General features: G+C 45.9%; 47 protein-coding genes and 1 other RNA gene (1 of these 48 running past the window's edge). 22 read left to right on the top strand and 26 right to left on the bottom strand.

What is annotated here, in order from left to right; all coding sequences use genetic code 11:
- Both QUA57_RS11390 and QUA57_RS11385 read left to right on the top strand, forming a co-directional pair.
- Positions 1 to 222, top strand: the 3' portion of a protein-coding gene (locus QUA57_RS11390; RefSeq protein ID WP_333059471.1) for an NfeD family protein. It extends 210 nt beyond the left edge of the window; the window shows 222 of its 432 coding nt (coding positions 211-432); its start codon lies beyond the left edge, outside the window; the stop codon is at positions 220 to 222.
- A 109-nt stretch (positions 223 to 331) separates the two neighbouring features.
- Positions 332 to 1300: an SPFH domain-containing protein gene (locus QUA57_RS11385; RefSeq protein ID WP_333059470.1), complete on the top strand. Its 969-nt coding sequence runs from the start codon at positions 332 to 334 to the stop codon at positions 1298 to 1300.
- A 334-nt stretch (positions 1301 to 1634) separates the two neighbouring features.
- On the opposite strand, the gene cimA is transcribed toward QUA57_RS11385, so the two are convergent.
- The gene (cimA, locus tag QUA57_RS11380) at positions 1635 to 3251 is read right to left on the bottom strand and encodes a citramalate synthase (protein WP_333059469.1); all 1617 of its coding nucleotides are present in this window, start codon (positions 3249 to 3251) and stop codon (positions 1635 to 1637) included.
- 117 nt (positions 3252 to 3368) lie between these two features.
- Between cimA and QUA57_RS11375 the strand changes: the two genes are divergently transcribed.
- Together QUA57_RS11375 and thiO are read left to right on the top strand one after the other, a co-directional pair.
- A complete protein-coding gene (locus tag QUA57_RS11375; protein ID WP_333059468.1) occupies positions 3369 to 3707 on the top strand; it encodes a 2Fe-2S iron-sulfur cluster-binding protein in 339 nt (112 codons plus the stop codon).
- Between the two features lie 151 nt (positions 3708 to 3858).
- The gene (thiO, locus tag QUA57_RS11370) at positions 3859 to 4956 is read left to right on the top strand and encodes a glycine oxidase ThiO (RefSeq protein WP_333059467.1); all 1098 of its coding nucleotides are present in this window, start codon (positions 3859 to 3861) and stop codon (positions 4954 to 4956) included.
- A gap of 74 nt (positions 4957 to 5030) precedes the next feature.
- On the opposite strand, the gene QUA57_RS11365 is transcribed toward thiO, so the two are convergent.
- The 4 genes from QUA57_RS11365 to QUA57_RS11350 all read right to left on the bottom strand — a co-directional run bounded on the left by QUA57_RS11365 (position 5031) and on the right by QUA57_RS11350 (position 7491).
- Positions 5031 to 5498 carry a hypothetical protein gene (locus QUA57_RS11365; RefSeq protein WP_190734193.1) on the bottom strand — a complete coding sequence of 156 codons (468 nt, stop codon included), beginning with the start codon at positions 5496 to 5498 and terminating at the stop codon, positions 5031 to 5033.
- Between the two features lie 163 nt (positions 5499 to 5661).
- Complete coding sequence (locus QUA57_RS11360) at positions 5662 to 6303, bottom strand: hypothetical protein (protein ID WP_333059466.1); 642 nt, start codon at positions 6301 to 6303, stop codon at positions 5662 to 5664.
- Between the two features lie 239 nt (positions 6304 to 6542).
- Positions 6543 to 7124 carry a CHAT domain-containing protein gene (locus QUA57_RS11355; protein WP_333059465.1) on the bottom strand — a complete coding sequence of 194 codons (582 nt, stop codon included), beginning with the start codon at positions 7122 to 7124 and terminating at the stop codon, positions 6543 to 6545.
- Positions 7125 to 7287: 163 nt separating this feature from the next.
- Positions 7288 to 7491, bottom strand: coding sequence for a hypothetical protein (locus tag QUA57_RS11350; RefSeq protein ID WP_333059464.1), 204 nt, complete (start codon positions 7489 to 7491; stop codon positions 7288 to 7290).
- 76 nt (positions 7492 to 7567) lie between these two features.
- Between QUA57_RS11350 and QUA57_RS11345 the strand changes: the two genes are divergently transcribed.
- Both QUA57_RS11345 and QUA57_RS11340 read left to right on the top strand, forming a co-directional pair.
- The gene (locus QUA57_RS11345; RefSeq protein WP_333059463.1) at positions 7568 to 7735 is read left to right on the top strand and encodes a hypothetical protein; all 168 of its coding nucleotides are present in this window, start codon (positions 7568 to 7570) and stop codon (positions 7733 to 7735) included.
- 608 nt (positions 7736 to 8343) lie between these two features.
- The gene (locus QUA57_RS11340) at positions 8344 to 9459 is read left to right on the top strand and encodes a fatty acid desaturase (protein WP_333059462.1); all 1116 of its coding nucleotides are present in this window, start codon (positions 8344 to 8346) and stop codon (positions 9457 to 9459) included.
- Between the two features lie 265 nt (positions 9460 to 9724).
- Here the strand turns inward: QUA57_RS11340 and QUA57_RS11335 are convergent, their stop codons facing one another.
- The gene (locus QUA57_RS11335; protein WP_333059461.1) at positions 9725 to 11473 is read right to left on the bottom strand and encodes an ABC transporter ATP-binding protein; all 1749 of its coding nucleotides are present in this window, start codon (positions 11471 to 11473) and stop codon (positions 9725 to 9727) included.
- A 521-nt stretch (positions 11474 to 11994) separates the two neighbouring features.
- On the opposite strand from QUA57_RS11335, the gene groL reads away from it, so the two are divergent.
- Positions 11995 to 13686, top strand: a complete 1692-nt coding sequence (gene groL / locus QUA57_RS11330) for a chaperonin GroEL (RefSeq protein ID WP_333059459.1) — start codon at positions 11995 to 11997, stop codon at positions 13684 to 13686.
- A 472-nt stretch (positions 13687 to 14158) separates the two neighbouring features.
- On the opposite strand, the gene QUA57_RS11325 is transcribed toward groL, so the two are convergent.
- Positions 14159 to 14416 carry a DUF2811 domain-containing protein gene (locus tag QUA57_RS11325; RefSeq protein WP_050813024.1) on the bottom strand — a complete coding sequence of 86 codons (258 nt, stop codon included), beginning with the start codon at positions 14414 to 14416 and terminating at the stop codon, positions 14159 to 14161.
- 211 nt (positions 14417 to 14627) lie between these two features.
- Between QUA57_RS11325 and QUA57_RS11320 the strand changes: the two genes are divergently transcribed.
- Positions 14628 to 14864 carry a hypothetical protein gene (locus QUA57_RS11320; protein ID WP_333059458.1) on the top strand — a complete coding sequence of 79 codons (237 nt, stop codon included), beginning with the start codon at positions 14628 to 14630 and terminating at the stop codon, positions 14862 to 14864.
- Between the two features lie 103 nt (positions 14865 to 14967).
- On the opposite strand, the gene QUA57_RS11315 is transcribed toward QUA57_RS11320, so the two are convergent.
- Positions 14968 to 16473, bottom strand: a complete 1506-nt coding sequence (locus QUA57_RS11315; RefSeq protein WP_333059457.1) for a cryptochrome/photolyase family protein — start codon at positions 16471 to 16473, stop codon at positions 14968 to 14970.
- Positions 16474 to 16574: 101 nt separating this feature from the next.
- Positions 16575 to 17219 (bottom strand): class I SAM-dependent methyltransferase, encoded by a 645-nt coding sequence (locus tag QUA57_RS11310; RefSeq protein ID WP_333059456.1) that lies wholly within the window; start codon positions 17217 to 17219, stop codon positions 16575 to 16577.
- Between the two features lie 652 nt (positions 17220 to 17871).
- On the opposite strand from QUA57_RS11310, the gene QUA57_RS11305 reads away from it, so the two are divergent.
- Positions 17872 to 19917 carry a sensor histidine kinase gene (locus tag QUA57_RS11305; RefSeq protein ID WP_333059455.1) on the top strand — a complete coding sequence of 682 codons (2046 nt, stop codon included), beginning with the start codon at positions 17872 to 17874 and terminating at the stop codon, positions 19915 to 19917.
- A gap of 45 nt (positions 19918 to 19962) precedes the next feature.
- On the opposite strand, the gene QUA57_RS11300 is transcribed toward QUA57_RS11305, so the two are convergent.
- The 6 genes from QUA57_RS11300 to QUA57_RS11275 form a co-directional block, all read right to left on the bottom strand.
- The gene (locus QUA57_RS11300) at positions 19963 to 21114 is read right to left on the bottom strand and encodes a Gfo/Idh/MocA family oxidoreductase (RefSeq protein ID WP_333059454.1); all 1152 of its coding nucleotides are present in this window, start codon (positions 21112 to 21114) and stop codon (positions 19963 to 19965) included.
- 224 nt (positions 21115 to 21338) lie between these two features.
- On the bottom strand, positions 21339 to 22046 hold the full coding sequence (rnc, locus tag QUA57_RS11295; protein WP_333059452.1) for a ribonuclease III: 708 nt from the start codon (positions 22044 to 22046) through the stop codon (positions 21339 to 21341).
- A gap of 276 nt (positions 22047 to 22322) precedes the next feature.
- Positions 22323 to 22755: RNase P RNA component class A (gene rnpB / locus QUA57_RS11290), an RNA gene on the bottom strand.
- Between the two features lie 318 nt (positions 22756 to 23073).
- A complete protein-coding gene (corA, locus tag QUA57_RS11285; RefSeq protein WP_333059451.1) occupies positions 23074 to 24252 on the bottom strand; it encodes a magnesium/cobalt transporter CorA in 1179 nt (392 codons plus the stop codon).
- Positions 24253 to 24328: 76 nt separating this feature from the next.
- Positions 24329 to 28564: a PAS domain-containing protein gene (locus QUA57_RS11280; RefSeq protein ID WP_333059449.1), complete on the bottom strand. Its 4236-nt coding sequence runs from the start codon at positions 28562 to 28564 to the stop codon at positions 24329 to 24331.
- 551 nt (positions 28565 to 29115) lie between these two features.
- Entirely contained in the window at positions 29116 to 29280 is a 165-nt protein-coding gene (locus QUA57_RS11275; RefSeq protein ID WP_333059448.1) for a hypothetical protein, read from the bottom strand.
- A 34-nt stretch (positions 29281 to 29314) separates the two neighbouring features.
- Between QUA57_RS11275 and hemG the strand changes: the two genes are divergently transcribed.
- Positions 29315 to 30775: a protoporphyrinogen oxidase gene (gene hemG, locus QUA57_RS11270; RefSeq protein WP_333059447.1), complete on the top strand. Its 1461-nt coding sequence runs from the start codon at positions 29315 to 29317 to the stop codon at positions 30773 to 30775.
- 114 nt (positions 30776 to 30889) lie between these two features.
- Here hemG and QUA57_RS11265 read toward each other — a convergent pair whose 3' ends face one another.
- From QUA57_RS11265 to QUA57_RS11250, 4 genes are all read right to left on the bottom strand, one after another.
- Entirely contained in the window at positions 30890 to 31582 is a 693-nt protein-coding gene (locus tag QUA57_RS11265) for a response regulator transcription factor (RefSeq protein WP_333059446.1), read from the bottom strand.
- Positions 31583 to 31687: 105 nt separating this feature from the next.
- Positions 31688 to 33982 (bottom strand): tetratricopeptide repeat protein, encoded by a 2295-nt coding sequence (locus tag QUA57_RS11260; protein ID WP_333059444.1) that lies wholly within the window; start codon positions 33980 to 33982, stop codon positions 31688 to 31690.
- Between the two features lie 545 nt (positions 33983 to 34527).
- Complete coding sequence (gene psb34, locus QUA57_RS11255; RefSeq protein ID WP_015177107.1) at positions 34528 to 34695, bottom strand: photosystem II assembly protein Psb34; 168 nt, start codon at positions 34693 to 34695, stop codon at positions 34528 to 34530.
- Positions 34696 to 34764: 69 nt separating this feature from the next.
- On the bottom strand, positions 34765 to 35796 hold the full coding sequence (locus tag QUA57_RS11250; protein ID WP_333059442.1) for a thiazole synthase: 1032 nt from the start codon (positions 35794 to 35796) through the stop codon (positions 34765 to 34767).
- Between the two features lie 538 nt (positions 35797 to 36334).
- On the opposite strand from QUA57_RS11250, the gene QUA57_RS11245 reads away from it, so the two are divergent.
- The gene (locus tag QUA57_RS11245) at positions 36335 to 37036 is read left to right on the top strand and encodes a Crp/Fnr family transcriptional regulator (protein ID WP_333059441.1); all 702 of its coding nucleotides are present in this window, start codon (positions 36335 to 36337) and stop codon (positions 37034 to 37036) included.
- A gap of 171 nt (positions 37037 to 37207) precedes the next feature.
- On the opposite strand, the gene QUA57_RS11240 is transcribed toward QUA57_RS11245, so the two are convergent.
- Together QUA57_RS11240 and QUA57_RS11235 are read right to left on the bottom strand one after the other, a co-directional pair.
- Positions 37208 to 37543, bottom strand: coding sequence for a cupin domain-containing protein (locus QUA57_RS11240; protein WP_333059440.1), 336 nt, complete (start codon positions 37541 to 37543; stop codon positions 37208 to 37210).
- Between the two features lie 99 nt (positions 37544 to 37642).
- Positions 37643 to 38422 (bottom strand): class I SAM-dependent methyltransferase, encoded by a 780-nt coding sequence (locus QUA57_RS11235; protein WP_333059439.1) that lies wholly within the window; start codon positions 38420 to 38422, stop codon positions 37643 to 37645.
- A gap of 216 nt (positions 38423 to 38638) precedes the next feature.
- Between QUA57_RS11235 and QUA57_RS11230 the strand changes: the two genes are divergently transcribed.
- From QUA57_RS11230 to QUA57_RS11210, 5 genes are all read left to right on the top strand, one after another.
- Complete coding sequence (locus tag QUA57_RS11230) at positions 38639 to 38848, top strand: hypothetical protein (RefSeq protein WP_333059438.1); 210 nt, start codon at positions 38639 to 38641, stop codon at positions 38846 to 38848.
- A 42-nt stretch (positions 38849 to 38890) separates the two neighbouring features.
- Positions 38891 to 39307: an MAPEG family protein gene (locus QUA57_RS11225; protein WP_333059437.1), complete on the top strand. Its 417-nt coding sequence runs from the start codon at positions 38891 to 38893 to the stop codon at positions 39305 to 39307.
- A 176-nt stretch (positions 39308 to 39483) separates the two neighbouring features.
- Entirely contained in the window at positions 39484 to 39666 is a 183-nt protein-coding gene (locus QUA57_RS11220; protein ID WP_333059436.1) for a hypothetical protein, read from the top strand.
- Complete coding sequence (locus tag QUA57_RS11215; RefSeq protein WP_333059435.1) at positions 39635 to 39997, top strand: hypothetical protein; 363 nt, start codon at positions 39635 to 39637, stop codon at positions 39995 to 39997. Before QUA57_RS11220 ends, QUA57_RS11215 begins: the two co-directional genes overlap by 32 nt.
- A gap of 51 nt (positions 39998 to 40048) precedes the next feature.
- Positions 40049 to 40207, top strand: a complete 159-nt coding sequence (locus QUA57_RS11210; RefSeq protein WP_333251101.1) for a hypothetical protein — start codon at positions 40049 to 40051, stop codon at positions 40205 to 40207.
- A gap of 138 nt (positions 40208 to 40345) precedes the next feature.
- On the opposite strand, the gene murD is transcribed toward QUA57_RS11210, so the two are convergent.
- Both murD and glyS read right to left on the bottom strand, forming a co-directional pair.
- Positions 40346 to 41692, bottom strand: coding sequence for a UDP-N-acetylmuramoyl-L-alanine--D-glutamate ligase (murD, locus tag QUA57_RS11205; protein WP_333059433.1), 1347 nt, complete (start codon positions 41690 to 41692; stop codon positions 40346 to 40348).
- A gap of 551 nt (positions 41693 to 42243) precedes the next feature.
- Complete coding sequence (glyS, locus tag QUA57_RS11200) at positions 42244 to 44391, bottom strand: glycine--tRNA ligase subunit beta (RefSeq protein WP_333059432.1); 2148 nt, start codon at positions 44389 to 44391, stop codon at positions 42244 to 42246.
- A gap of 136 nt (positions 44392 to 44527) precedes the next feature.
- On the opposite strand from glyS, the gene QUA57_RS11195 reads away from it, so the two are divergent.
- Positions 44528 to 45655 (top strand): HetZ-related protein 2, encoded by a 1128-nt coding sequence (locus tag QUA57_RS11195; protein WP_333059431.1) that lies wholly within the window; start codon positions 44528 to 44530, stop codon positions 45653 to 45655.
- A 604-nt stretch (positions 45656 to 46259) separates the two neighbouring features.
- A complete protein-coding gene (locus QUA57_RS11190) occupies positions 46260 to 47321 on the top strand; it encodes a GspE/PulE/PilB domain-containing protein (RefSeq protein WP_333059430.1) in 1062 nt (353 codons plus the stop codon).
- A 272-nt stretch (positions 47322 to 47593) separates the two neighbouring features.
- Here QUA57_RS11190 and QUA57_RS11185 read toward each other — a convergent pair whose 3' ends face one another.
- The 3 genes from QUA57_RS11185 to trpB form a co-directional block, all read right to left on the bottom strand.
- A complete protein-coding gene (locus QUA57_RS11185; protein ID WP_333059428.1) occupies positions 47594 to 48226 on the bottom strand; it encodes a ribonuclease D in 633 nt (210 codons plus the stop codon).
- Positions 48227 to 48355: 129 nt separating this feature from the next.
- The gene (locus tag QUA57_RS11180) at positions 48356 to 48862 is read right to left on the bottom strand and encodes a CAP domain-containing protein (protein WP_333059427.1); all 507 of its coding nucleotides are present in this window, start codon (positions 48860 to 48862) and stop codon (positions 48356 to 48358) included.
- Between the two features lie 69 nt (positions 48863 to 48931).
- On the bottom strand, positions 48932 to 50170 hold the full coding sequence (gene trpB, locus QUA57_RS11175) for a tryptophan synthase subunit beta (protein WP_333059426.1): 1239 nt from the start codon (positions 50168 to 50170) through the stop codon (positions 48932 to 48934).
- A gap of 240 nt (positions 50171 to 50410) precedes the next feature.
- Between trpB and QUA57_RS11170 the strand changes: the two genes are divergently transcribed.
- The 4 genes from QUA57_RS11170 to QUA57_RS11155 form a co-directional block, all read left to right on the top strand.
- Positions 50411 to 50779: a translation initiation factor gene (locus QUA57_RS11170; RefSeq protein ID WP_190737631.1), complete on the top strand. Its 369-nt coding sequence runs from the start codon at positions 50411 to 50413 to the stop codon at positions 50777 to 50779.
- Positions 50780 to 50931: 152 nt separating this feature from the next.
- Entirely contained in the window at positions 50932 to 51525 is a 594-nt protein-coding gene (recR, locus tag QUA57_RS11165) for a recombination mediator RecR (RefSeq protein WP_333059484.1), read from the top strand.
- A 346-nt stretch (positions 51526 to 51871) separates the two neighbouring features.
- Complete coding sequence (locus QUA57_RS11160; RefSeq protein WP_333059425.1) at positions 51872 to 53980, top strand: prolyl oligopeptidase family serine peptidase; 2109 nt, start codon at positions 51872 to 51874, stop codon at positions 53978 to 53980.
- Between the two features lie 936 nt (positions 53981 to 54916).
- A partial coding sequence (locus QUA57_RS11155; RefSeq protein ID WP_333059424.1) for a DUF4347 domain-containing protein occupies positions 54917 to 57671 on the top strand: 2755 nt, incomplete at its 3' end.

Genomic DNA, 57671 nt, shown 5'->3' with positions numbered 1-57671 from the left:
ATACCAAAAGGCACGGCAAGGGCGATCGCAGATTCTCAGGAAGCAAAAACTTTAACAGAAATTCCCCCCGGAGAAGCCGGCCGAGTCATTTATGAGGGGAATTCTTGGCAAGCTCGCTGCGAAGACACGAAGGCCACTATCCCCCCCAACCAAAACGTAATTGTCGTCGGACGGAAAGGCACTACTCTGATAGTTTTGCCAGAAAATCTCTTGCATTCTTAAACAAAATGCGTAATTAATCACAGCCAATTAGTAGTTAGTCATCAGTCATTAGTCAACATTTAACAGTCAACAGTCAACAGTCAACACTCTATATTTATAGGAGGCGACCGTGGAACAATTTTTTTTACTTGTATTTTTAGCACTCGGCGGCTCAGCCCTCGCAGGTTCAGTCAAGATTATCAATCAGGGAAATGAAGCGCTGGTGGAAACTTTAGGTAAATACAGCGGCAAGAAACTGGAACCCGGTTTGAATTTTGTCACGCCGTTTTTCGATCGCGTCGTGTACGAGCAAACAATTCGGGAAAAAGTCTTAGATATTCCTCCGCAAGCTTGTATCACCCGGGATAACGTTTCCTTCACGGTTGATGCTGTGGTTTACTGGCGCATTGTAGACTTGGAAAAAGCTTGTTACAAAGTAGAAAATCTCCAGTCAGCAATGGTAAATATGGTGCTGACTCAAATTCGCGCCGAAATGGGTCAACTGGATCTCGAACAAACCTTTACTGCTCGTTCTCAAATTAATGAAATCTTGCTCAGAGATTTAGATATTGTTACCGATCCTTGGGGAGTGAAAGTAACGCGGGTAGAATTGCGCGATATTATCCCTTCTAAAACTGTACAGGAATCGATGGAATTGCAGATGGCAGCCGATCGACGCAAGCGGGCGGCAATTCTGACATCCGAGGGCGAACGCGAGTCAGCAGTTAACAGCGCCAAAGGTAAAGCTGAAGCGCAAGTTTTGGATGCAGAAGCGCGCCAAAAAGCGACTATTTTGGAAGCGGAAGCTCAACAAAAGGCGATCGTCCTAAAAGCTCAAGCAGAACGCCAAAGTCAGGTTTTGAAAGCTCAAGCTACTTCTGAGGCCTTGCAAATAATCGCCAAAACTCTGCAAAATGACCCCACTGCCCGGGAAGCTTTACAATTTTTGTTAGCTCAAAACTATCTGGATATGGGTCTAAAAATTGGCACCAGCGACAGCAGCAAGGTGATGTTTATGGATCCGCGCAGCATTCCCGCGACGCTCGAAGGAATGCGATCGATAGTTGGGGAAGGTAATAATAATGAGGTGAAAAAGTAGGGAGCATCTCATATTTGTAAAAACACTTCTTCTGGCTCCTTCCTTCAGACTCTTTCCTCCTGCCTCGCAGCAAGAGAGCCTTCTGCCTCAAAACTCCAATTTAGGGCTTGGCTGCTTTCATTGAGATGCTCCCAAAAGTAGGGGAGCATCTCATATTTGTAAAAACACTTCTTCTGGCTCCTTCCTTCAGACTCTTTCATCCTGCCTCGCAGCAAGAGAGCCTCCTGCCTCAAAACTCCAATTTAGGGCTTGGCTGCTTTCATTGAGATGCTCCCCTTGGTATTTGGTATCTATTTAAACATACATATTCAGGCAACTTCTCTTCGCCGTCAACCTAATAACTCGACACAGTTAAAACGATCGCCTCCCTATCTCCCAACACCAAACCATACTCCAAACCCTCAACAACCGCTTGATAAGAAGCATCCAAAATATTACCAGAAACCCCCACGGTCGTCCAGCGGTCTTGACCGTTACTAAACTCGGCCAACACGCGAGTTTTAGCAGAAGTTCCCGCACATCCGTCCAAAATTCGCACCTTATAATCTGTTAAGTTAAAATCAGTAATTGCCGGATAAAAATTCCGCAAAGCCTTCCGCAAAGCCGCATCAAGTGCCGAAACAGGCCCGTTTCCTTCCGCGCATTCCAGAATATCTTGACCGTTAACAGTCACTTTAACGGTTGCTAAAGAATTAACTGTTTCCTCCTTACCTTTATCGCAGTGAACTTGAAAACCTTTGATTTCAAATAAATGCTTGCGCTTTCCCAATGCCTCCCGCATTAACAATTCAAAAGAAGCCTCAGCACCCTCAAATTGATATCCCTGACTTTCCAAATTTTTCAATTTTTCCAAAATTTGGCGGCAAGCAGGATTTTTGCGATCGAGATCCATGCCAAAAGTGCGCGCTTTCGCCAAAACATTGCTCAAACCCGCTTGATCCGAAATCACAATTCGCCGCCTGTTGCCAATTTTTTCCGGTTCCAAATGTTCGTAAGTTAACGGATTTTTCTCAACAGCCGAGACGTGAATTCCCCCTTTGTGAGCAAAAGCAGAAAGGCCGACAAAAGGAGCACGATCGTCGGGAGCAAGATTGACAATTTCACTAATCGATCGACTTACTTGAGTTAATCTAACTAATTGCTCGCCTTCAATGCAATTATGACCCAACTTTAGCTGAAAATTAGGAATTAAGGAACATAAATCGGCATTGCCACAGCGTTCGCCGTAACCGTTAATAGTTCCCTGTACCATCGTCACTCCTTCCCGCACGGCAGCCAAAGCATTAGCAACCGCAACTCCCGAATCGTTGTGAGTGTGAATTCCTAATTGTAAAGATTTTTCGCGATTAGTTCCTAAAGATTCTAAAACATCGCCAACAACCTGACTGACTTCGTGAGGCAAAGTACCCCCGTTAGTATCGCAAAGCACTAGCCATTCTGCACCGGCATCCGCCGCCACTTCTAAAGTTTTTATAGCATAATCTCGATTGTGTTTGTAGCCGTCAAACCAGTGTTCGGCATCGTAAATAACGCGCCTTCCCTGACTCCGCAAATATTCAATTGTATCTCGAATCATCGCCAGATTTTCTTCTAGCGTCGTCTTCAAACTTTCAATAACGTGCAAATCCCACGACTTGCCAAACAGCGTCACCCAGCGAGTACCGGCGGACAAAATAGCCTGCAACATTTCATCATTAGCTGCCGTAGTTCCGGGCCGCCTAGTCGAACAAAAAGCTACAACTTCTGCTTGAGTTAGAGGCTGTTCTTTGAGCCGCCAAAAAAATTGTACGTCTTTAGGATTCGCCCCCGGCCAGCCGCCTTCAATAAAGGGAATTCCTAAACTGTCTAACTGCCGAGCAATTCGCAGTTTGTCTTCGAGAGATAAGGAGAGTCCCTCACACTGAGCACCGTCTCGCAGGGTGGTATCGTAGATCCAGAGCCGATTTGTCATGGGAAATTGCGATCGAGAAATTGGTAATATATCACTTACTATATTAGATGAATATATTTGAATTTAATGCGATAATATATAGGAAAATTAACATAAATCTAACTGGGGTAAATTGCTGTGGTCAAGGTACAAGCGCAAGGCAAAACATTTGAGTGCGATCGCGGAGCGAATCTCCGTGAAGTTTTGCTCAAAAACGGCATCGATCTCTACAACGGCAACGCCAAAGTCATCAACTGCCACGGCCCCGGCACTTGCGGCACCTGCGCCGTCACCGTCGAGGGCGAAGTTTCCGAGCCCCAGTGGCGCGAAAAAGCCCGACTTTCCGTTCCTCCCCATTCTCCCGCCTCCAATCGCCGTTTGTCCTGCCAAACCAAGGTTTTAGGCGATATTAAGGTGACAAAATATGACGGTTTCTGGGGTCAAGGTTCTGAAACTGTCTGGAAACCCCAAGCATAGATTTTTTGTTAAGGAAGGCAGATAGGACGATCGCCTTGCCAGATAATCTCTAAGACTTGTGCAAGAATTCTCACTGTAAGGTGCACACAGGGCACCTTACCATAAAGAAACCCGAGAGGTTAAAAAAGCCAGAAAGTCCATATAAAAGTTAATGAATTCATCTAAAGATATTCTGATTATTGGCGGCGGAATAATTGGCCTTTCGCTAGCAGTAGAACTGAAATTGCGAGGGGCATCTGTTGCGGTTCTCACCGCCGATTCTAAACAACCGACGGCCCGGGCTGCTGCGGGAATGCTTGCCCCGCAAGCCGAACGAATTCCCCCCAGTCCGATGCTGGATTTGTGCTTGCAAAGCCGCGCACTGTATGCCGCCTGGGTAGAACAGCTAGAGAATATTACCGGATTGAAAACGGGATATTGGCGATCGGGAATTCTCGCACCAGTTTGTCAAAATGAGCCTCAAGAAAAGCCGCTTTTGTCAAACCTTAATTATCACTGGTTGGACAGAGATACTGTTCGCCAGCACCAGTTTGGATTAGGTCAAGAAGTAATTGGCGGTTGGTGGTATCCTGACGACGCTCAAGTAGACAACCGCGCTTTATTTCGGACGCTTCAATTTGCAAGCAAAGAATTAAAAATTGATATTATTCAAGGCACTGCAGAGGAAGTTATTCGGCAGAACAACCGAGTTTTTGGAGTCGAAACAACGGCAGGAAAATTACAAGCTGACCGTTATGTTTTGGCGGCGGGTCCTTGGTCTGAGAAATTATTGGATATTCCTGTTTTTCCAAGAAAGGGACAAATGCTGTCAGTATGTGTACCACAAGATTGTGGAGTTATCCAGCCCCTGCAAACCGTTCTATTCGGGACTGGCATTTATATTGTGCCACGTCAAGATGGCAGAATTATTATTGGTGCAACTAGCGAAAATGTCGATTTCACGCCTGGAAATACGCCTGCAGGAATCCAAAGTTTGCTAGCAGGAGCCATTAAGTTATATCCCGAATTACAAAACTATCCGATTCTGGAGTTTTGGTGGGGATTTCGGCCGGCTACTCCTGATGAATTGCCGATTTTGGGTGCTAGTGCTTGGGAGAACTTGATATGGGCTACGGGGCATTACCGCAACGGCATTTTGTTGGCTCCGGTGACGGCTAAATTGTTGGCTGATTTGATTGGGAATCAGAAATTAGATCCGTTATTGCCTGCTTTTCATTATTCGAGGTTTGGAGCTTCACCACTTACTTGAACCTCTATACGTAGGATGCAGCGTACCTTACTGCTATAATAGGCGCATCCAACCATTTTTTGGTAAGTCTTGAATTAGTTCGCATCCTGTTTTTTGGGTTGGTTTAATTCCCTGCATTTAGCGGCAGCCAAATCGTAAGCATTTTGGTAATCGCTACCGCCTAACATCAAATCGCCGTAATATTCATAAGGTTGATTGCCATAAATCGGCAGCGGGTCGTCTTCAGGATAATCTTCTTTTGATTCTTCTAGGATTGCTTTGAGTTTCTTGACGCTGAAGCGCTGGACTGGGAAGTAATGAATGTCTTGAGCGATGAAACCGAGATGGGGAAAGGTTGGGTCAACAATTCGCTCGTCGAGTTCAATCCAGCTATATTCGATGGGTTTATATGGCACTCCGGGCACGGCTAAAAAGCCTTGAACATAAATCGCGCCCTCGGTGGCTAACGCTGCTTTACAAGCGTTGTCAAAGCAGTTTTTACGGTTGCTTTTGATGCGAGCGGCCATTTCAATAGAAAGCGTCTCATCTAATAGTTCGGTCATAACCCATTTCTTGTCGCGTGTGCGATTAGATTGTAGCAAGTTAGAGAAACGATCGCAAACAGCGTACAGCGGCGGTCAGTAAACCTGAACAATAGACAAAAAGATGTTGCACGTCTCCTGCAACCCCATTGTTAGTCATCTGTACCCACTCTGCAATTACCTTTTACCTGGGTTGATATTTGGGTGGTGTTTTGTGGGGACGGCGAAAATTCTCAGCCTTGGCTTCCTCTTCGCTAGAAAAACACCAGAATACCTCGACACCTGCCCTTTCATTTGAGTAATAGTAGATGCCACGTGAATCTGATTCATCGAGATTGGCAGTAGCTCGAATAGGAAATTGTGCCGGACAACTATAGCTGTTTATGGGAGGTTCACCATACCTTAATCCTCGTTTTATCCGCTCTTGTTGAACGTATTCCTTCTTGATTGCTGCTTCCTGTCTTTCTCGTTCTTCCTCACGAAGCCTTTGTTGCCTTTGTTCCTCCTCCCGTTCTTTTCGTTGATTTATTTCTCGCTCGTGCAGCCTTTTAGCTGTTATAATACCGCTGTTTATTTCTCGAAATGCTTCACTAATTTCGGGATATTTTCTCAACAAATCTGGAGAATTAGATAAATACTTAGAGATAATCTCTGCTGCCTCATTGTATGTTTTTAACTCTTTTTCTAAATCAGTATTTTCTAAAAAATAAATATTTTGTCTATTTTCATGTGTAAACCTATTAAAAAGAATCATTGCAGGTTTCAAGCTTATCCACTCAGATGGAACGGAGTAGACAGATGATATGGCAGGTGCTACAGCAGACAAGAGAATTCCACCTATTAAAAGGAGATAGAAAAGCAGCAACTGTTTTAGGGTGATGTAACCACAAGCCCAAAGCAGGAAAACAACGAGACAAATTTTTAGAATGTCTCTAATTGCTTTGATAGTAATGATGACTACAACTACAAGTTTTTGAACTCGTACTGGTAGTCTATTGAAAAGCTTTACTACGGAATGCGGATATTTGGAAGTTTCCCCACAAAGATCGGCTTTAATCTGAGCAATTAATCCCGATCTTTTTTTTTGATTAAGGGGGTCATTTCTTCAGCAAGACCCTCAATTTGAATAGCGTTGCGACCATACTCATGAGCAATATCGTAGGGTTCGCCAGCAGCTATGGCAGAGTAAAAACCACGAGAGTATTCAATAGCCGCTTTGTCACCAACATCCTGTCTCATAGCAGCTACGTACCTGATGTAATCAGCAATTCTCTCTGCTTGAGCAACTGAGTAGCAGGCATTGAGTACCACACACTCAACGTAACTTGCACACAACCCAAATAATGTTGCAAGTGCCTCTGTTGTAACTGGTTTTGCTCTTCCATTAATATCCTCAAATACTAGACCCTGATTTCCAGTACCATGCCCACAGAAGTGAAGAATTTGCGGTCTGTTATCCAGCATTATTTGCTGAATATCTCTCGCACGAACTGCTGTCTCAGTCAAAACCTCAAAGCTGTCCCGATTTTTAGCCTTTTGTAAAACCTCTTTTATCTCGCGTACTTCTTGATCGAGACGAAGTGTATTAGTTCCTATTGGATTAGCTGATAGAATCAAAATCTTTTTAGCAAGTTGACCTTGAAACATATGGTAAATGCAGGGCGATTACAATTGACTAGATATTGAATTATAGATGCAGTATTAACACTTAACTATAATAAATCCTACCGCATATTTTGTATCGAGTCAAGCTATACTCAAGAAAAATATCAAGATTTTCCATTGTTTGAGATTGACGGTACAGTATCCTTTATCTTTCCAGGATTATTGCAGTTTTTGCCTGAAATTTGATCGCCCCTATCGCCCGCCAATAAAAAGTTTTCGCCAGTAGCCCAACTTTTGAACCTGCGATCGAGTTGGGGTAGAATCCGGTACAGTAAAGTGTGCCACAGACGATGCAAGCAAAAATAGTGGCATAAATTACTGAATGGCGATCGTGCAACCAACCAATCATATTAATGCCTTCGGGTGCAGCAATTTGTTTGGCGGCTGACAGGCTTCACAGTTGTTTCTGCAAACAAAGTTGAGTTATGACGATTCTCGCTGAGACAGGCGAATATCCTAGGATTGGTAACAACCGGGAAATAAAGAAAGCCCTGAAAGCATTTTTTACTGGGAAATTAGGGACAGATGCTTTATTGCAGACTATTCCCGCATTGAAAAATATGGTAAAGTCTGCTACAGGGCTGCAGCAATAAACCAATGCAACTTGAAGATAACAAGCGACAAGGTAGCTTTGGATATTGACAGAATCTGTTCATTCACCCAAATATGCTGACCATTGGATACACTGCTTGAAAGGGATTTTTGACGCCTGGTTGATGCCTGGTGATTTGTCATGTAAATCTGCCTATCAATACACCTGTTAAGTGGCAGGTTCATACGGTTCCGCATCACTTATAATTCTTAACTGAATTGTTGTCGAGCAAAAAGGCTCGGTAACGACAGTCAATAGAGCCATCCGCTATCTCAACTTTTCTGAAAATAATAGCAACCACAAATCCCACCCAAGAACTTATTATTCTCCTAATACGTAAGGATAAAAGAGAAATCAATTTGCTGCAATGATTAGCAATTAGTACGGCAGTATGTTATGATTAAGTACGTCAAATATGGGATAAAGTTCAGCTTGGCGAAACCACCAAAAGGAGGAGCTAATGAACTAAATATTATCAGCACTTTTGTAAAGTATGGGTCAATTTTTAACCGTAATTCATCCAATTACCTGCAATAAAACAAAACCCAAAATAGCGCAGCTCTCCTGATGCTATGCTAAGCACTTATCCACACACCATAGACATACTGAATGAAAAGCGCGATTAAAAAGTCGGATTTTGTGCTAGCTCCTTATATGAAGAGCAACAACTTGAAAGCTAGTTGCCAAATACTCAATACAGTGATTCCTTATACATTTTTATGGTTTTTAGCCTTTAAAGCTGCTGCCATTTCTGTATTCCTGCTGCCGCCGATAATGGTGTTGATGACACTTTTTTCAGGACGTTGTTTCTCTTTGATGCACGATTGCGGACACTATTCTCTTTTTAGTTCCAAAAAAGTCAATCGCATGATGGGTTTTCTGCTAGGTATTATCAATGCTATTCCTCAGTACCCGTGGTCGAGGGGACACGCTTATCACCACAAACATAATGGTAATTGGGATATGTACCGAGGCCCTTCGGCATTGATATCCACCGAAAAATTTGCGGCGCTTAGCCCCTTTAGTCAAAAGATGTATCAGTTACTCAGACACCCATTGATGCTGTTTCCCGGTGGTTTTTTCTATCTAATTATTAAGCCAAGGCTCGCGCTGATATTGGGAATTATGGGTTTTATCCGACATATTTTTGCTTGTCTAAATCAAGATTTGGGCATGGGTTTATCTGCAATCATTGCTTCTTATAAATCCAAACATTGGTATACGACGGCTGAATTTTGGGATTTACTGTTCAACAATATTTGTGTTGTTGGTAGCTGGATTTATCTAAGCAACTTACTGGGGTTTGGCTTTTTCTGGAGTGTTTACTCAATTGTCATGACCTGTTCAGCAGCGATATTTATCTGTATTTTCTTTGTTCAGCATAATTTTGACGGTTCTTACGCTCATAAAGCTGAGGGTTGGGACTATCTTCTCGGCGCAATTGAAGGCAGTAGTTACCTAAAATTACCAAATCTTCTAAATTGGTTTTCTGCTGATATTGCTTACCACAATATTCATCATCTTTCTGAGCGAATACCTAACTATAATCTTCAGGCCTGTCACAATGCTAATATTCACCTGTTGGCCAACTCAAAATCACTGACACTTCGCGATATTCCTGACTGCTTCAAATTCATTCTTTGGGATGCTGCTTCAGATAGTCTGCAATCAATTAAATTATTGCAACAACAACAAGAAATCCCCTTCAGTAAGGTAGTTAATTAAAATATGTTGGAATAAATTTTGTTGCTTTTTTAGCACCAAAATCCTATGATTACGAATGCAGTTAGTGGGATAAATTTCAACCCTAACTTTCCCAGTTAAGTAGCTGGTTACAAATAAACATTAAATGGGGAAGGCGGGTTTAGCCGGGAGCTATACTAGCAGCCAGTTTATTCGGAGAAAACCCGCCCTCCTCGCGACCAGTTTATTTGCACCTACCTATTTATCTATGATCTAAGTCTAGATAACTCAAAGTATCTGTCACTTTTCAATGCAGCAATTCCTCTAATTTTTGCTGGTTCCACAAATACTGATAAAGCCCTGTTTCCCCTACCAATTCAACGTGAGTGCCACTCTGAACTATTTCTCCTCTCTCCATCACAAAAATGCGATCGGCACTAGCCGCAGCCGACATTTGATGGGAGATAAAAATTACCGTTTTGCGATCGGTTCCCGTTGCCAAGTTTCGCAAAATGTCGGTAGCAGTTTGATTGTCAACGCTGGAAAGAGCGTCATCCAAAATTAACACCGGGGCGTCAACTAACAAAGCGCGAGCAAGTGCCGTCCGCTGCCGCTGTCCGCCGGATAAAGTAATGCCGCGTTCGCCGACAACTGTTTTGTACTGCTGCGGAAAGTTGAGGATTTCGGCGTGAATTTGCGCTTGTTTTGCGGCGGCTTCAATCTGCGGCTGTTCCGCTAAAGGGTTTCCGTAGCGGATGTTATTCTTGATGGTAGTGCCGAACAGAAAACTTTCTTGCGGAACGTAGGCGATCGCGCCGCGCAATTGGGTCAATTTTACCTCAGTAATATCCTGTCCGTCTAAAAATAACTGACCCGGATCGATGTCCAGCAGTCTGGGCAGCGCATTAGCTAAAGTTGATTTTCCCGAGCCGATCGCCCCGACAATTGCGACAGTTTCGCCCGGTTTTATGGTAAAATCAACATCTTTAAGCGCCGGTGTCTTAGCACCGGGATAAGTATAATTTAGATGGCGGGCCACAACTTCGCCTTTGACTGGAGTTGGCAGTTCAACTGCACTGACAGCATCCTTAATTTGCGGTTCCACAGTCAGAATTGATTCAATGCGATCGACACTCACTTCTCCCCGCTGGTAAGCAGTAATCGTGAAACCCAACAGCGCCGTCGGAAACACCAAACGCTCGACATAAATCAGCAACGCCACAAAATCGCCAATGCTAATTTGACCATTAGCAATTGCCCCGCCACCAGCAGAAAGCAGCACCAACAAACTGATACTTGCCAAACCGCCCAGCAGCGGAAAAATAAAGTTTCTAGTTTTTGCTAATTCCAAATTTGCTGATAGCAACTGTGCGTTGGAATTGCGAAAAGCTCGGCGTTCGTTCTCTTCTTGAGCGTAAATTTTAATTACGGAAATCCCGCTCATATCCTCCTGAATCAAATCGCTCATCGCCGACAATTCCTCTTGCACGGCTAACTGTTGGATGCGAAGTTTGTCGCTAAATAACTGCACCAAAACTAACATTAAAGGATACACGGCGATCGCCAACAGCGTCAGCCGTACATTAATCCCCAGCATCACCGGCAAAGTCAAAGCATAAGCAAAGGCCGTATTCGCCAAACTGAGTACCGCAAACCCCACCAAGCGCCGAATATTGTCCAAATCGGAAGTAGCGCGGTTAATTAAATCTCCTACCGTATTTGCTGCAAAATAAGACGGTTCTAATGTTAATAAATGATTAAATATTTGCTGTTTGAGATCAAATTCGACTTGACGCCCGACGCCAAACAGCAAAATCCGCGACGCCATCCGAATTACCCACATAATTGAGGCGAGAATCAGAATTAGTGCCACGAAGTTGAAAACTTCGTCAAATTTAAGCGCAGATTGGAGAGTGTCAACTGCATTCCGAATCAGCAGGGGAATGTAAACGCCCACAGCATTGACAACTAATAGCGAAAAAACGCCCCAGAATGTTGGCTTCCAGTGCGGGCGCATATAAGAGCCGAGTTTTTGCAGTCGAGAATAACGAGCCATTTGTTAGTGCGTAATTTAAGATTGATTGAGGAAAGGAAGAAGAAAGATGGAAGATGGAAGATGGAAGATGGAAGATGGAAGATGGAAGATGGAAGGCGCAATCTTCAGCTCATGTTTCAGCAATTAAGAACGTCCTAATAGTCTTGGCGGTTGCTATAGAAGATAGAAGTTTGAAAAAAAGATAAGCTCTATCGAAAGGTAGATGACCGAAAACACAAGTTAAGAAATTTTTAATAAAAATTCTGCTTTGGGATAACGTGCCATCAAAATTAGGTTTTGGTATTAACTAAAACCTGATTATATCGATATGTAACAAACCCCATTATATCTGTGGGAACACGAGATCTGTGGGGACACGGCAATGCCCTGTCCTTAGCCACCCGGAACGAGCTCGCCCAAATCTCCAATCCGTCCCCCCAATCCCCCACACCGTCGAGGCGCGCTACAATCAAAAATCGATCGACTTAGCACTCAGACTCAGAGAGTGCTAAATTTGCTAATGTAAGCGATTGGAGACAAACATGACCAAAATAGTTGCATTTAGCGACAAATCTCGGCGGGCACTAGAACGCGGCGTCAATCAACTCGCCGATGCTGTCCGCATCACCTTGGGCCCGAAAGGCCGGAACGTCCTATTGGAAAAGAAATACGGCAGTCCCCAAATTGTTAACGACGGTATCACCGTTGCTAGGGAGATCGAACTCGAAGACCCCCTGGAAAATGCCGGCGCTCGCTTAATTCAAGAAGTCGCCTCCAAAACTAAAGATATCGCAGGCGACGGCACAACAACCGCAACGGTTATAGCTCAATCCCTCATTCGCGAAGGTTTGAAAAATGTCGCAGCAGGCGCAAACCCAGTCGCGCTGCGCCGGGGTATTGAAAAAACGATCGCCCACTTGGTACAGGAAATCGAGAAATTGGCGAAACCCGTCGAAGGAAGCGCCATTGCTCAAGTCGCCACTGTCTCCGCCGGTAACGACGAAGAAGTCGGCGCCATGATTGCCCAAGCAATGGAAAAAGTCACGAAAGACGGCGTAATTACTGTTGAAGAGTCGAAATCTCTGACAACGGAATTGGAAGTTGTCGAAGGGATGCAGTACGATCGCGGATATCTTTCTCCGTATTTCGTCACTAACACCGACCGCATGGAAGTTGAGTACGAAAACGCTCGCCTCCTGATTACCGACAAAAAAATTAGCTCGATTCAAGAACTAATTCCAGTTCTCGAAAAAATCGCCCGCACAGGTCAACCGCTGCTAATTATCGCCGAAGATATTGAAGGCGAAGCTTTGGCAACTCTGGTAGTCAACAAAGCCCGCGGCGTATTGAACATCGCAGCAACGAAATCTCCTGGTTTTGGGGAGCGGCGCAAAGCTATGCTTCAAGATATCGCCGTTCTCACCGGCGGTCAACTGATTTCTGAAGAAGTCGGACTCAGCATCGATACCGCAACCCTAGAAATGCTCGGTACCGCCCGCAAAATTACGATCGACAAAGAAAACACGATCATTGTTGCTGGCGAAGAACACAAAGCTGACGTGCTAAAACGGATCGAGCAAATCCGCAAGCAGCTAGAAGCGACGGATTCCGACTACGACAAGGAAAAGCTAACCGAACGCATCGCCAAACTCGCCGGCGGCATCGCTGTAATTAAAGTCGGCGCAGCTACCGAAACCGAGCTCAAAGACCGTAAACTGCGTATTGAAGACGCTCTGAACGCTACTAAAGCTGCTGTGGAAGAAGGTATCGTTGCCGGAGGTGGCACGACCCTAATTCACCTGATTACAAAAATAGATGCGATCGCAAATACTTTAGACGCCGAAGAACAAGTAGGCGCTGACTTGGTGAAGAAAGCTTTGGAAGCACCTTTGCGTCAAATCGCTGATAATGCCGGCGTTGAAGGTTCCATCGTCATCGAACGAGTGCGGGCGAGCGAGTTCAACATTGGCTACAACGCTCTCACCGATGTGTACGAAGATATGATTGCCGCCGGGATTATTGACCCGGCTAAGGTCGTGCGATCGGCTTTGCAAAATGCCGGTTCCATCGCTGGTATGGTGCTGACCACTGAAGCTGTAATTGTCGAAAAACCCGAGAAGAAAAAAGCCGGCGGCGACATGGGCGACATGGGCGGCATGGGCGGCATGGGCGGCATGGGCGGCATGGGTGGCATGGGCGGCATGGGCGGCATGGGCGGCATGGGCATGATGTAGTCTTCAGCCATTTGTTTGTAGTCTGTAGAGTGCGCCATAAGCACCATGGGTGTAAACAAGCGCGTCTTATGTACTACCCGTCTACTGTTTGACGATTAAGGCAGCTTATCCCCCCGGCATCCCCTGATAGTCCGGGGGGTTGTTTCATTCTCTTGTAGGGGCAGCCAAGAGTGGCTGCCCCAATCCCACCCAATGCCTAACAAATCGTGGATGGGTCGGGTCGGCATTCTTGGCACGACAAGAGTCAAAAGGCTGGTTTTCCTGAGAATGAAACAGCCCTGCCCTGATAGTCCGGGGGGACTTGAAGCTATCCAAGTCTCCTTCTTAAGGGAGATGCAATGGGGCTCGGCATTAAGCTATAAGCGATAGTTCTCAGGGATTTTAAGCTGAAGTTGCCACCTATGCAGTGCGCGCCCTCTCGGTCAACTAAAATCCTTCCCAGAAACCGCGTCTCCCCCTCTCCCCCGATCCTTCAAGACGACGGAGTTACATTGTTGCTGTGCAAGTCTTGAGGAGATTGAAACAGAGTTTCTAGATAAACTCTCGCAGCTTGGCGATAACTGCGCGAAGCTTCAGGCGTACCGCTATCGGCATTCTGCAACAAAAACAGCGACAGCGCCGCGCAAAATACTCGGTCTAGATCCCATTCGGGATGGGTTTCCAGGTAAGTTTTGAGAGAATCGTGCAGCGTTTCGGGAATTTCAGCAAAAATACTGACTGTTGGGTTCATCATTTTTTTTAGTCTCGCTAATAAATTGAAAACAGAACCCCCCTTTCGGCCGGATACAGGTGCAGGCACAGCCGAAATCAGAGCGCTTTTTTTTAGGTCGGTCGCATCATTGTGCGCTATGAGGGGGTGGGTTTGTCAATGTTGCGAAATATTACAAAGTCCTTTACATAAAAAAAAGGTTTACCAAATAACAAGCTTTTCAGGGCATTTTTTGTTACATATCTTTATGTGTTGGGGGGTTTATGAGGAATTAGGCAGCAAGTTAAGGAAATCCCCAATTCCGCAGCAAGATGCTACCGTGCCGTTAATTTCTGTGGAAAACTTTGTCGGATCTGTGGAAAACCTCAGACTTGCCTGTGGAAACGCTGTGGAATGTTTAGGGAAAAGTCAGGGAAAAAATAAGAATTGCAAAGGGCATGGGGCATGGGGCATGGGGCATGGGGCATGAGGCATGGGGCATTGTTGACTGTTGACTGTTGATTAATGTTATTGGTTATTTGTTATTAGCCACTGCAAAGGATTAACAACTGACACCTGACAACAGTCAACAGTCAACTGACTAAGTGCCACTCTGCTGCTTTTTGGCGGATGGTTGCCAATTCTGCAGGCGGCATTTTGTCGAGATTGGCTAAGATAAAGCTCATGCGACCGATCGACTGAAGTTTGTCCCGATGGCGCGCTAGGAAATCCCAGTAGAAGAAGTTGAAGGGACAGGCATTTTCGCCCGATCGCACTGTGCGATCGAATTTGCACCCCCGACAATAATCGCTCATTTTATTGATGTAATTGGCAGAAGCAGCATAGGGCTTCGAGGCCAACACACCGCCGTCAGCAAACAAACCCATGCCCAGCACATTAGTCTGCATTACCCAGTCATAGGCATCCACAAACGCACTGTGGAACCATTTTTCTAGCTCCTGGGGCGAGATTCCTGCAATTAGACCAAAATTGCTCAAAATCATCAACCGCTGGATATGGTGCGCGTAACCGCTGCCTTCGACTTGAGTTAAAACTTGGCGCAAACAGTTCATATCTGTTTTACTAGCGTCCCAAAAAAACTCCGGCAGCGGCTGAGTGTGGTTGAACCAATTCTTCTCAAAATAATCAGCATCCACGTAAAAATACATACCGCGAATGTATTCTCGCCAGCCCAGAATTTGGCGTATAAAACCTTCGACGCCGTTTAAATTTAAGTTTTTTTCTAGGTAGGCTGTTTCCGCCGCTTGAATAACTTCTAAAGGATGCAGCAAGCCAATATTGAGATATGGAGAAAGTAAAGAATGCCACATTGTTTCCTCCCCCGCCACCATCGCGTCTTGATAAGGGCCAAAAGCGGGGAGACACTGTGCGATGAAATTATCTAATACTTGCATTGCTTGCTCTCGTGTAACCGCCCAACGAAAAGGTTCAATCTTGCCGTAAGTTGGGAAAGATAGAGATTTAACTTGTGCGATAACTTCTTGAGTTATGGCGTCCGGTTCAAACCAGAGAGGTTTCGGTGTATCCAGTTTTCCTTTTGGTGGCTGACGATTTTCTTTGTCAAAATTCCACTTCCCTCCTATGGGTTTATTGCTGCTATCCATTAAAACTTGAAAACGTTGGCGGCTGGCTCGATAGAAGTCTTCCATTAACAAACGTTTGCGGCTTGAAGCCCAATCTTTGAATTCTGTTTCTGTCCAGAGGAATTGATTGTTGGGAATCAGGGTTGTTTTGCAGGGGAGTCGCAAGTTGTGAACGATTTGTAAAAAAGGTCGATCGTTCGGAGCCATCACCCGCACTTCGGTGATATTGTGAACTTGTATCCAAGCTTTGAGAGGTGCTTCAAAGTCCTCCGATTTTTGGTAAGTAACTTGCCATCCACCGCCGCGCAATTCTTTAGCGAAGTGCCGCATTGCCGACCAAATTAATACTAATTTTTGTTGGTGGTAGCGCCGCTGTTGAACGTGCTGCCAACATTCAATTAAAATTATAGGTAGGGAGGATTTATCATCTATGCGGTTGAGAGCAGCTTGGTTCTCCCACAGTTGATCGCCTAATATCCAAATGCCAACAGTCATTTTACTTTTTTAGTGAAACTTATTTTTTACTTTTTATGAGACCTGGTGGTCTAGTCAAAAAACTTAATTTATTGACAAATTACAATTCATAAGTTTTCAGGTTAGCCTGAAAACTTACTAGAGCATAACATTGATTTCCAAAGATAGGGACACCGACCAGCAAATTTAAATCTTATGTCTGTGTATCCTTCAGATGTTAATAACTTGGTCAGCGTCTCTACTGAAAAAAATTTAATGTGACCGTTATCCCAAAGAACGGTAAAATGTTTATCTAGTTTGCCAAAAACCGCTAAAGCCAGATTTTTTAAATAGCCGTGATATGGTGTGGAAATAATTAATTTTCCTCCCGGATTGAGGCATCTCTTTGCAGTTTTTGCTAGTTCTTTAGGATAAAACAAGTGTTCGATTACTTCAATAGCTAAGACAACATCAAATGAGTTCAAAATATCGGTATCTGGAAGGTCGTAAATATCTGCTTCGATAAACTGACAATCGGGGAAACTTTGACGGGAGATGGCAATTCCGGGCGCAGAACTGTCAACGCCGACAACTTCGCAGCCGTGCTCTGCGATAACGTGACTGAGGCTGCCATTGCCGCAGCCGAGATCCAAAACTCGGAGTTTTGTCTTGCTGGTCTGCTGAAGTGTCGCCAGCATTTCTAAAAGGGGAGATATCAAATATGCGTGATGATATCTCGGACGGTTGTTTGTGTAATAATACGTATAATTGCTAAAGTTTTTTTTCATCGATTAAGCTATGGAGATTATTGCCGAGACCGCGAATTTACGGAGCGTGGGTGCACTGTTTGGGCCAAGGTTCCCCACATTAGGGTTGTCAGAGTTGATCGGCAGCTCGATCGTCTCATTCTTTTTGTTTGACAGGTGAATTATTGTCACTGAATCAATCGGATGGCAAAAGAAATCTTTGACAGGGTGCCAAATCTCACATCGCCCATCTCTCGAAGGCATTCGGAAAGAAAAAGTCCGATCGAGCTGAATTCTCTCTGTACACTAGCCGGAAACCGAACTTTTTGCCTGTTAATTGGGGGCGAGTGCATCTATGCGATTCTAGCTTCAAGCAACGGCGGTATGTCTACCCGACGCTTTTTGCAGCCTGAAAAATGGGCCCCTGGGCGATCGGGTGCCAGTCGCTCCGAGAATTGAGAAGGGAAGTGTGACCGGAATCACAGGCATTTGCGAAACAAATTGCTGAGCATCTTTGGGCTGACACACTTAGAATCGAGATTACTACAGTGGCTTCTATAATTGTGTTTAAATGTTGTTCTGAAGCTGTGTTGTCCCGTCAGCAGAGCCCCCTAGACAGATTCACGCTTTCGGTCTGGTTTATTTCACTTTAATGGTCGCTGTTGGGTGTTGCACCTTAATTTAGATATTTCCTATGGTTAAGTTAGGTCAATCCTCCTTTCGCCGTATTTTACTGTCGCGGATTTTGTTGCTCAGCGTACCTGTTCTACTGGTGGGGGAGTATGTTACCTATCGCAAGGCACGCTCGACGCTTCTGGAAACTGCTCGTCAAAACTTGACAGAAAGTGCAGTCAGAAAAGCAGAAACTATTGACCAGTGGGCGAAATCGCTGAAGTCGAATCTGATCGGCGCTTCGGAAAGCTCGATGTTGCAGTCGGTAGATCCGAAGGATTATCAAAAGTTTATCGCGCAATTAGGGCAGCGGTTGCCAGCGCAGGTTGATTGCTTGCAATTGACTAATGTAAAGACAAATCAAGTGATAGCAAGCACTTGCGGGCAGCAGCCGATTCAGTCGTTGCCGGCAAAATTTTGGCCACCCGTACAGCAGCAGCAAACGCTGCTGGACGACAAGAGCGTTTACATCCGTCTGTCCTTACCTCCGCAGCGACAGGCGACAGCAAACGATCAGAAGGTGGCTTTGGGGGCTGAGGATTTTCCCGAGGCGGGTAAAGAAGGCTCCCATAGCCAAGCGAGTTTGGTGTTGAGCGCTCCTGTTTACATTCGTCGGGGCAATACCCTGCAGTTGAGTTATGCTTTGAGTTTGAAGTCGGCCTTGCCTGTGCAAACCAGCGCTCCCAAGGGTTCTTTAGCTGGCTATACGGTGGCGATCGACCAAGATGGGACAATTTTGGCCCACCCTAATGTCAACCGCGTGGGCCGCAATATTGATCAAGAGGCAGACGCCGCTCGACTAAAAAGTATTGCCAAAAGGGCGATCGCAGGCGGAACAGCTTTTCTCCATCTATTTTCCTTTGAAAGAAATGGTGTAGAGTTACTAGCAGGATACGCCGCTATCCCGAGTCCTTCAACTACACAGGAGAACAGCAAGTGGATTATTTTAGCTGTCTCTCGTTTAGATTACGCTCTGTCAGGTTTGGAAGAGATTCAGCAAGTTTTATTTAATTTAATTGTAGGCTTGGTTGCTGCTAGTATCATCGCGACTTTATATCTGTCTCGCGACTTGGCGCGTCCTGTGGAAAAACTGAGAGACTACGCGATGAAAGTAGATACGGAAGCGTCGCAGACAGTGCCCCAAGATTTCCAAATTAGGGAATTTAATCAACTATCAGAAGCACTCAACAGCATGGTGCAGCGCCTTAGATCCTGGGCCAGAGAATTAGAAGTCGCAACCAAAGAAGCGCAAGTTGCCAATCAATTAAAAAATGAATTTTTGGGGAATATTTCTCACGAATTGAGAACGCCGCTCAACGGGATTATTGGTTTTATTCAAATTGTGCGGGACGGCTACTGCGATGACCGAGATGAAGAAATGGAATTTTTACAGCGGGCTCACGACTCGTCCATGCAATTGCTCAATATTATTAATGATATTTTGGACATTGCTAAAATAGAATCCGGCACCTTCTCCATGATGTTAGAAGTAGTTGACATTACCCAGGTACTTGAAGACGCGATTGATTTGCAATCGGCTCAAATTGAGGAAAAAGGCTTGAAGTTAAGTTTGCCAGAGCCTCATGATCCGATTATCGTTCATGCCGATCCAGAGAAGCTAAAACAGGTGTTTTTAAATGTTTTGAGCAATGCCGTTAAGTTTACAGAGTCCGGCAGCATTAAGATATCTGTGCGGCTAGAATCCAGGACTAATTCTGGTAGTTTTAACGGCAGTGGTGAAAGTATGACGGGTCCCAGCGGTCAAAGCGATTGGGTGGTGGTGACAATTAAAGATACGGGAATTGGTATCGATCCCGAGCACCAGCAGAAATTGTTTCAACCTTTTGTGATGGCTGATGGTTCTACAACTCGCAGGTTTGGCGGTAACGGTTTGGGCTTGGCTATCTCGCGAAGGATCATGGAATCTATGATCGGAAGCATTACCCTGCACAGCGCGGGCGTGAATCAAGGTACTACGGTGATGATTTCTTTGCCTGTCAATCAGCAGTCAAGTTTTTATTTTCACAGCCCCGACTTAGTAACGGAAAAGGGAAATTTCAAAAGTTGAGGAGTGATTTTCCCAATCTAAAATCTAAAATCTAAAATCTAAAATCTAAAAGGGTATTAGGGGCTGTCCGCCGAGTTCTAGGGATTTGCTCAAAGTGCTGAGAATGCGGATTAATTCGACGGAAGCCGCGCCCGAAGAGGTAAGACAGGGGGTATTTGTTTGCACGCAGTTGAGGAAGCGATCGCACACTCGCCTCAGCGGTTCTACTTGTTCTAAACTCAACACTTCGCGATGTCTGATGCTTGTTGGCTGCGGCGCGATCCTCTTCGAGGGCTTCGCTAACGCACTTTCAAAAGAGTTATTCTCTTCGCCTCCCCAATCTGGATTGCCACGCTGCACAATCAGGGGAGTTTCTGGCGACATTTCATCAAAAATCAAGGTTCCCAAACTCCCAACAACTGTTAAGCGCCGTTGTTTGTCAGGATTTAGCCAGCACAGGTGAATAAATGCTTGAAATCCGTCGGGATAAGTAAGCGTTACCCAAACTAAATCTGCTAGTTTTTCTGCCGGATTAGTAGTCAGCAGTGAAGGTAAAAATTGATTTTCAATTTCTGCTGCTTCTTGATTTATTCCTTCTTCCTTCTTCCTTCTTCCTTCTTCCTTCGGAAATACAGTACCCATCGCCCTTACTTCAATTGGCGTTTGTTCCAACCAAGTATTGAAAATAGCGATATCGTGAATGGCCAAGTCCCAAAGGGCATCAACGTCATGGCGAACCGGTTCAAAATGGGTGCGTTGGGCGTAACCGTAGCGCAATTTTCCGAGTTGATGCTGTTGAATAATTCTTTGGCCTCGATCAACTGCTGGATGAAAGAGATAAGTGTGGTCAACGAAGAGTTGCCGCTGCTGTTTTTCGGCTAATTGACAGAGTTCTATTGCTTCAGTCAGGTTGAGGGCGAGGGGTTTTTCTGCTAAGACGTGGTAGCCTTGTTTCAGCGCTGCTGCTGCGAGGGTGTAGTGTGTGGAAGCTGGAGTGGCGATCGCCACAGCTTGCAGTCCCGGCAAGGCTTGCACTTGAGACCAATCGGTAGCTAGAATCACCGAGGCATCAAGATTAAACTGTTTTTGAACCGCCGCCAATGAATCTTGATTCGGGTCTACCACCGCTAAAACTTCGCTGTTGGGATGTTCCAGAAAGTTGCGAATTAAGTTAACTCCCCAGCGACCTGCACCCAATACAGCTATTCCGATTTTCATTGATTATAATTTCAAAAATCGCACAGGAATTATAGCATATTTTGTTATTATCTATGTTTTAACTCAAAAAAATCACTGTTGACTGTTGGCAGTAGTTATTGGTTATTGGTTATTGGTTATTGGTTATTGGTTATTGGTTATTGGTAGCAGCTAACAAATAACCTATAACTGATAACACCAGTCAACAGTCAACAGTCAACAGTCAACAGTCAACAGTCAACTGACTACTCACTACCAACTAATTTATTGAAAGCTACCTGAGCCGCTGCTTGTTCGGCCGCTTTGATCGATCGACCTTTTCCCTCTGCTACCAACTTTCCCTGAATGAGAACTTCTGCGGTAAAACGATCCTCTCCGCCCTGCACTGTCCCGGTTTCTTGCACACTATATTTGGGCAAAGTTTTGTATTTGCCTTGAGTCAACTCTTGGAGAGCAGCTTTGTAGTTTTGGCGAGCAGGATCACTGCGGATTTCTGTTGCTAAGCGTTGAAAGTGAGAATCTAGCCAAGGGCGAATTAATTCTAAGCTGTGGGTACTCAAATAAAGCGCAGCCAGTACCGCTTCCAAAGCATCTGCCAGCCGGGGTTCAGCGCCTGTTTTGTCCGAGGCGGCACTGCTGGAAACAATTAAATAGCGATCGAACCCGTAACTTTCAGCGATTTTAGCAAGAATGCGATCGCTCACCAAGATCGATCGAATAGCAGCAAATTCCCCCACTGTACAGTCAGGATAAATCTCAAACAACAATTCCGACGCCGCCAGCCGCACAACTGCATCCCCGACAAACTCTAGTTGCTCGTAATTTGCCTTAGCTGACGCGCTCGCATGAGTCAAAGCTAAATCGAGGAGATGCCATTTGATCGAAGCATCCTCCGTCAGTCCCAATTTTTGAATTAATGTTTTAAGTTGCTTTTGGCGACCCGGATAAATCATACCATTTGAGATTTGAGATTTGAGATTTGAGAATGACGGATGACGGATGACTATCCGGGTTTCGAGCTTGTCAAAAGTTGCATTATTTTTTTAAACTTGTATCAGATTCATATTAATATTTTTTTATTTAAAAAACTAAATATTTCTCCGGGTGCTTATGGTGCACCTTACCCAAAATCTTCCTCCGGGTGTGCAGTGCACACCTTTCCCAACATAAAACAGGTCGAAAGGATTTGTTGACCTTATTCCCAACCGGTAATTTTAATTAAATGGGGGGGAAAAAGTCGGACATAAGCCGGGTTCTGTTCTCTCCACTGCAAGCAGTTTTCGAGGGCAGTTATCTATCTGGGACGCCTGTTACCAGACGCCTCAAGCGGTACCAAAAAACGGAACTGGTAAAAAACCAACCATAGTTCCTCCGACCTTGCTCCCAACTGGGGTTTACCGAGCCAGCACCTCTCGATGCTGCTGGTGCGCTCTTACCGCACCTTTGCACCCTTACCCCTAACACTTTGCGATTGTCGATGCTTGATTTTTGATTCAATCTCAAATCTCACATCTCAAATCTCAAATCGGTGGGCGGTATCTTTCTGTGGCACTATCCTCACGATCGCTCGCACTGGGCGTTACCCAGCAAGTTTGGTTTTTCGGGAGCCCGGACTTTCCTCAGACAAGCTTTCGCTCATCCGCAACCGCCTGCGCCTACTTTTTCCCCAGATTTATTGTACGCGATCGTTCGTCAATCAATCTAAGATTTGAGATTGAAGATTTTAACTTGCCGCCCACTTAATTTGGACATTTGTGTTTATTCAAACTCTTGTACGGTGGAACCGAAAGCCCGCCCAACACTTAAATTTCTATGCAACTCCCCTTAAATTTACTCACGGACGAATCAGGGAGCTGAAGAGTTGGGAATTATCATGTAAGGATTTATGGCACGGATTTAACTAGGGACACGAAACCTTTTTACCTCACATAATTTTTAATTATTCAATCTTCACTCCCCAATCTCAAATCTTCAATTCGGTTACTTTAATGAGTCCTCTTTCACAGTAGAAAAATTATCAAACCAGCCGCGTTTCCAGAAGAAGTAAACTAAACCAGAAGCGATACCTAGCATAATTGCCCAACACAGGGGATAGCCAAAATACCAGTTCAGTTCCGGCATATTCCAGGGCGATTTCTCTGTATTGAAATTCATCCCGTATACTCCCGCCACAAAAGTTAGAGGAATAAAAATACTCGAAATCACAGTCAGCAACTTCATGATTTCATTCATTTTATTACCAACCGAAGACAAGTAAACATCCATCAAACCCGACGACAACTCTCGATATGTTTCCACCATATCCATCACCTGCACTGTGTGATCGTAACAGTCGCGCAGGTAAATTCGCACCTCTGGACTAATTAAATCACTGCTATCTCGAATTAAAACATTAATTGCATCCCGCTGCGGCCAAATGGCGCGGCGCAGAGTCAGCAATTCTCGCCGGATTTTATAGATTTTTTCCAGGGTTTTGCGGGTAGGGTTCAGCACCACTTCATCTTCTAATTCTTCAATGCGCTCTCCATAAACTTCTAATACAGGGAAGAATCCATCTATAATCGAATCTAACAGAGTATAAGCCAGATAATCAGCTCCGTGTTTGCGAATTATTCCTTGTCCTTTACGAATGCGATCGCGCACGGGACCAAAACAATCATAGTCCGGTTCTTCCTGAACAGTTAGCAGGTAATGCTTGCCCAAAATAAAACTTACTTGTTCTTTATGAAAAGTATCTGATTCTGGATGAAGCATCACCATCCAAGCAATGATTAAAATGTGTTCTTCATAATCTACAACTTTCGGTCGCTGGGGAACATTAACTACATCTTCCTGAGCCATTACGTGCAAATTAAATACTTCGGCCATTTCCCGCCAAGTTTCTTTGTTTCCCAATCCCAACATATCCACCCAAGAAACAGATGCTGTATCTAAATACGCAGCACCTTCTCGAGGATTTGCCAAGTGGGCGCGAGTAGCTGCTGTTTCGCAATAGTCAATTAATACAATCTCGGGAGGCGGCGCATCGGGTTCTAAGTCGAGAGTTCCCGGCGGAGCCCCCTGATCGTCATAAAAATAGTCAACGTATGAATCATCATCATCTTCTTCTTTAATTGGTTTGGCAACGGCATTAGAAGTATGTATGCTTTTGTATACCATGCTAATATTCCTGACTTTTACAACCTTTAATTAGATTATCATTTTTATTGTGCAACTACCAATTACCAATGACTCATTACCTCTGCCGAATTGGAATCTCGATCGCAAATTCAGTTCCCTCTCCCGGCGCGGAAATGCACTGCAGCGTCCCTCCGTGTCTTTCCACCACAATCTGATAGGAGATAGACAGTCCCAAGCCTGTACCTTTGCCTACTGGTTTAGTAGTAAAAAACGGGTCAAATACCCGACATTTAACAGACTCTGCCATTCCACACCCGTTATCGGAAATTGCGATCGCAACCCGATTGTTCTCCAGAACCTCCGTGCGAATCCGAATCCACGGCAATGTGTCGCAAGTTAAAGGTAAACTAGCAAAATCTTGCCGTTCTTCTTCTGAATAACTCGCCAATTCCAACTTCCTATTCCTGACATCCGCTAAAGCATCAATAGCATTATTTAAAATATTCATAAACACTTGATTTAACTGCCCCACGTAGCACTGTACCTGTGGTAATTCCCCATATTCTTTAACTATTTGAATAGGACGATTCCTGCCATTTTCTTTAATCTTGTGTTGCAAAATTAACAGAGCGCTGTCTATTCCCTCGTGAATGTTAACACGCTTAATATCTGATTCTTCCAGCCGGGAAAAGTTACGCAAAGACAGAACTATTTGACGGATTCGCTCGGCTCCGGTTTGAATTGAAGTCAGCAGATGCGGGAAATCATCTTTCATGAATTCCAGTTCTATTTCTTCTGCCAAATCTTGGATAACAGCAACAGGTTCCGGGTAGTGTGCGTGATACAAACTGCACAGTTCCAGCAAGTTTTTGGCATACTCACTAGCGTAAGTGATATTACCGTAAATAAAACTGACAGGATTATTGATTTCGTGAGCAATTCCCGCCACGAGCTGTCCCAAACCCGACATCTTTTCCGCTTGAATTAGTTGAGCTTGAGTCCTGCCTAATTGTTTCAATGTTTGCTCTAGCTGGCGATTTTTATGTTTTAATTGAGCTTCGGCTTGTTTGCGCTTGGTAATATTGCGGGCGAGAATAATAATCTGATCTGAATTAAACGGCAACAGTCGGGCTTCATAAGTTTTTTCTCCTTCTGGCATGGAAAGCGAATATTCTATATCGATGGAATTTCTTGTTTCGGAAATTTCAAAGATTGCTTGGGCAAATTGGCAGGCGACATTGTGTGGCAATATGTCTGTCATTCGTTGACCCATAATATGTTCTGGAGGTACGTATAAACTCGAAGAAGTTCCTGACAAATAATCCACAATTATACCGTCAGCATCTAGTCGAAAATACAAATCAGGCAAAGCGCGAAAAACTGCTTCTAACTCTAAAGTTTTTTGGCGCAATGCTTCCTCAGCGTAGTACCGATCGCTAATATCAAAAATCACCCCGTCCAAATAGCAAACGTTTCCATCTGTGTCGAACACAGGAGAACCTTTATCCCACACCCATTTAACCGTGCCGTCTGCTGCTAGCAAGCGGTATTCCAAGTTATAAGACTCTTTGTTTTCTATGCCTTGCCGAATAGTTGCTTCTACTTTTGCCAAATCTTGGGGGTAAATAATGCTAGCAAAAGTCCGGCATCTCCTGTCCAAAAGCCAAATAAAATCTGCCGCTGGGTAGCCGGTTAATAAGTAAACGGCATCGCTAATAAAATTAGTAGAAAAATCGCACTTCCAGCGATAAACCACGCCGGGAATATTAGCTACCAAAGACCTAAATCTTAATTCACTTCTACGCAAAGCTGCTTCGGATTCATGTCGTTCTGTAATATCGTGAGCGAAACCTAGCACTGCAAATACATTACCTTCCGCGTCGCGCAGGGGAAGTTTTTGGGTATCAAAAATATGTACTGAACCGTCAGCAATAGTTGCCGCATCGCAGGGATTGTGGATGATGTCGCCGGCCAGTACAGCAGAGTCGTCTGTGCGGAAGCCTCGAATATTTTGGGCGGAATTCCCAAAGACGATATCTTCTGAAAATCCTAACTCTAAATCGGATTTGCCAATTATTTCTTCTACTGTTTTGCCGATCGCTTGAGCGAAACTCCTGTTTGCCAAAATATAGCGAAAATTTTTGTTTTTGGCAAAAATCCAGTCGCTGGTTTTGTCTATTACTGTGCGTAGGAGTTGTTCGGAACGTTCGGTTTTTTCCAACGACGCCTGCAGTTCTAGTTCTAGGCACTTGCGAGCAGTAATGTTTTCAAAAGCAACACCGACGCAGTTGCTGGGTAATGGAAAAGCTTTAATAGAAAAAGCGCGAGTTATTCTGCCGCCTTCATCGCAGTCAATATCTTCAAGTTCTACGGCTTTCTGGCTGCGAATTACCGCAGCAAATGCTTGGGGAATGTTTTTCGATCGCAGGTGGGGAAAAATCTCGTCGATTGTCATTCCCAAAACATCTGCCATTTCTAATCCGGTAAATAGGGTAGCCGCAGGATTTGAGGCGATCGCTCTGAGGGTGCTGTCATCGTCTATGTTTTCTAAATGGTAGACGTACAAACCAATTTGCATATTCTCGACAATTTGGTCGTAGAGGCGCACGCTTTCATCTACCTGCCTGCGTTCGGTGATATCTTCAGTAATACCTAAAACGTACTGAGGGCGACCTGTGGCGTCGAGAATTGGCACTTTGCGGGTGTGCAGTATTCTCATACCTTTGTGGCGAGTTTGGATCGGCTCTTCGGCTATGTCTTTAACAGTAGATTGGTTATGATCGCCGGTCAATATTTCCCTGTCTTGAGCAGTGAAAACATCAGCTTGTTCTTTGGGGTAAATATCGTAGTCATTTTTGCCGATCGCCTCTTGAGAGGTAACACCTGCGATCGTTTCTCCCGCTTTATTCCACAGCACAAATTTCAGCGAAGAAGCATCTTTAGCAAAAACTCCCACCGGCAGATTTTCTACTACGGAATTGAGGAAGCCTCTAGCTGATTTTAATTCAGCTTCTGCACGCTTGCGTTCGATGCCTAAAGCGATGACATCCGCAACCGATGCTAAAGTTTCCTGAAAGGGTCTTGTCAGGGGCTGGCGGCTGATAATTACCATGACTCCCACCAGCCGTTCTTCGACTATCAAAGGGTAGCCTGCGAAGGTGAGAATTTGCTTAGGTATTGGGCAATTTGTCGGCTTTTGGCTGGTGTTGAGAATTGCTACTTCGGAACTGTGTACCTCTTTTGATTTCGCAGATTCTTCCTCTGGGAAGCCAAAATTCTTCAGTTCAAATCCGCAGTCAAATTCCGGTTTTTGCTGTTTGGCGATCGAGTTAACCTTACTTTCAATAAAGCTAGCCCGATCGTCTGTGCGACTGTATATTCCCGAGGCTGCTTGCAATTGCCAAAGATTATGTTGAGAGTTAAAAGTCCAAATTTCAGCAGAAGCGACATCAATATTCCGCACCATTGCCTCGCAGCAGGGAAGCAGGATATCTTGAGGGTGTTTGGTCAGGGCAATACCCACATCGGCTACCATTGCTGTGAGGCGAGAAGCTTGGGCTTTTTCTGCTTCCAATCGTTTGCGATCGGTGATATCTTCCACCAAAGAAAGCACGGTAAAAGTGTCGCCGCTGCGAATAATCGAGTTGAACCAGCGACACCAAATTACCTGCCCGCTTTTAGTATAGTTGCGGTTAATTGAAGTATTGCCGTTGCCAGTGGCTAGTTCAAGCTCGATCGCGCTTATAGCCTCTCTATCTTCCTCGCAAACCAAAGCCAAATCGCCGAAGTGCTTGCCCATCATATCATCGGATGTCCAGCCAAAGATTTCCTCGGCGCGTTTCGACCACTGAACGATCCGAAAATCTTCATCCCAGCCTACCATTGCCAGCGGACTGTTAGCTGCATTCAACCACAGTAAATGGTTCGACCGGCGTAACTGTTGAGTTTTCTGCTGCTGCCAGCGGTAGTGCCTGGTGATATCTCTACCAACGCCGAAAACCCGCATCTGGTTGCTAGAGGCATCCACCGCTGGCGTGTAAGCCGTTTCGTAAATTTTAATCCCGCCGTCTGCTGCCATCACCTCATGAATTGCCAGCCGTTTTTTCCCGGTTATAAATACTTGTTGCAGGCAGGAATCAATCTGCGAGATTATATTTTTGACAGCAGCATTATTGGGATATAATTTTAATAATTCCTGATTAGTTTGGTTAACTATTTCAGTAGGCTCCAATCCCATCCAAGCAGCAGCGACAGGATTGATCGATAGGTACTTTTGCTGTCGATCGCACTCTAGGAAAGCATCAACAGAGTTAGAGAAAAAAGACTGAAACGAGTTGATAACTTCCTGCATGGGTATTTTTTCATGAGAAAAGCTTAGTATTACGGAAACCTCGTGTCTGTAGACCGATCGAGGCAGCACGCATCAGGCAGTTTTAACCGCCTTGAATACTGATTATTGCTACACAGGGCTACTGGGTCGCTTGGTACTTTTATGATCTATTTTCAACGGAACAATTACCGTTTCAAATATTTCACCCGCGATCGCATAGCAGCTTGAGCTTACACCCATAATTTTGATAACGTAATCAGTTAAGACGATCGCAAGTCAACTCTCTCTTTTGATTAGGGCATAAAGCCGCATCTCTTCAGAGCGGGGTGCTGACTTGCTTAAGCTGTAAAATTTTCCTAAAGTTAGTTTAACCCACTCAAATCTTTTTGGGCACTGTACTGCTGCGTTTCCCGGTGCAATTTTCGGCGCTGTTCCCTATAATACAAAAATTTTAAAGAATATAGTATTTTGGGGAATAGAGCTTAATTACAGCAGATGCTCTTTTTTTACACCAGACCCAGCGGATACAAAAGCGAGATGGAGAGACCGAGAGACGGGGAGGCGGGCAGAGGTTAATCCACAACCTGCGAGAAAAATGCTTCAGAAATGCCAGACAGCTTACCGATTCCCAATTCCCAATTCCCGATTCTCAATTCTCGATTCGCAATTCCCAATTCGGTAATCTGAAAGCGGTTTGGCAGTACGCGAAGCAAAGAACGCAAGCCGTGCAAAGCCATGTAACATAAAGATTGCGATATTTTTCTATGTAATATGGAACTATTAGATACCTTAATTGTGGGTGCGGGTATTAGCGGTTTGAGTTTGGCGCACGCACTTCACAAGGAAGCAACGAGTCCATCCTCGCTGAAGATTTTAGTCGCTGAGAGTCAGGGACGTGTGGGCGGGAACATCACCACTGTGACAGCGGAAGGGTTTCTCTGGGAGGAGGGCCCGAACAGTTTTTCGCCGACGCCAGAATTGATGAAGTTGGCTGTGGATGTGGGATTGAAGCAAGAATTGATTTTTGCCGATCGCAAATTGCCTCGTTATGTTTATTGGCAAAAAAAGCTGCAACCGGTGCCGATGACTCCACCGGCGATGATTCAGTCTCAGTTACTGAGTTTTCCGGGCAAACTGCGGGCGTTGTTCGGGGCTTTGGGGTTTGTCGCGCCGGCAATGGGTGCTGGACTTTCGCAGCAGGGTGACGAGGAAACTGTTTCTCAATTTTTCCGCCGTCATCTCGGTACGGAAGTGATGCAGCGGTTGGTGGAACCTTTTGTTTCTGGGGTTTATGCCGGCGATCCGCAACAACTTAGCGCGGCGGCGGCTTTTGGCCGGGTAGCAAAGATGGCTGATATGGGTGGCGGGCTGGTGGCGGGGGCGCTGCTTTCTGCTAGGAAAAGACCGAAAAAATTGCCCGCAGACCCGAATGTTCCTAAGACTAGACCGGGGGAGTTGGGTTCGTTCAAACAGGGCTTGAAGGCTTTGCCGGAGGCGATCGCTGCTCAATTGGGCGATCGTGTGAAACTCAATTGGCACCTGACTCGCCTCCAGCGTACAGAACGCGAAACTTACATTGCTGTATTCTCGACGCCCGACGGACAGCAGGAAGTTGAGGCGCGCACCGTGGTTTTGACAACGCCGGCTTACGTTACAGCCGATTTGTTGCAGCCTCTGCAACCGAAAGTTAGCAGTGCTTTACAAGCTTTTACTTATCCTACGGTTGCCTGCGTTGTGCTAGCATATCCGCAGTCGGATGTCAAGGAAAAATTAGTAGGTTTTGGAAATTTAATTCCGAGGGGGCAGGGAATTCGCACTCTGGGGACGATTTGGACATCGAGTTTATTTGCCGGCCGCGCGCCTGCCGGGTGGCAAACTCTCAGCAGTTACATCGGGGGGGCTACTGATTCGGAAATTGGCAATCTCGACTCAGAACAAATCGTTCGGGAGGTGCACCGAGATTTGTCTCGGATTTTGCTGAAACCAGATGTGCCACAGCCCAAAGTTTTAGCGGTGAATGTGTGGAAGCGGGCGATTCCTCAGTACAATTTGGGTCATTTCGATCGCCTGCAACAAATCGATGAGGGCTTAAAATCTTTGCCTGGGCTGTATTTGTGCAGCAACTACGTTGGCGGCGTGGCTTTGGGAGATTGCGTGCGAAGGGGTTTTGAGCGTGCACGAGAAGTGGGCGAGTATTTGCAGAACAAACAATCAGATACTCGATCGATCTGAATTATTGTGTCGGGAGGGCGGGTTTACAAATATCGAGTATGTTAATCCGAGATATTGGTGAACCCGCACCTACAGCCTTCTGCCTTCATATCCGCTGCCCAATGCCGAATGTTACTAGGTTGTGGGTTCAAATTTGTAACCCACCCCCCGGACGGTTTGAATCATCGGCATTTGATTGGGATCTAGTTCAATTTTGCGGCGAATTTGACCGATATGGACATCCACCACGCGATCGGCTCCTACATACTCGTAGTCCCACACTTCATGCAGCAATTCCGATCGCCTCCACACGCGACCTGGTTTGCTGGCCAAACAGTACAGCAGATCGAATTCTAAAGCAGTCAAAGCAACTATCTGACTGCCGAGAATTACCTCGCGGCGAACCGGATCTATTAGTAGCTCTCCAAAAGTAAGAGTTTGTTGTTCGGCGGGAGTAACAATGCGTTTGCGCTTCAAAATTGCTGCAACGCGAGCTCCAATCTCTACAAGACTAAAAGGTTTAGTAATGTAGTCGTCAGCACCTTCGGCAAACCCTTTCATTTTGTCAGCTTCATCGGTTCGGGCAGTCAGCATCAACACAAACACGCCCGTGCGTCTTTGCATTTCTTGACACAGTTTGTAACCAGTTGTATCAGGTAAATTTACATCTAGAACTACTAAGTCAGGATTGAGTTGCTCAAATAATTCCAGACCAGTCTGACCGTCCTCGCCAGACTCAACTTGATAACCTTGCTGGCTCAAAAAACGGTGAATTAAATTTCGGATTGCCGGGTCGTCATCAACCACAAGGATTTTTACAGGGGCCATGACCACAAGTTTGCTTGAAGAATTAGGCAAGAATATTCAGCCATAATAATAGAAAACTGGATACAAATCTCGAAAAAATTGAGCTTTTAATAGTTATAGCCCTATTTATAACCTACGCAAAATTTCAGGCAATAAATCTCCAGGAACTTTGGATAAGGCTAAATTTTGGCCTGGCAGCCCACATTCACTATAGAAAGCTCTAATCGTTTTGACAATATAGCTCAATGCTGTTTGCCTGGAATCAGCAGCTTGGGAGTTTGCCGGGGCTTGCAGGTTGAGTTTATCCCCATATGTTAACCCTTTGTCATTGAGATGTTGTCCCCATTCGGCGCACACTTGCAACTGGTGGTGCAGTGCTGCTTCTAGATGGCTTGTCTGTGCAGCTTTATTAGCGGCAAAATCTGGTTCTATGGCTAGTTGATAGTGGGCTAGTCCGAGATTGTTGCGGGCGGCCAAGGCGTCAAAGGTGAGTTGGGTTCGATCGAGCTCTCCGGCGATATCCAGGGCGGCTTCGTAGGCGGTAATCGCCTGCTGCAATGATTCCGTCCGCGCTCGTTTCTGCTGAAACTGGTTCGCCAAATGCCAATAAGCGGTACCGAGATTATTGTAGGTGGCGGCTGCTGCTGCGGGTACTAATTCTCTGGTGCGGTATTTCAATGCTTCGCGGTAGGCGGAAATCGCCCTGACTAGCAGGGGTTCTGAGGGTTCGTGCTGGGCTAGGTTCCAGCAGGCGGTACCGAGGTTATTTTGCACTCCGGCATAGTTGAGGGGTTCTCGTTCGGGACTGTAGCAGGAGAGGGCTTGGGTGTAAGCTGCGATCGCGCTTTTGAGATATACGATCGGCTCACCATCTTGGGCTAAATTCCAGTATGCTGTCGCCAAATTATTCTGAGCAGCAGCGTACTGCTGGGGCTCCACGGCGGGGTCTAGATCCAGCAGCGCTTGTTGGTAAGCTGCAACTGCGTGCTGCAAGTTCTCTGTCTTGTCTCGATAGCGGGCTAAATCGGCCGAAGCGATGCCCAAATTTTTGTTTAATCTAACGCGGGTTTGGGGTACGGTTTCGGCATCTGTTCGGTTCAAACCTTCAAGGTAGAGGGCGATGCTGCGTTCAAGGCTGGATACCGGATCTGAGGCGTTGAGGGCATTGGTGCGATCGCGCGACAGCATCCAGTAGAGAGTGCCGAGATCGTTGAGCAGATCGGAAATTGGCGGTAGGCTGTTGGACTCCTGGGCGTACTGAGTTAAATTTTGTGTCAATTGGGCAATCAGCCGCGCGCATTCCTCAGTTAGTGGTTGATTTTGCTGCGAGTTGCTGTCAACGTCGAGATACGCAATCACTTGTTCGATCGCGCGAATGGCGATTGTCAGGTTTTGCTCTGAAACGTCTCCGCCCAGAATGCGATCGCGGTAGTAATTCCCCAAACTGTGATAGGCCAAAGCCAAAGCTTCGCAAGAACACTGATGTTCTTGCAGCAGTTCGATGTATTGCAGAGTTTGCAGCGGCAGAAAATTGTCCTCCGATGCGGCATCATTTTCTGCTTCCAACTCCTCAGAAGCCGCTGCTAGCACCAAATCTGCCAGTTGGACGGATTTAGAATCTGGCGCTGGGGACGGGGGATGGGAAATTGGGGATTGTTCGTCCTCTGTCAGTTGGACGGATTTAGAATCTGGCGCTGGGGACGGGGGATAGGAAATTGGGGATTGTCGATCGGGAATTGGGGATTGTTCGTCGGGAATTGGGTATTGTCCAGACAAAGAAGGTATTAAAAGTTGGTTGCCAAAGTCTCCGTTGTCCCGCAGGTTTCGCAAGTCTCCTGAGTTCCCGAAGTCATCAAAGTGCCCGAAGTCTCCCTTAGCTGGAGTTGGTTCGCCTTCAAACTCAAATACTCCGGTTCGCCAGTGCCAAAATTCCGGCGCGGAGTGCTCGATCGAACTCAGCCAGGGCCGCGACACCCACAGCAACACAGTAGACTCGCACATTTGCAGGTTTGCTTCGATGTCTCTCAAATAGCTCAGGAACGACCACTGCACGGCTGCTGACTGCCTGGTCAGGTGTTCTGCCCCAAGAATTTGAAATCCCGGCAAAGGGCTGTAGCTGCCCCTGTTTTGCGGCGGTGGGTGTTGGGTCAGCCACGCGGCGATCGAACCCCAAGGATTTGGATCGCTCAAGTCAAGTTCCAAACTGACAAATCGGGGGTAGTGGATCGGTGAGCGAGGATCGGAGCCTGCGCTCTCTGCTGCTAATTCTGTCTGCAAGCGGGCTGCCAGACAGTCCCGCAAGCACAAGTCGTCGCAGGCGGCGATAAAAATTTGACGGCGTAAATTGAGGTCGATCGCCTGTTTCAAGCGTTGGTAGATCAGCTTGTTCGAGCTAGAAACTTTTTGGGAAGGAATAGACATCAGGGTCAGCCGATTTTAGATTTTAGATTTTAGATTTTAGGTTTTAGATTTTGGATTGTAGATTTTAGATTGTAGAGTTGAGAGTTGAAATCTCGATCGCTCATAACTCACAACTAAGCCCTGAAGGCAGTCAATCGCACCGGTGATGACTAAAGGATTGTAGATTTTCAATTGGCCATTTTATGTGGGTGACGAACCAGTGTGATTAAGTGCAACCCAAGTCCCTGAAGCTGACAGCCGAGAGCAAAGAACCAAATTTCTGCTGGTCTTATATCGTTTCCGGTTGGATGGGCACGATCGAGTCAAGGTCAATAATTCCACATTCCGCCACTGCCCACTCCCCACATCCCACACCCAATCATTCCGGTGTAACCGGAATTGATATTATTTAGCTTTCCAGCTTGCTCGGCACGCTTCAGGATTGTCGCAACTACCTGCTTTGTATTGAAACACAAAAACCATGTTTCCATTGGTGGGAAAACATGGTTTGTTCAATGATTATTTAAAATTGCGATTTGAATCAGCTTTGAGTCTCAGCCCAGCTTTTAGACGGAAGCAGCCACAAACACCAAACCCGCGACCAACATGGCTGCTGCAATTCCCATGATGATATAGTTCCGTTGCTGATTTTTGTTGGGAGGTACGGCTTCATACACCTTCGGCTCTTTAGCAAAGTTGTTCAGGCGTCCATCGTCATCTTTGATGTAAGGCATCAGTCACAATCCTTAATATTTTTGATGTTTACAACTGTACCAAAAAAGCGCCCAGGAAAATTCGGCCATTTATTTGGAGGTGACAGTGCCTGTTTGGGGAGAAGAGGCGATCGCGTAATCTTTGATCGGCATTCTACCTGCTAAGTACGCCATCCGCCCCGCTTCTGCTGCCATTCCCATTGCTTTTGCCATTGCCGGGGAATTTTGGGCATTGGCGATCGCGGAATTAATCAACAGTGCATCGGCTCCCATTTCCATTGCTCGGGCTGCTTCGCTGGGCGTTCCGATTCCCGCATCGACTACCACAGGAATATTTACCGTGTCAATAATTATTTGAATGTTAGCCGCATTGTTGATCCCTTGCCCTGAACCGATGGGCGAACCTAAAGGCATGACTGTCGCACAACCGACTTCTTCGAGGCGTTTTGCCAGCAAGGGATCGGCATTTATGTAGGGCAAAACGGCAAAACCTTCTTTAACTAATTGTTCTGCAGCTTCCAAAGTGCCGATCGGATCTGGCAGCAAATATTTAGCATCGGGAATCACTTCTAACTTGACAAAATTATTGTCTTCTTGCCCTAAAAGTTTCGCCATTTCCCGGCCCAAACGAGCTACTCTAATCGCCTCATCTGCAGTTTGACAACCGGCAGTATTTGGCAGCATCCAAATTTTCGTCCAATCAAGAGCCTCTGCCAATCCTTCATGACCGGGAGCATTTGTTTGCACTCGCCGCACAGCTACAGTCACAATTTCGCACCTGCTAGCGTTGACACTTTGCTGCATTTCTGCAATGCTGCGATATTTTCCCGTCCCCGTCATCAAGCGAGAATGAAAAGTTTTGCCGGCAATAACCAGAGGTTTATCGAAAGATTTAGTGGCTGTATCTACTGGATAGCCAAAAATGCTGTTCTCAAGTGCCTCTGCCCGGTGTACTCTGCCACCCATCATCTCTTCAAGCTGCCGACCTTCTTCTCTGGTTAGATCGTCGCGGGTAACAGCATATAAAATTTGCCCAACTGTCATCAATTTGGCATCTCGCGACATATTATTCTTTAAGCTGGTTTGTATAATTTCTTCAAACTCCTTAAAAACGTCTTTCATTTTCCCATTCCTCCCTAGTAAGTTTTTGATGGTTTTCGCTTGCGAATACTAATATAATGGTTTCAATCAGTTGCATTTCGTCCCTATAAAAAGCTTTTCTGATGCCGCCGTTTATCTTCCAAATCTCGGAACTTTTTCGATTGACATGAATAATTACGACTGCCACACCTTGACTTTTTGCCCCGCTGATTCGTTCTTGAACTCAATATGTGATGTTTTAAGTCTCTTCTGTCAACTCCTTAAATTCGCAAATCTGACCGTCTCTCTCAGCATCTGGCGTTGTCACACCCTCTACTTCTTGCTCGCTCAGCATTTTAACTCTCATCCCTATTTTAGCCAAAACTTCAGTAAGAAAGAATTCCGAATTGTTAAGATTTTGGTGGCGTTAGATTAGCACAAATCCGCCAGCTATCTCATCACAATAATATCGCTGATATTGGGATTCTGCATTTTCGTAGATGGCTCTACTTGTCTCGATCTATTCTGAATTCACCTTTATTATACTGTCAATGGGTTCCTATCGGGTAGAGTTAAATGTATGAAAGCAACTGTTGAGCAACTGGCTAAAATTGGAATATTTGCCAGCTTAAACCCAACTGAATTAGAGCGATTGCAAGAACACACAGCAATTCGGACTTACCGACAGGGAGAAGTTGTGATGTATGAGGGCGATCGCATACCCGAAAAATTATACACTCTTTTGAGCGGTTCTCTGCGGGTTGTAAAAACAGCGGCGGCGGGCAAAGAAACAATTCTCCGCACTTTATTTCAGGGAGATATTTTTGCCGCACCTGCTTTGCTAGGCAACGGCATTGCCCCCGCAACGGTGACAGCAGAAACTGATGTGGAAGTTCTTACCACACAACGGGAAGTTTTGCTAGCAGCAATTCGGGAAAATCCCGAGATTGCTTTGCGAATATTGGCGGTTTTTAATCAGCGGTTGCAGCAACTGCACGAGACAGTGCACGGTTTGGTGTCGGAAAGGGCGATCGTGCGGCTAGCCCGATTTATTCATTACTTTGCCGTCGAGCAAGGTACGAAGATTGCAGATAATAGTGTATGTTTAGAAAAACATTTTCCCTACTATCAAATTGCTCGCAGTATTGGAATTACTTACGAAGAATGCGTGCGGTTATTTAAGAAACTAAAACCGTTTGTCTCCTACAGTCGAGGCGGTAAAATTAATGTATTGGATTGGGGAAAATTAGAAGCTCTCGCCTCGGGAGAAGAAATAGATTAAATGTTAAACTCCCAATTATTGTAGGGGGGTTTCACAAACAATATTTGACTGCAACTCACTATCTATATAAACCCGTCCCCCACAACCTGTGAATCGGGGCGGGTTTATGAGATTATTGATTTTAGACAATTAGGGTTGGTAAAACCAGCCCCTACAGCAATATTGCGGAAATTAATTAGCCTCAGAAAGTGTCAAGATAAATGCCAAATTTTGTTCAGCTTTCAAAGCGTGGAGGGCGCGGGCGGGCAGAAAAACAAACACCCCCGGTTCCAAGACAATATCTTTGCCTTCTAGAGTCAAAATCCCCTTTCCTTCGATGACATTAACTGTGGCATTGCGGGGCGAAGAGTGCTCGGAAACCTCGCTACCAGCAGCCAGACAAAGTAAATTGTACTGACAATTATTGTCTTTGATTAAAACTTTGCTCGACACTCCGGCGGCGGGATATTGAATTGCGTCTCGGAGTTGGATAGCTGAAGATTGTAGCGGTAAAAGAGTAGTAGTCATAGTTTTTGACAATTAATTAATTTGGTCACAAGCCGCGAATTTATCAGTGGCTTCACTTTCTTCCCTCGTAAATCGAAAATCGAAAATCGATTGACTGGGTTAAGATTGTTTTTTGGCAGAGATAACGATGTAGCCTAAATCTTGTTGATAATGCTGGAAAACTCGACGCATTGCTAAGATACGATCGCGAATTTGCGATCGACTTAATATATTCCACAAAATCCGAACAGTACCCACAAACCCTTCATCTTGCAGCATTCGCGGCAAGTTGAGGAGTCCCATCGCCCCCGTTTGACACTTTTCTACTTGCAAACCCGCGTTTTGGCAAACAGCAATCCAGCCAGACTCAGACAAAGGCGTTGAATTGACGCGAATCACTTCTGATAAAGCTTTGTGAATTTCAGATTCTCGGTTTCGGGCTAAAAGTTCGTGAGAGAGAAACTTGCCGCCTGGTTTTAAACGATCGCAAATTCCCGATACAATTTTAGCTTTCCCCGACGGCGACTGCATTGTCAGGATAGCTTCAGCCAACACCCAATCAAACTGTTGGGAAATCCGATCCAAGTGAAAAATATCTCCTTCCACAATTTCTACTCGATCGCTCAAACCGGCTGCTGCAACATTAGCACGAGCGCGGGCTACACTCTCGGGATTTTTCTCAACTCCCACTACTTTTACGCCAAAACGTTTAGCAAGGGCGATCGAACTATATCCAAAACTAGCAGCCAACTCCAAAACAGTCTCGCCCGGTTGAAACTCCGCCCATTCAAATAACTGTTCCGTAGCAAGTTTCCCCCCCGGTCTCAGCATTGTCTTGCCAGCCGCCGCCAGGACTTCATGTCCCGGTGCAGTCTTAAAATTGAGAGCAGTATTGGTCATTAAATTGACCTCCTATTTAACCTTACTCTCACTTTGGCAAATTCTGCCAAATCTTTCTATGATCTAGCTCATATTCAAATTATTGTATGGTGCGTCAGCCTCCTCAATTTTTACAGTTTTAGATTAGAGATTTTAAATTTACTCTACAAATTTGAGATTTGAGATTTGAGATTTACTCCACAGATATATCTGGGAGGTTGAATAAGAGTCTAAAATTTGGGCTACTCACGACAAGAGTCTGGGGCTTGTATCCGTATGCAGGAGGGAGCAAAAGAATCAAAATCTCAGCCAGCAAGTTTTCGAGGATGTCGCGGAACCCAAAAGGAATTGCCAGGAATTGCCGCGCCACTAATACCCAGCAGTTGCATCAAATCCGCTGCCTTAAATAACGGGATGGCGATGAATGACGCGATCGGCAATAATTGATTTATAATCAATATATCTACTTCACACCAATAATACCGAATCATGCTCGCAGAAGCAAACGCGACACTTTTGCCTAGTCTAATTACTGTTTCAGCATTAATTCTCTACTTCGTTGTTACCATCAACGTCGGTAGAGCTAGATTCAAACACAAAGTTTCTCCCCCGCAGATGACAGGAAACCCAGACTTTGAGCGAGTGGTGCGAGTTCAGCAAAATACCTTAGAGCAAATGATTCTATTTTTGCCCTCGCTGTGGCTGTTCTCGCAATTTATCAGCCCAATTTGGGGGGCGGGTATCGGCGCAGTTTGGATAGTTGGACGCATTTTGTTTGCTTGGGGTTACTATCAAGCTGCCGAAAAAAGAGCGGCAGGATTTGGCATTAGTACCTTAGCTACTTTAGCTTTGCTTGGTGGTTCCTTAATTAGCATAATTATGTCGCTACTGAAGGTTTGGGCCTAGCTTCCGAGCGACATAATTGTTTGTTTTTCTACTCGTTTCCAGGCTTTCCCTGGAAACCCAGATCGGGAGGCTCAGCCTCCAATTTTCCTGCTGAAAAAACGAGGCTGAGGCTGTGGGCAGTCCCAGGCAGAGAGAGCAACGGAACCAGTTAAATGTAATAAATTTTAGGAGTCAATATGTCAGAAACCAACAAACCCGTATTTGAAATTAAGCCGAAACTTTTTCAGCAGCTTGTCGAGTGGCAAGAAAAACTTGAACGAGAAGATGAATTAGCAAGTGAGTCAGAAAACGAGAAACCAACTGAGGTAAAAACTCCTCCCGACAGTGATGAACAGCATCCTCAAACAGATAATTTCTAGCTGGTGGCTAGCCGCATCTTTGGGATTTCCGGCTGCCGTCTCGGCTCAATCGCTGACACCCAGCCAAATTCAGCCAGTTAATAGCGGTTTGTTCCGTTCTAACTCTCAAGATTTCTTTCAGCAAGGCTATCGCCAACTGGAAATAGAAATCGCAATTTTGTTGCAAAAAAATGTCGCTTCCCAAGGCAATATTCTGGAGATTGATGAAAAATTTATCTCTCAGATTTGCAGCCAAAAAATTAAAATTTCCTCGCCGCATTCTGATACAATAAGTGCTGCTAAGATTGCCAGTTTTAATGCACAACTGAAAGAGATTTGTCGGGAAAATTAAAATCTTAATGAGGTCAAAATTAAAATTTTACTGTTGATGGATAAAGAAGCAATGACCCAATTGAAACTAGCAATGCTGGAAGCGGAAACTGCGGCTCAATTGGCTGCAATAATTATTGATTACACTCATGAGGAAATGATGCTAGTTTTTTATGAGCTAGAATGGGAACAACAGGATAGGATTAAGACTGTTTGGAAGACTGCTAGTTAAAGTAGATTGACAAAAATCAGAGGTTTTAATTTTTAACCGCAGATATAAGCCGATAGACGCGGATGAACGCAGATTGAATTTTGTTAGTGTTCGCTGTGTAGAACAATCTGAATTTGTACACAGCGAACAATGACATATCTAAACTAGCGATTCGAGGCATAATTGGCGGAAATGATCGCCCCTTTGCTCGAAGTTTTGGTATTGATCGAAGCTAGCACAGGCTGGGGAAAGCAGGACTACTTTAGCGTTGTTCTGTTTGCCTAATTCTGCCGATCGCGGGATTGCTCGTTCCATTGTTTCGACAATTTCCCAAGCGTTGTAATTTGCTTGTTCGAGCCGCGAGGCAAAAAGACTCGCTGCATCCCCAATTAGCAGCACCGCAGCAGCTTTCGCCTTGATTGTATCAATCCATGCGCGATCGTCCCCTTCTTTGGCGTCGCCACCCGCAATTAAAATCGCCGGTGCGCTGACAGAAGCCAACCCGACTTGGGCGGCGTCATAATTAGTAGCTTTGCTGTCGTTGATGAAATCTATGCCTTCCCAAGTGCAGATGTGTTCGAGGCGGTGCGAAACTCCGGGGAATTTAGCGATCGCCCGGGCGATCACACTTTTATCTATCCCCGCAAAATTAGCCGCAGCCACCGCCATTAACAAATTCTGCAAATTGTGTTCTCCCACCATCCGCAAAGAATTAGCAGGCAAAATTTTCTCGCTTTGAGCTATTACCCAACCGTTTTCGATGTACGCTCCAAAAGTGCGTTTTCCCAACAAATGTTTTTCACCTTTGACACTCGTCCAGCACGCATCCGGCCAAACGTCAATTCCTTGCTGCCGCAAATAAGGATCGTCGCCGTTAATTACTTGCAATTCAGACTTTTTCAGCAAATGCGCTTTAATGTTGTAGTAATTTTCTAAAGTTTTGTGGCGGCTGAGGTGATCCGGCGTCAAAGTTGTCAAAACTCCGATTTTCGGCGCTACAAACGGCGAGGATTCTATCTGATAGCTGCTGATTTCTGCGATTACCCAATCCGGTTGTTTTTCGGCTAAAGCTAATTCACACGCAGCATAGCCAATATTGCCGCAAGCGGGAGCGTAAAGCCCTGCCTCTGCAAAAATAGCAGCAATTAAAGCAGTAGTAGTAGTTTTGCCGTTAGTGCCGGTAATTCCCACCCAAGGAGATTTGAGGTAACGCCACGCGAGAGCCATTTCTCCGATTGTTTCAATGCCTAACTCTCTGGCGCGCACTAATGCTGGACTGTCCCAGGGAACGCCCGGACTTACTACTATTAATTCTATAGATTCGACTGGTTCAAAAGATTTACCTAACTCGACCTGAATTCCTTCGTTAGCGAATTCCTGTTGCTGTTCGAGCAAATTGGGGGAAGATGAGCGATCGCTCAGCGTTACTTCCCATCCTTCGCGTTTTAGCAGTCTGGCGGCGGCAATTCCTGATTTTCCTAGTCCAATGATATGAGCTATCGGCATAAGCTGTGTGTGTGATGGAGCGAACTTCCCTGGTTTTATAAGTTTATATCTTAACCTTGAATTGGTTGTTGACTATTGGCCATTTTGCTTATTTTTTAAGAGAGCGATCGAACTCTGCTGAGACTTGCGCGGTATCGCAAAAATTATAATAGATTTACTCGTTTTCTTGGTAAGCTTTAATGTTATTTTGAGCGAGAGTTTTAAGAAGTAAGTTTCTCAAGTTGGTTTGCCTACAGGCCCGCCCGTTGCCTCCCAAGGCCCGCCAGGGGTTGAAAACCCCTGTCTAACAGCTAAAGTCAGTTAAAACTGAGATATGGCACCATTGTCAGCAACAGGCAAGATGCCTGTTCCACAATGAAATTCATCTCTTGTGGAACAGGCATCTTGCCTGTTCTTGACGGTGCAAGATGTGAGTTTTAAGTGACTGAAAAGTCTAGTATGTGTGGGTTTCAGTCCTCTTAAGAGGACTTTCGCTTTGAGACGGGGGTTTCAACCCCCGGCGGACTGAAGCGCAGGTTTTCAACCCCCGGCGGACTCAAATCTTGTCAATTCTAACTTTTCACGATCGCCCCAAAGTCAGCCAACACCCGGGCGTGATTCCGCAGCAAACCCAGTAAATTCAACCGATTCTGCTTAATTTCGGGGTCGGGGTCCATCACCAACACGCTTTCTGCCCCGTCGAAAAAGTTGCTGACAGTCGGAGCAATTTCAGTCAAACTCTCTACTAACTGCTGGTAATTCCGAGTTTGTTTGGATAGCAGCGTTTGCGGCACTAACTGCACGACTGCATCGTAAAAAGCTTGTTCAGACGACTTTTGAAATAAATCTGCTTTCACCGCCGCTTTCGGTTCCAATTCTATTTTATCCAAATCACCTTGAGCAGCCAAACGAGTTGAACGGTTGACTGTTTCGTAAATTAGATCCAAAGTCTGGTTATTGCGGATTTGTTGTAAGAAAAGCGCTCTTTCCCGTGCGTCCAACAAATCTCTCAATGCTCGTTCAGTATATTCTGGGTCGTTTTCTCCCAAAACTGCATTTACCAAATCGTAATCTACATTTTTTTCTTCTTGCAACAAGGTCCGAATTCTTTGCAAGAAAAACTCGTATAACTGATCCAGCAACTCCGCCGGCGTTTCCGGGCGTGCTGCGGTAAATTCGGTAACAACTTCTGCGAGCAACTGGTGCAAATTGATTGGCAACTGAGCCGCCCAAATAATGTTAGTTATTGCATTAGCAGCGCGGCGCAAAGCGAAGGGGTCGGATGAACCAGTCGGCAACATTCCCAAGCCGAAGATGCTGACTAAAGTATCTAATTTGTCGGCTATTCCGACAACTTGACCAGTCAGAGTTTGGGGCAAATTGTCGCCCGCACCTTTGGGCAAATAATGTTCAAAAATTGCTGTAGCTACTTCTTCCGATTCGCCACTTGCTAAGGCGTATTTCTGCCCCATGATTCCTTGCATTTCAGGAAGTTCGTAAACCATTTGGGTTACGAGATCGGCTTTACAAAGTAAGGCTGCTCTTGCTATATAAGCTTGTTGTTCGCCTGTTATTTGCAGTTGAGTGGCTATGAGGCTGGCAATTTTGCACAGGCGATCGACTTTTGCGCGTACTGTCCCCAAATCTTCCTGAAAAGTAACTGTTGCCAACTTGGGCAAATAATCCTCTAGAGGCTTTACCAAGTCTGCTTTGTAGAAAAACTGACCGTCTGCCAATCTCGCCCGCACTACTCGCTCGTTACCTGCGGCAATAATCGCCGCTTTAGCCGGGTCGCCGTTGGAAATTGTAATGAAATAGGGCAGAAGTTCAGGATAATCTGGGCTTTTGAGGATGGGAAAATACCGCTGGTTTGTAACAATAATTGTGGTAATTACTTCCGGCGGCAATATCAAAAATTCGTCGTCAAATTTCCCGACAACTGCGTTCGGCCATTCTACTAAGTCGGTGACTTCTTCTAACAAATCTTCGGTAATGTCGGCGTAACCGCCTTGTTTTGTTGCTGCGGCTTCTACTTGTGCTTTAATTTGATTTTTGCGCTGGGTTCGATCGACCTCCACGCAAGCAGCCCGCAGACACTCGACATAATCCTCAGCTTGCAGAATCGAGACAGGCTGCGGATGTAACACCCGGTGACCTTGAGAAATTCGATCGCTCTTGACCGTATCCGAACCGCTCACCAATGTAATTGGCAGTACAGTATCATCTAACAGTGCCACTAGCGATCGAATCGGGCGCGGAAACTTCAAATCTCCGTCGGCCCACCGCATAAATCTTTTGCCTTCTAACTTATTAATCCACTGCGGCACAAGTTCTGCCAAAATATCTGCTGTCATCCGCCCCGGAATCTTTTTGAGCACAAACACAAAATCGCCTTTATCGGTAGCGCGAACTTCCAAAGCATCAATTTCTACGCCCTGCTTTTTCGCAAAACCTTCGGCTGCTTTCGTCGGTTTGCCATCTTTAAAAGCCGAACTCGCGGGCGGCCCTTTTACCTCTTCTTCTCTATCTAATTGCTGAACTGGCAGCCCTTTCACGAGAACGGCCAAACGCCTCGGAGTAGCGTATACATTAATAGAGTCATTTGTCAAGGATTCTTCTGCCAGCGTTGCAGGTACAAGTCGCTGCCACTGCTGGGCGCTGCTGGCGACAAAAGATGCGGGCAATTCTTCTGTACCGAGTTCTAATAAAAAGTTAGACATATCGCACCGTAATGGAATTTTGTTTAGGGTAATTTAAGGTAATTTATCCGATCGCGCGATCGTATATCTGAAAAATACTCAAAAATCCAGGATACCACGTAAAATCGGGGGTGAAAGACAATATTCTCGACAGCCCATGACCTTGGCGGAAAGACTAGGACAAGATTGGAAGTCTCGACTCGAACAAGATTGCCCGCAGGAGAGTTCTAGCACTCGCGAGAGTGTTGTCCGCTGGCTGTTGGGAGACAAGCCCGAAAGATTTGACACTCTTAGCCCAACTCAATTGTCTGTCGCCTCTGGGGCGATCGACTTTTTATATCGAATTTTGATTTCTCGGTATCTGGGAGTACCGCCAGAAAAAGCTTACCGCAACTTGATCGGGCGGCTCGGCGGTTTGGTTGTGCTCCGGCAAAAAATCCAAGCGTGGGTTTCCCTGAGTCGCGACAGACAGCGGAGTGCGGTGGAGGTACTGCAAGAAGTGATTCAGGAAATGCTCAATTCCGATCGCTACCTGCAGCAGCAAGTCGCCTGGATTGCCGAATGCACCTCAGACAGACGCCTGCGAAATGCTTTGCTGCTAGCGAGCACAGAAGAATACTGCTTGCGGCCGATCCGCAACCAGCCGCTGCTGGTGTACCGTTTTGTCAACTACCTGCGGCGTGCCCAGCGGGGCGGGTTGACCCAGGTGCCTGCAGGAGACTGGGTGCGGCTGGTGTCAGAACAGGTTCTACCCGAAGATACAGACGAACCGCTCAGCCTGCTAGACGAACAGGCGATGTCCGAGTATCGAGAAAATCAAGCTTGGGAAGAGCAGCAAACTCAGCGGCAGATTGTCCAACAAGAATTTGAGAATTACTTGGCCGCTGAAGTCGATCCGCTGGCTTCCCGGTGGCTGCAGCTTTACCTCCAAGGTCGTTCCCAAGAGGCAATTGCCGAGGAGTTGAAGGTTCCGATCAAGCAAATTTACCGCTTGCGAGAAAAAGTCAGTTACCACGCGATTCGGGTTTTTGCGGTCAAACAAGCACCGGAATTAGTCGCCAACTGGCTGGAAACTTCGCTCAAAGAACACAGTTTGGGCTTGACTCCGGCTCAGTGGCAGCAATATTTACAAAACCTCACGCCGGTTCAGCTGCAGTTGGTAGAATCGCTGAAAGCAGGGAAAAGTGTAGAGACGATCGCATCTGAATTAAAGCTGAAAACCAATCAAGTCATCGGCGAGTGGAGCAAACTCTATTTAGCAGCTCAATCCCTCCGCAACGAGTAGATTGGTAATGGGTGGCAGGCAATTGCTAATTGTTAATTGGCGGTAGCATTTTTCAGAATCCGCGCTACAAATCAATTCCCGAACAGCCACAGATTACTGCGAGTTTCCCCGTGGAAAACCGGGCGATGCCGCTTGTATCAAATTAGGTTAGATCGATCGGGATTTTGTAGCCCTGCCGTGACGATCGCGCTCCGAGACGATCGCAGTCAGCTCTCTGAGGTAAGATACTAGCAGCACGATCGACTTTTCAGGATTTTTTAACCAATCCTAAATTCAGCGGTTGCCCGTAAATCATCGGTTGTGGTGCATCTCTAATACTTGTGCATTAAAGACATAATTCTATTGTTGCCAGCCACGGGCATCAATCTCGGGCGATCGGTGATAGTGGGTCTAGACTGCGCTAGTCATCATCTAGTGCTCAATCTTTTGGTAGAATTTGAGGCTGCAATACAGAAGGGAGAAAATTCTGGGACTAAGGATTTTTCTTTAATAAAAGCTTCCGGTTGTTAAGCCCATTCCTCCGTCAGGGAAGTTGCAGCGTTTAATTTTATCGCATCAGGTTGGTGCGTCGCGCTCGATCGCGCTTCCAACTACAAAGCAGCTAATGGTACATACATCTTCAACAGACTCCGCAGCTACAATGGACTCCGATCGAATATTTCACCTAATCGATACAGTTGTCCCCTTTGAAGCTTGCCTTTACTATCAAGTTTTGCCTTTATCTCTAGAAGGTAATCAGTTTAAATTGGGTGTAGTCGATGCCCAAGATGACTCCGCCTTGGACTACGTGCAGCGGATTTTAGCTTACATGAATTGCTCAGTCACAACAGAGCCAATTGCCTCGGAAACTCAGCGCTCGATGCTCTCAGCTTACTTGCTGCACGGGAACCAACTCCGAGAACCGAGCCAGACAGAAACCGCTGCAGCCCCAACACCCAAAAAACCCGCACCAGCAACTTCAGGCCCCAATGCAGCAACGCTGCTGTCTGTGCCAGAACCCTCGATGCCCGCTCCTGAGCGGTTTAAACCTGCTGGCGCTGAGGTTCCCCCGACACCGACACAGCTATCGGTTTTGAATGTCGAGGCTTTGCACTTGTCAAGCCAAGTGGAAGTTTTGGCAACTTTGCCCGCGCCCCAACTCCTACAAGAATTGCTCGGTAGAGTGCTGCGAGAGGGTATCGGTCGCCTGTTTTTTGAGCGGCACCAGTCCCAAGGTCGCATTCTTTGGAGTCAAGATGGCGTTTTGAAATCGATGCTCGAAGGTATCGATATCGTCCTCTTCCAAGAGGTCATCGACGAGTTGAAGCGGCTGACAGATATGCCTGTTTGCCCCGTGGAACAGCCCAAACAAGTCGAAGTTGAGCGCATATATCAAAACACTCATTTGCTGTTGCGCTTGCGGGTAATGACGGTGGGTGGAAAGGAAGAAGCCACCCTGCAAGTTTTACGGGGGGCAGCTTTGAGGTTTTACCAGCAGCAGCAGTTGTCTACTTTGAGTCGGGACGCCCTGCGGCTGGCCGAAGAATTGCAGCGGAAAGTGAATCAAATTCGCGATCGAACTCGGCTTTCTCCTGTGCCTTTAGAGGGGTTGCCCGCTTTGGAACAGGTGGTTAGAAATGTTGACGACCAAATTGAAGCTTTGCTGCACGAACACAATCCCGATTAGCCCTAATCAGCAATAGATGACTGTTTTGAATCTTTTTTAACTCATATCAAGTCCGGTCAAATAATAATAATTACGTTTGTAGTGAGGACTAAAGTCCGAGCGAGTTTTATGATAACTCAAGTTTTCACTACAAACCAATTTGATGGCAGTTCTGCGAGGTGACAGCATATTATACCAGTTCCCCAAAAAGAAGCGAACTTTATGCCCGTACTCTAAACCCTGGTATTCATCATTCATTCCAAGTCTTCTAAAATCTAAAATCTAAAATTGTATTAGCCGTGCTCGAAAACATCCTTGTACTGCAATAAATCCAAACTCACAAAAACGGGCAAACACTGAAAACATTGCTGTGCAATTTCCCAGCGTTCTTCTCGCTGCAACATAGCAGTCAACTTTTGTTTAGCGCTCAGCAAATAGCGGACATCGTTAGCAGCGTAGCTGAGTTGGTCGTCTGAAAGATGCTCGGAATTTCCCCAGTCCGAACTTTGAGAAGTTTTGTTTAGTTCTACTTTTTCCAATTCCTGGATTAAATCTTTAAGTCCGTGTTTGTTGGTGTAAGTTCTCGCAAGTTTGCTGGCTATTTTTGTGCAGAAAACAGGTGTAACGTCAATACTTAAATTGTAACGCATTGTTGCCAGATCGAAGCGCGCAAAGTGAAATACCTTCTCAATATTTTCAGATTCCATTAGCTTTTTTAAATTCGGGGCCGCAGTCTGGCCTTTAGCAATCCGCACCGCCGCAACTTTACCTTGCGGATCGCACAACTGAACCAAACACAAGCGATCGCGCCACGGTAGCAAGCCCATTGTTTCCGTATCAACCGCGATCGCCGGCGCAGTCAAATAATAAGATAAGAGAGAATCGGGAATATCACCATCGCACACTTGAAAATCTGCAAATTCCATTATTGGTAACTATTGACTGTTGACTGTTGACTGTTGACTGCCTTCTTCCCTCTTCCCTCTTCCTGACATCCGTTACATCCGTTACATCCGTCGAGCGAATCCGTTGCCGAACTTCCTTCTTCCTTCACCTTACCGACTGCGAACAAAAAGCTGAGTAAAATAATACTCGCCTTTGGCGTTTTTGGCAACCCCAATACCTGTCACATTAAACTGACCCTCCATATTTTTGCGGTGGCCATCACTTTTAATCCAACCCTCAACAGCATTGCGTACCGGGTCGTTGTAGCCAAAATTGTAAGCAAGATTTTCAGCAACACTTTTATAAGGAATAGTAATTGCTTTCGCCCGCCCCTCAAATCCATCGTGGCTGAAACTTACTTTACCCTTAGCCATATCTTCGCTGTGAATTCTTGCTATCTGAGTGATTCGCGGATCGATAGTCAGCGGTGGCAACTTTTTAGATGCTCGGTATTGATTGATCTGTTGGTTAACCGCTTTTTCTAAGTCAGTAATAGCACTCGAAGCAACATTAGTATTCATGGGAGTTTGTGGCAGCGATCGCGTAGGAATGGAGGGGTCACACTTAGGCAGGATTGTCAACAATCCCAAGCACATCAAAATTAAACCTTTGGACATGAAATCAAACGAGAAATAAAGTTAATTGTTACCAATTCCTACAGAGCGATCGCCCCACATTCCGCTAACCTAGATCTTCAGAACCTTCGCTACAGTGTTCACGTCTTTATCGCCGCGTCCCGAACAGTTCAGCACAATGCGCGGATTGCCTGTTAGCTGAGGGCACAGAGTCTCTAAATAGGCGATCGCATGAGAAGTTTCCAAAGCCGGAATAATCCCCTCCAACTGCGAAAGCCGCTGAAATGCTCCCAGCGCTTCTGCATCAGTTACGCTATAATATTCAGCTCGACCCGCATCCTTCAAATAACTGTGTTCCGGCCCCACGCCCGGATAATCCAAACCCGCACTAATCGAATGTGGCTCAATCACTTGACCTTCATTATCTTGCAGCAAATAACTCATTGCCCCGTGTAGAACTCCCACACTTCCCTTAGTCAAAGTAGCAGCGTGTTTATCAGTTTCTACGCCTTCGCCCGCCGCTTCAATACCAATCAATCTGACTGTTTCTTCCCCGACAAACTCATGGAAAAGACCCATTGCATTAGAACCGCCGCCGACGCAAGCTAATAAAATATCCGGCAAACCGCCCCACTTTTCCTGACACTGAGCCCGCGTTTCTTCACCGATTACCGCATGGAAATCGCGTACCATCATCGGGTAAGGATGCGGGCCCGCTACGGAACCAAGAATGTAATGAGTTGTCTCCACATTTGTCACCCAGTCGCGAATCGCTTCCGAAGTCGCATCTTTCAGCGTTCCCGTACCCGCAGCCACCGGTCGCACTTCGGCTCCCATCAAGCGCATTCTAAACACATTTAAAGCCTGTCTTTCCATGTCGTGAACGCCCATGTAGACAACGCATTCTATACCGAAACGAGCGCAAACTGTAGCAGTAGCAACGCCGTGTTGACCGGCACCAGTTTCAGCAATTACGCGCTTTTTGCCCATACGTTTTGCCAGCAATGCTTGAGCTAAAGCGTTGTTGATTTTGTGAGCACCGGTGTGGTTTAAATCTTCGCGTTTGAGGTAAATTTGCGGGCCAGTTCCGTCTGCTTTAGCGTAGTGTTCGGTGAGGCGTTCCGCGAAATACAAAGGGCTGGGGCGGCCGACATAATCTTTGAGCAATTGTTGGAGTTGCTGTTGAAATTCCGGTTCGCTGCGGTATTTGTGGAAAGCGGCTTCTAGTTCAAATAAAGCGGGCATCAGGGTTTCGGGGACGTATTTGCCGCCGAATTTGCCGAATCTGCCGAGGGAGTCTGGGCGTTGGGCGCTGGTTTCGGTGGTGAGATGCAGGGGGGTGACTGTCATTTGATTTTAGATTTTAGATTTTAGATTTTTTAGATTCGCGGGTAAGCTAGAGGCTTGGTATCGATCGTACCAAATCGGTTGTGGACTTGAGGCGATCGCACAAATTTCATTATAATTCCTTGAACGCTTGACGGGCTAATACAATAAGTAGAAGATAGAGCGCATTCCGAGCGATCGCAACCATACCCCAATCCGCTAAAACTAGAAATACCAGTAAAAAAAGTTCAAGCATCTTAACCTATGGCAGCATCCAAACGCAAAGATTCTGACAGCAAAACAACCGAGGGCAAACGAATAGTTTACTCCGAATTTGGCAACGTTGACAACTCGGCAGCCCTCCAACGGGGAGTTGCCGAAGTTCCCCCCAATCAACAAAACCTCAAAATCGAAGCATCCCGAAAAGGACGCGGCGGCAAAACAGTTACAGTCATCAGTGGCTTTCAGGAAAAACCCGAAACATTAGCAACTTTAGCCAAGCAGCTAAAAGCCCAATGCGGTACTGGCGGCACAGTCAAAGATAATGAAATCGAAATTCAAGGCGAACACAAGCAAAAGCTGCTAGAAATTATCACAAAGTTAGGCTACAAAGCTAAAATTAGTGGAGGGTAAATTAGTCAATAGTCATCAGTGTATGGGCGGGACGAGTTTATGATATACTTAGTTTAAAACATAGATGGTTGGTAAAACCCGCCCCTACATCGCGCCAATTCTACGATCGCGAATCAACCAGAAATGATATTACCAATTACCGCCAATTTTTAATGTACACTCGACCTTTAGCTCGTTTAATCGAACAATTGCAGCGCTTGCCAGGAGTCGGCCCAAAAACAGCCCAGCGGCTCGCTTTACATATTTTGAAGCGACCGGAAGAAGAAGTGCAAGCCCTAGCTAAATCTTTGATTGATGCCAAACAGCAAGTAGGTTTCTGTCAAGTATGCTTTCACTTATCTGCTGACCCTGTTTGCGAAATTTGCCGCAATACCAACCGCGACACTCATACCATTTGTGTAGTGTCAGAATCCCGCGACGTAATCGCTTTAGAAAAAACGCGGGAATATATGGGTAAATATCACGTTATTGGGGGCGTTATCTCACCGATGGATGGAATTGGCCCAGAACAATTGAACATTCAACCTTTAGTGCGGCGCGTCAGTCAGCAAAAGGTTAAGGAAGTAATTATTGCTATTAGTCCCAGCGTGGAAGGCGAAACTACTACTCTTTATATCGGTCACTTATTAAAACCTTTTACCCTAGTGACGCGCATAGCTTTTGGTTTGCCGATGGGAGGAGATTTGGAATATGCCGATGAAGTTACATTGGCTCGCGCTTTGGAAGGAAGGAGAGAGTTGGATTAGTTGAAAACGGGTGATGGCTGATTTAAAAATAAGAGAAACGAACCGCGAAGACGCCAAGGGCACGTTCGGCGAAGCCGTTCCCGAAGGGTAGGAAGAGAAGAGAGGATGAAGAGTTTACAATTGATGCGATGAGAGCTAGATTCTAAGCTTCTGCGATTGCTTCGCTGAGGCTCGCAATGACACAATTGTAAGATATGAAACCCGCCGATGCGGGTTTTGTCTGTGTAGCGACAGGTTTCAACCTGTCGGGTATTTGGTATTTGGTTTTTGCTCTTGAGTTTCGTTGTTCCCTGTCGTCACTGCCACGAAAGGGTAAACTGGACAAAGTTACCGAGAGTAAAAAATCATGGCTAAATTCGATCGACCTTTCACCTACCCCACAACCCCCAAAATCGACCAAACAGACGACTACCACGGCGTCAAAGTATCCGACCCCTACAGATGGCTGGAAAATCCCGACTCTGAGGAAACGCAAGCTTGGGTGGAAGCCCAAAACGCAGTCACTTTTGCCTACCTCAACGAAATTCCGGCGCGGGAAAAAATCAAACAGCGCCTGACTCAACTTTGGGATTACGAGAAATACGGCATACCTTTCAAAGAAGGATCTCGTTATTTCTACTACAAGAATGACGGCCTGCAAAATCAATCCGTACTCTACACGTTAACATCCCTCGATAGCGAACCAAAAGTATTAATTGACCCCAACACTCTCTCAGAAGATGGAACCGTTGCTCTGGGTGGAATAGCTATCAGCGAAGACGGCAAATACATGGCCTACGGTTTGTCAAGTTCCGGTTCGGACTGGCAGGAATGGAAAGTCCGTGAGGTGGCAACCGGCGAAGATTTATCAGATCATTTAAAGTGGATTAAATTCTCAGGAGCATCCTGGACTCACGACGGCAAAGGTTTTTTTTATAGTCGCTACGACGAACCCAACGAAAAAAGCAAGCACGAAGAAGTTAACTATTACCAAAAACTGTTTTACCACCAAGTCGGCACGCCCCAATCTGAAGACGTATTAATCTACGAGCGACCCGATCAAAAAGAGTGGGGATTTAGCGGTGGCGTCACCGAAGATGGCAAATACTTGATTATCTCAGTTTGGCAAGGAACTGAAACCAAAAACTTGATTTTCTACAAGGATTTAACTGCACCGGAATCAACCGTTGTAGAACTGATTAGCGAATTCGAGGCTGAGTACAGTTTCATCGACAATGAGGGATCTCTTTTCTGGTTTCAAACAGACTTGAATGCACCGCTGGGCCGCGTAATTGCGATCGACACCAACAACCCACCTCCCTCATCCCTCGCCTGTGATGAAACCCCTCCGTCGCCCCGGGAGGGGGGGTTCACAGAAATTATCCCCGAAGCAGCAGAAACTCTCGAAGGCATCGGCCTCCTGAACAATCAATTTGTCGCTTCCTACTTGAAAGACGCCTACACCCAGATTAAAATTTTCAACTTAGATGGCTCTTTCGTGCGAGAAGTTGCCTTGCCCGGAATCGGTTCAGCGGGAGGATTCGGCGGCAAGCGACACGACACCGAAACTTTTTATGCTTACACCAGTTTCACTGCACCAAACACCATTTATCGCTACAATATGGTGACAGATGAAAGTACGATTTATCGGCAGCCAAAGGTCGATTTTAATCCCGACGATTACGAGACAAAACAAGTATTTTACCCCAGCAAAGACGGTACGCAAGTACCCATGTTTATTACCCACAAGAAAGGCTTGCAGTTGGATGGCAATAACCCCACCTACCTGTACGGATACGGTGGTTTTGGCATCTCGCTAACCCCGAGTTTTTCTGTTAGCAGGATAGTGTGGTTAGAGATGGGCGGAGTTTATGCGATCGCCTGTTTGCGGGGAGGCGGCGAGTACGGCGAATCATGGCACGAAGCAGGCAAAAAGTTGAACAAGCAAAACGTGTTTGATGACTTTATAGCTGGCGCTGAATGGTTGATCGAAAACAAGTATACCAAACCGGCCAAATTGGCGATCGCAGGCGGTAGCAACGGCGGTTTATTAGTAGGGGCTTGCATGACTCAGCGGCCGGAATTGTTCGGTGCAGCACTGCCGGCAGTCGGCGTCATGGATATGTTGCGCTTCCACAAATTTACCATTGGTTGGGCTTGGACTTCTGAATACGGTTCGCCGGAAAATCCCGAAGAATTTTCCACCATTCACGGCTATTCTCCGTTGCACAACCTCAAACCGGGAACGGCTTATCCGGCGACAATGATTACAACTGCCGATCACGACGATCGAGTAGTTCCTGCCCACAGTTTCAAGTTTGCTTCTGCCTTGCAAGAAACCCACGCGGGAGAAAAACCCGTGTTAATTCGCATTGAAACTAAAGCGGGACACGGTGCCGGCAAACCTACCGCTAAAATGATTGAAGAATTGGCAGATGAATGGGCTTTTTTAGTGCGGGAACTCGATATTAACTAACGTTTAAAAAGCGGGGAATTGGGGGTTGCCGAGTCCGAGAAAGTGTGATCGCGCCACCCTCAATTTTTCTGCCTCTCCCGTAGGGTAGGCACGCAGCACAAAGCACCTCACCCTAGTATTTGAAAGAATTTTTTCTGCAAATCTCGCGTTCAATTCTCAAATCCTGCGATCGCTTCACTACCTTTGGCTGTGAACACCCGAAAATTTAAATCATAGATTAGTGCAACTTGTCAACTCCTAGCTGGTGTTAACTTGCCTGACGCGATGTTAATTTTTGTATAATTTAGTGGTATTTATGATGATTTTTTGATAGTGCTTCAATATAAGTGAATTTGGCGGCGATGTCAATCGCCAACAGTAGTAAATCGAATCGCAAATTAAAAATTTTCCAATTCTCGGAAACCACTTTTTTAAGTGAGCTTACGGTGAAGATTCAACAAAAAATCCTACTTACAACCGTACTGAGAAGCTTCGTGTTACCGGAATTACTGCCTTTTTTCAGCAATGCGTAAGTAATTGGCGAGCGAAATCTCCATCTTCTGGCATGGCTTCTTCTCCAATAAAAAGAACTGACTGGCGCACCCAAAGCTCGAAAACCCTTGCGTATGAGTTGGGGTGACTTGTCCTCTTAGCGAGCCGCGATCGCCCGCTGCACTCCTCGTCCACTTCTTCCCTAAAAGCTCAAAAAAACACGTAAGTATTTAATTATTTTTATAAAAATAATTTATTGAAAATTTATATTTTGGTGTTTATGGAATTTTCTCAAGGTGGGTAGGCTAAAACAAATAACTAAATCAGGGAATAAGGAAAATGAGCTCCCATCTGCCGAATTTTTCTGCCGTAAAAATACCTAAATCTACGAATATTGCCACTAAAAAAAACTTTTTTTTAAAAAAAACAAGCTCTACAGCAGAGCCTGAAGCGAAAAAATCTCTAGTGATTGTTGACTCCCGAGTAGAAAACTACCATCAATTGATCGGTGGTATTAAAGCAGGAACAGAAGTATTTGTACTCAATCCAACCAGGGAGGCGATCGAGCAAATCACCGAAATTCTCGGTCAGCGCAGCAGCATCACCAGCCTGCACATAGTTTCTCACGGCAGAGAAGCAGCAGTAGAAATCGGCTCAACAGAACTTAATATTGATAATCTAGAAACCTACAGCAACCAATTGCAGCAGTGGGGAAAAGCCCTTAACGAATCCGGCAGCATTCTGCTTTACGGCTGTAACATAGCCGCCGGCGAATCCGGCATTAAATTCATACAAAAACTCAGTGAAATAACAGGAGCAAATATTGGTGCTTCCAACAACCTAACAGGGAGTGCAGCATTAGGTGGCGACTGGGAATTAGAAATTACTACAGGACAAATAAATACCGAAATAGCCTTTGAAAAAGAAGTCCTAGAAGGCTACACATCAGTTCTGGCTACATTAGCGGCTGAAGAATTTAAAAATTCAACCGTAATCGGGCCTTGGATATATGGAATTTTTGGCGCATCCGATCCACCAGGCTTAACCGCAGGTAGTACACAAAACCTCAGCGGCGTTATTCCCGCTTTAGGGACTGGCGATCCACCCGGAAGCGGTACTTTGAGATTAACATCAAATAAGTTTGACGAAGCAGCTTTTGTTATCTACAACAACCCCATCTCTGCTACTGAGGGTTTGAGAGTTACCTTTGATTTCTTTGCCTATAACAGAGGTACTGCCATTTATCCTTCTGCACCACAGAATAGTCCTCTCCTTGGTGCGGATGGCATTAGTTTTTTCCTCATTGACGGAACAGCTACGCCAACAAAAGCGGGAGGCTTTGGCGGCTCTCTCGGCTATGCTCAGAATAATAGGGATGGAATCGTACCGGGTATTGTAGGAGGTTATTTAGGTATCGGATTAGACGAGTTTGGCAATTATTCTGCTAGTCAATCAGGAGCGGGAGGGCGTGTGGGCGGCCCAGGGCAGCGGCCTGATTCAATAGGAATTAGAGGCAGCGAAAGCAGAGCTTATAATTTTTTAACTAGCAGTGTCGTTCCCGGTGGCATAGATAATCAAACTGCCACCTTTCGCACCGCTGCTAATACCAAAAGAACCGTCCAAGTTACATTGTTTCCCGCGAATTCACCAACATTTCCTAACCGTCTGACAGTTGCCTTAGACTTGAACGGCAACGGCACATTTGATGCGGGCGAAACACTGCTCGATATACCAAATTTGGAACCCATAAATGGAAAAGTGCCACGTACTTTTAAATTTGGCTTTGCTGCTTCGACAGGGGGAAACACAAACATTCACGAAGTTAACAATGTCATCGTCCAAAGTATAGATGAGCCTGCACTCCAAGCCGACGTTTCTATTGTTAAAAAAGGCCCGCTGTTCGCCATACCCAACAGCACTATTACCTATACGATTACCTCCACAAATAACGGGCCAAACAGCGCCGAAAGCGTCCTGATTCAAGATCCCCTCCCAGAGGGCTTAAGTTTCGTCAGCGCCTCCGACCTCGCCACATACAATACCGTAACGAGGATGATCATCTGGCCGACGATTCCGACTCTGGCTAACGGTGCTAGCGTCACCCGCACCATCACCGCCACAGTTCCCGCAACCGTCGGCGCTGCCTTAACTAACAGTGCCTATAGCACCTCCAGCACTTTCGACCCAAATCTAGCTAACAACAATAGTTCCCAACCCATCTCTCAAGTCTCAACTACAATTGTTGCTGCTCTTGCCGACGTTGTTACCACCAAAACCGGGACTACGGCAGCAGCACCGGGTGAAACAGTTACTTACACAATTTCCACAGTCAACAACGGCCCAAGCACAGCCGCAAACGTCACCGTTACCGACAGCATCGTTCCCGGTTTAAAAATAGTTAGTCTACCCAACGAGGCTGTTTACAATCCAGATACTGGGATTGTCACCTTCCCAGCGATTCCCAGCTTGCCTTCCGGTGCTCCTCCTGCCATTAACACAGTCAGCTTCATCGCACCTGCATCTGCATCCGGCAGCGTCAAGAACACCGCCAGAAATACCTCAGCTACCCCAGATCCTTTTCCTGAAAACAACAACGGCACTGATCCGCTGGCTACAGTCACCACAACTCTGACACCTAGTGCCGACGTTGTTACCACCAAAACCGGGACTACGGCAGCAGCACCGGGTGAAATAGTTACTTACACAATTTCGACAGTCAACAACGGCCCCAGCACAGCCGAAAATCTCACCGTTACCGACACCATCGTTCCCGGCTTAACAGGAGTCAACGGCGGTGTCTACGATTCCAATACAGGCATTGTCACCTTCTCACCTATTCCCAGCTTAGCCAGCGGTGTCACCGTCAACAACACAGTCAGCTTCATCGCACCTGCATCCGGCAGCGTCAGCAACACCGCCAGAAGTACCTCAACTACCGCTGACCCCACTCCCGGCAACAACGCATCTACAGTCACCACAACTCTGACTCCAACTCCAACTCCCAACCAACCGCCAGAGGCCAACCCTGCCAACTCCAGCCTCGGGCCCAACAGCAGCCAGCTAGTCACGGGATTGGGAGGAAGTGACCCAGACCTCGACGGGTCGATCGCCTCTTACACCATCAACACCCTGCCCCCAGCAGACCAAGGAATCCTGTTTTTAGGAGATCCAGCCAACGGCGGAGTAGCCGTGACACCAGGTCAAGTCCTGACACCGGAAC

Source organism: Microcoleus sp. Pol7_B2 (assembly GCF_036701035.1).
GTDB lineage: Bacteria > Cyanobacteriota > Cyanobacteriia > Cyanobacteriales > Microcoleaceae > Microcoleus.
This window is presented reverse-complemented; position numbering and strand designations above follow the sequence as displayed.

Coding starts and splice junctions, on each gene's coding strand:
- rnc (WP_333059452.1), bottom strand. CDS start 22,046: ATGATTTATCCGGGTCGCCAAAAGCAACTTAAAACATTAATTCAAAAA.
- QUA57_RS11215 (WP_333059435.1), top strand. CDS start 39,635: ATGAACAGCATCCTCAAACAGATAATTTCTAGCTGGTGGCTAGCCGCA.
- trpB (WP_333059426.1), bottom strand. CDS start 50,170: ATGACAGTCACCCCCCTGCATCTCACCACCGAAACCAGCGCCCAACGC.
- QUA57_RS11275 (WP_333059448.1), bottom strand. CDS start 29,280: ATGGCTTTGCACGGCTTGCGTTCTTTGCTTCGCGTACTGCCAAACCGC.
- QUA57_RS11325 (WP_050813024.1), bottom strand. CDS start 14,416: ATGAACCCAACAGTCAGTATTTTTGCTGAAATTCCCGAAACGCTGCAC.
- QUA57_RS11225 (WP_333059437.1), top strand. CDS start 38,891: ATGCTCGCAGAAGCAAACGCGACACTTTTGCCTAGTCTAATTACTGTT.
- QUA57_RS11210 (WP_333251101.1), top strand. CDS start 40,049: ATGACCCAATTGAAACTAGCAATGCTGGAAGCGGAAACTGCGGCTCAA.
- murD (WP_333059433.1), bottom strand. CDS start 41,692: ATGCCGATAGCTCATATCATTGGACTAGGAAAATCAGGAATTGCCGCC.
- QUA57_RS11310 (WP_333059456.1), bottom strand. CDS start 17,219: ATGAAAAAAAACTTTAGCAATTATACGTATTATTACACAAACAACCGT.
- glyS (WP_333059432.1), bottom strand. CDS start 44,391: ATGTCTAACTTTTTATTAGAACTCGGTACAGAAGAATTGCCCGCATCT.
- QUA57_RS11340 (WP_333059462.1), top strand. CDS start 8,344: ATGAAAAGCGCGATTAAAAAGTCGGATTTTGTGCTAGCTCCTTATATG.
- cimA (WP_333059469.1), bottom strand. CDS start 3,251: ATGACAAATCGGCTCTGGATCTACGATACCACCCTGCGAGACGGTGCT.
- QUA57_RS11260 (WP_333059444.1), bottom strand. CDS start 33,982: ATGTCTATTCCTTCCCAAAAAGTTTCTAGCTCGAACAAGCTGATCTAC.
- QUA57_RS11300 (WP_333059454.1), bottom strand. CDS start 21,114: ATGAAAATCGGAATAGCTGTATTGGGTGCAGGTCGCTGGGGAGTTAAC.
- QUA57_RS11345 (WP_333059463.1), top strand. CDS start 7,568: ATGACGATTCTCGCTGAGACAGGCGAATATCCTAGGATTGGTAACAAC.
- QUA57_RS11265 (WP_333059446.1), bottom strand. CDS start 31,582: ATGGCCCCTGTAAAAATCCTTGTGGTTGATGACGACCCGGCAATCCGA.
- QUA57_RS11220 (WP_333059436.1), top strand. CDS start 39,484: ATGTCAGAAACCAACAAACCCGTATTTGAAATTAAGCCGAAACTTTTT.
- recR (WP_333059484.1), top strand. CDS start 50,932: ATGTACACTCGACCTTTAGCTCGTTTAATCGAACAATTGCAGCGCTTG.
- thiO (WP_333059467.1), top strand. CDS start 3,859: ATGAATTCATCTAAAGATATTCTGATTATTGGCGGCGGAATAATTGGC.
- QUA57_RS11335 (WP_333059461.1), bottom strand. CDS start 11,473: ATGGCTCGTTATTCTCGACTGCAAAAACTCGGCTCTTATATGCGCCCG.
- QUA57_RS11160 (WP_333059425.1), top strand. CDS start 51,872: ATGGCTAAATTCGATCGACCTTTCACCTACCCCACAACCCCCAAAATC.
- QUA57_RS11185 (WP_333059428.1), bottom strand. CDS start 48,226: ATGGAATTTGCAGATTTTCAAGTGTGCGATGGTGATATTCCCGATTCT.
- QUA57_RS11235 (WP_333059439.1), bottom strand. CDS start 38,422: ATGACCAATACTGCTCTCAATTTTAAGACTGCACCGGGACATGAAGTC.
- QUA57_RS11245 (WP_333059441.1), top strand. CDS start 36,335: ATGAAAGCAACTGTTGAGCAACTGGCTAAAATTGGAATATTTGCCAGC.
- QUA57_RS11170 (WP_190737631.1), top strand. CDS start 50,411: ATGGCAGCATCCAAACGCAAAGATTCTGACAGCAAAACAACCGAGGGC.
- QUA57_RS11315 (WP_333059457.1), bottom strand. CDS start 16,473: ATGACTGTTGGCATTTGGATATTAGGCGATCAACTGTGGGAGAACCAA.
- QUA57_RS11190 (WP_333059430.1), top strand. CDS start 46,260: ATGGTACATACATCTTCAACAGACTCCGCAGCTACAATGGACTCCGAT.
- QUA57_RS11180 (WP_333059427.1), bottom strand. CDS start 48,862: ATGTCCAAAGGTTTAATTTTGATGTGCTTGGGATTGTTGACAATCCTG.
- QUA57_RS11195 (WP_333059431.1), top strand. CDS start 44,528: ATGACCTTGGCGGAAAGACTAGGACAAGATTGGAAGTCTCGACTCGAA.
- groL (WP_333059459.1), top strand. CDS start 11,995: ATGACCAAAATAGTTGCATTTAGCGACAAATCTCGGCGGGCACTAGAA.
- QUA57_RS11355 (WP_333059465.1), bottom strand. CDS start 7,124: ATGTTTCAAGGTCAACTTGCTAAAAAGATTTTGATTCTATCAGCTAAT.
- corA (WP_333059451.1), bottom strand. CDS start 24,252: ATGGTATACAAAAGCATACATACTTCTAATGCCGTTGCCAAACCAATT.
- QUA57_RS11280 (WP_333059449.1), bottom strand. CDS start 28,564: ATGCAGGAAGTTATCAACTCGTTTCAGTCTTTTTTCTCTAACTCTGTT.
- QUA57_RS11305 (WP_333059455.1), top strand. CDS start 17,872: ATGGTTAAGTTAGGTCAATCCTCCTTTCGCCGTATTTTACTGTCGCGG.
- QUA57_RS11250 (WP_333059442.1), bottom strand. CDS start 35,796: ATGAAAGACGTTTTTAAGGAGTTTGAAGAAATTATACAAACCAGCTTA.
- QUA57_RS11240 (WP_333059440.1), bottom strand. CDS start 37,543: ATGACTACTACTCTTTTACCGCTACAATCTTCAGCTATCCAACTCCGA.
- psb34 (WP_015177107.1), bottom strand. CDS start 34,695: ATGCCTTACATCAAAGATGACGATGGACGCCTGAACAACTTTGCTAAA.
- QUA57_RS11365 (WP_190734193.1), bottom strand. CDS start 5,498: ATGACCGAACTATTAGATGAGACGCTTTCTATTGAAATGGCCGCTCGC.
- QUA57_RS11350 (WP_333059464.1), bottom strand. CDS start 7,491: ATGATTGGTTGGTTGCACGATCGCCATTCAGTAATTTATGCCACTATT.
- hemG (WP_333059447.1), top strand. CDS start 29,315: ATGGAACTATTAGATACCTTAATTGTGGGTGCGGGTATTAGCGGTTTG.